Annotated in this window: 56 protein-coding genes, 2 tRNA genes and 1 pseudogene (1 of these 59 cut by a window edge); 25 read left to right on the top strand and 34 right to left on the bottom strand. The window is 68.6% G+C overall.

The window, feature by feature from the left end:
• The 3 genes from sucD to CEF10_RS00960 all read left to right on the top strand — a co-directional run.
• Positions 1 to 784, top strand: partial view of a succinate--CoA ligase subunit alpha gene (gene sucD / locus CEF10_RS00970; RefSeq protein ID WP_101065489.1) — the 3' portion only. Its footprint begins 107 nt before the window's first position; the window shows 784 of its 891 coding nt (coding positions 108-891); the start codon falls outside the window, past its left edge; its stop codon occupies positions 782 to 784.
• 92 nt (positions 785 to 876) lie between these two features.
• A complete protein-coding gene (locus CEF10_RS00965; protein ID WP_101065488.1) occupies positions 877 to 1,299 on the top strand; it encodes a hypothetical protein in 423 nt (140 codons plus the stop codon).
• Between the two features lie 29 nt (positions 1,300 to 1,328).
• On the top strand, positions 1,329 to 1,940 hold the full coding sequence (locus CEF10_RS00960) for a DUF1989 domain-containing protein (RefSeq protein WP_101065487.1): 612 nt from the start codon (positions 1,329 to 1,331) through the stop codon (positions 1,938 to 1,940).
• Between the two features lie 372 nt (positions 1,941 to 2,312).
• On the opposite strand, the gene pncB is transcribed toward CEF10_RS00960, so the two are convergent.
• Positions 2,313 to 3,605 carry a nicotinate phosphoribosyltransferase gene (gene pncB / locus CEF10_RS00955; protein WP_101065486.1) on the bottom strand — a complete coding sequence of 431 codons (1,293 nt, stop codon included), beginning with the start codon at positions 3,603 to 3,605 and terminating at the stop codon, positions 2,313 to 2,315.
• 146 nt (positions 3,606 to 3,751) lie between these two features.
• Between pncB and CEF10_RS00950 the strand changes: the two genes are divergently transcribed.
• Positions 3,752 to 4,018: a hypothetical protein gene (locus tag CEF10_RS00950; protein WP_101065485.1), complete on the top strand. Its 267-nt coding sequence runs from the start codon at positions 3,752 to 3,754 to the stop codon at positions 4,016 to 4,018.
• A 7-nt stretch (positions 4,019 to 4,025) separates the two neighbouring features.
• Here CEF10_RS00950 and CEF10_RS00945 read toward each other — a convergent pair whose 3' ends face one another.
• Together CEF10_RS00945 and pncA are read right to left on the bottom strand one after the other, a co-directional pair.
• Complete coding sequence (locus CEF10_RS00945) at positions 4,026 to 4,403, bottom strand: PAS domain-containing protein (protein ID WP_101065994.1); 378 nt, start codon at positions 4,401 to 4,403, stop codon at positions 4,026 to 4,028.
• Positions 4,404 to 4,492: 89 nt separating this feature from the next.
• The gene (pncA, locus tag CEF10_RS00940; RefSeq protein WP_101065484.1) at positions 4,493 to 5,098 is read right to left on the bottom strand and encodes a bifunctional nicotinamidase/pyrazinamidase; all 606 of its coding nucleotides are present in this window, start codon (positions 5,096 to 5,098) and stop codon (positions 4,493 to 4,495) included.
• Positions 5,099 to 5,236: 138 nt separating this feature from the next.
• Between pncA and CEF10_RS00935 the strand changes: the two genes are divergently transcribed.
• Both CEF10_RS00935 and trhO read left to right on the top strand, forming a co-directional pair.
• Entirely contained in the window at positions 5,237 to 5,521 is a 285-nt protein-coding gene (locus tag CEF10_RS00935; RefSeq protein ID WP_101065483.1) for a CDGSH iron-sulfur domain-containing protein, read from the top strand.
• 47 nt (positions 5,522 to 5,568) lie between these two features.
• On the top strand, positions 5,569 to 6,477 hold the full coding sequence (gene trhO / locus CEF10_RS00930) for an oxygen-dependent tRNA uridine(34) hydroxylase TrhO (protein ID WP_101065482.1): 909 nt from the start codon (positions 5,569 to 5,571) through the stop codon (positions 6,475 to 6,477).
• A 105-nt stretch (positions 6,478 to 6,582) separates the two neighbouring features.
• Here the strand turns inward: trhO and CEF10_RS00925 are convergent, their stop codons facing one another.
• The 3 genes from CEF10_RS00925 to CEF10_RS00915 form a co-directional block, all read right to left on the bottom strand.
• Positions 6,583 to 7,803, bottom strand: coding sequence for an MFS transporter (locus CEF10_RS00925; RefSeq protein ID WP_101065481.1), 1,221 nt, complete (start codon positions 7,801 to 7,803; stop codon positions 6,583 to 6,585).
• Positions 7,804 to 7,847: 44 nt separating this feature from the next.
• The gene (locus CEF10_RS00920) at positions 7,848 to 9,176 is read right to left on the bottom strand and encodes a UDP-glucose dehydrogenase family protein (protein WP_101065480.1); all 1,329 of its coding nucleotides are present in this window, start codon (positions 9,174 to 9,176) and stop codon (positions 7,848 to 7,850) included.
• Positions 9,177 to 9,286: 110 nt separating this feature from the next.
• Positions 9,287 to 9,363, bottom strand: a tRNA-Arg gene (locus tag CEF10_RS00915).
• 143 nt (positions 9,364 to 9,506) lie between these two features.
• Here CEF10_RS00915 and CEF10_RS00910 point away from each other — a divergent pair.
• Genes CEF10_RS00910 through CEF10_RS00900 form a run of 3 tightly spaced genes read left to right on the top strand, consistent with a single transcriptional unit; the run spans position 9,507 to position 13,420 of the window.
• Positions 9,507 to 10,532, top strand: coding sequence for a LacI family DNA-binding transcriptional regulator (locus CEF10_RS00910; RefSeq protein WP_101065479.1), 1,026 nt, complete (start codon positions 9,507 to 9,509; stop codon positions 10,530 to 10,532).
• A gap of 55 nt (positions 10,533 to 10,587) precedes the next feature.
• A complete protein-coding gene (locus CEF10_RS00905) occupies positions 10,588 to 12,324 on the top strand; it encodes a chloride channel protein (RefSeq protein ID WP_101065478.1) in 1,737 nt (578 codons plus the stop codon).
• The gene (locus CEF10_RS00900; RefSeq protein WP_198586120.1) at positions 12,311 to 13,420 is read left to right on the top strand and encodes an ABC transporter substrate-binding protein; all 1,110 of its coding nucleotides are present in this window, start codon (positions 12,311 to 12,313) and stop codon (positions 13,418 to 13,420) included. Before CEF10_RS00905 ends, CEF10_RS00900 begins: the two co-directional genes overlap by 14 nt.
• 3 nt (positions 13,421 to 13,423) lie before the next feature.
• On the opposite strand, the gene CEF10_RS00895 is transcribed toward CEF10_RS00900, so the two are convergent.
• The 10 genes from CEF10_RS00895 to pyk form a co-directional block, all read right to left on the bottom strand.
• Positions 13,424 to 13,873, bottom strand: coding sequence for a YtoQ family protein (locus CEF10_RS00895; protein WP_101065477.1), 450 nt, complete (start codon positions 13,871 to 13,873; stop codon positions 13,424 to 13,426).
• A 3-nt stretch (positions 13,874 to 13,876) separates the two neighbouring features.
• On the bottom strand, positions 13,877 to 14,542 hold the full coding sequence (locus tag CEF10_RS00890; RefSeq protein ID WP_101065476.1) for a phosphoribosyltransferase: 666 nt from the start codon (positions 14,540 to 14,542) through the stop codon (positions 13,877 to 13,879).
• 67 nt (positions 14,543 to 14,609) lie between these two features.
• Positions 14,610 to 17,009, bottom strand: a complete 2,400-nt coding sequence (pheT, locus tag CEF10_RS00885; RefSeq protein ID WP_101065475.1) for a phenylalanine--tRNA ligase subunit beta — start codon at positions 17,007 to 17,009, stop codon at positions 14,610 to 14,612.
• 128 nt (positions 17,010 to 17,137) lie between these two features.
• Positions 17,138 to 18,013 (bottom strand): nitrilase-related carbon-nitrogen hydrolase, encoded by an 876-nt coding sequence (locus CEF10_RS00880; protein ID WP_101065474.1) that lies wholly within the window; start codon positions 18,011 to 18,013, stop codon positions 17,138 to 17,140.
• 169 nt (positions 18,014 to 18,182) lie between these two features.
• Positions 18,183 to 19,256: a phenylalanine--tRNA ligase subunit alpha gene (gene pheS, locus CEF10_RS00875; RefSeq protein WP_101065473.1), complete on the bottom strand. Its 1,074-nt coding sequence runs from the start codon at positions 19,254 to 19,256 to the stop codon at positions 18,183 to 18,185.
• Between the two features lie 66 nt (positions 19,257 to 19,322).
• Positions 19,323 to 20,216, bottom strand: coding sequence for a fatty acid desaturase (locus CEF10_RS00870; protein ID WP_101065472.1), 894 nt, complete (start codon positions 20,214 to 20,216; stop codon positions 19,323 to 19,325).
• 225 nt (positions 20,217 to 20,441) lie between these two features.
• Positions 20,442 to 20,807 (bottom strand): 50S ribosomal protein L20, encoded by a 366-nt coding sequence (gene rplT / locus CEF10_RS00865; RefSeq protein WP_101065471.1) that lies wholly within the window; start codon positions 20,805 to 20,807, stop codon positions 20,442 to 20,444.
• Positions 20,808 to 20,821: 14 nt separating this feature from the next.
• On the bottom strand, positions 20,822 to 21,022 hold the full coding sequence (gene rpmI, locus CEF10_RS00860) for a 50S ribosomal protein L35 (protein ID WP_101065470.1): 201 nt from the start codon (positions 21,020 to 21,022) through the stop codon (positions 20,822 to 20,824).
• A gap of 118 nt (positions 21,023 to 21,140) precedes the next feature.
• Entirely contained in the window at positions 21,141 to 21,365 is a 225-nt protein-coding gene (locus CEF10_RS00855) for a hypothetical protein (protein ID WP_101065469.1), read from the bottom strand.
• Between the two features lie 42 nt (positions 21,366 to 21,407).
• Positions 21,408 to 22,853, bottom strand: a complete 1,446-nt coding sequence (gene pyk, locus CEF10_RS00850) for a pyruvate kinase (protein ID WP_101065468.1) — start codon at positions 22,851 to 22,853, stop codon at positions 21,408 to 21,410.
• Positions 22,854 to 22,998: 145 nt separating this feature from the next.
• Here pyk and CEF10_RS00845 point away from each other — a divergent pair, with 145 nt between their 5' ends.
• The 4 genes from CEF10_RS00845 to CEF10_RS00830 all read left to right on the top strand — a co-directional run bounded on the left by CEF10_RS00845 (position 22,999) and on the right by CEF10_RS00830 (position 25,511).
• Positions 22,999 to 23,739 (top strand): N-formylglutamate amidohydrolase, encoded by a 741-nt coding sequence (locus CEF10_RS00845; protein WP_101065467.1) that lies wholly within the window; start codon positions 22,999 to 23,001, stop codon positions 23,737 to 23,739.
• 25 nt (positions 23,740 to 23,764) lie between these two features.
• Positions 23,765 to 24,094, top strand: coding sequence for a tautomerase family protein (locus CEF10_RS00840; protein WP_232796362.1), 330 nt, complete (start codon positions 23,765 to 23,767; stop codon positions 24,092 to 24,094).
• A 20-nt stretch (positions 24,095 to 24,114) separates the two neighbouring features.
• Complete coding sequence (locus CEF10_RS00835; protein ID WP_101065465.1) at positions 24,115 to 24,429, top strand: DUF1244 domain-containing protein; 315 nt, start codon at positions 24,115 to 24,117, stop codon at positions 24,427 to 24,429.
• A gap of 98 nt (positions 24,430 to 24,527) precedes the next feature.
• Complete coding sequence (locus tag CEF10_RS00830) at positions 24,528 to 25,511, top strand: zinc-dependent alcohol dehydrogenase family protein (RefSeq protein WP_101065464.1); 984 nt, start codon at positions 24,528 to 24,530, stop codon at positions 25,509 to 25,511.
• 120 nt (positions 25,512 to 25,631) lie between these two features.
• Here CEF10_RS00830 and CEF10_RS00825 read toward each other — a convergent pair whose 3' ends face one another.
• The 4 genes from CEF10_RS00825 to CEF10_RS00810 all read right to left on the bottom strand — a co-directional run bounded on the left by CEF10_RS00825 (position 25,632) and on the right by CEF10_RS00810 (position 29,924).
• Complete coding sequence (locus tag CEF10_RS00825) at positions 25,632 to 26,492, bottom strand: D-amino-acid transaminase (RefSeq protein ID WP_101065990.1); 861 nt, start codon at positions 26,490 to 26,492, stop codon at positions 25,632 to 25,634.
• Positions 26,493 to 26,496: 4 nt separating this feature from the next.
• A complete protein-coding gene (gene dgcA, locus CEF10_RS00820) occupies positions 26,497 to 27,462 on the bottom strand; it encodes an N-acetyl-D-Glu racemase DgcA (protein ID WP_101065463.1) in 966 nt (321 codons plus the stop codon).
• Between the two features lie 75 nt (positions 27,463 to 27,537).
• The gene (gene dgcN, locus CEF10_RS00815) at positions 27,538 to 28,539 is read right to left on the bottom strand and encodes an N-acetyltransferase DgcN (RefSeq protein ID WP_101065462.1); all 1,002 of its coding nucleotides are present in this window, start codon (positions 28,537 to 28,539) and stop codon (positions 27,538 to 27,540) included.
• A gap of 113 nt (positions 28,540 to 28,652) precedes the next feature.
• Positions 28,653 to 29,924, bottom strand: coding sequence for an MFS transporter (locus CEF10_RS00810; RefSeq protein WP_101065988.1), 1,272 nt, complete (start codon positions 29,922 to 29,924; stop codon positions 28,653 to 28,655).
• Positions 29,925 to 30,165: 241 nt separating this feature from the next.
• Here CEF10_RS00810 and CEF10_RS00805 point away from each other — a divergent pair, with 241 nt between their 5' ends.
• From CEF10_RS00805 to CEF10_RS00780, 5 genes are all read left to right on the top strand, one after another.
• Positions 30,166 to 31,122, top strand: a complete 957-nt coding sequence (locus CEF10_RS00805) for an L-malyl-CoA/beta-methylmalyl-CoA lyase (protein WP_101065461.1) — start codon at positions 30,166 to 30,168, stop codon at positions 31,120 to 31,122.
• A 253-nt stretch (positions 31,123 to 31,375) separates the two neighbouring features.
• Positions 31,376 to 32,797 carry a 3-isopropylmalate dehydratase large subunit gene (gene leuC / locus CEF10_RS00795; protein ID WP_101065459.1) on the top strand — a complete coding sequence of 474 codons (1,422 nt, stop codon included), beginning with the start codon at positions 31,376 to 31,378 and terminating at the stop codon, positions 32,795 to 32,797.
• Positions 32,798 to 32,859: 62 nt separating this feature from the next.
• A complete protein-coding gene (leuD, locus tag CEF10_RS00790; RefSeq protein WP_101065458.1) occupies positions 32,860 to 33,465 on the top strand; it encodes a 3-isopropylmalate dehydratase small subunit in 606 nt (201 codons plus the stop codon).
• A 309-nt stretch (positions 33,466 to 33,774) separates the two neighbouring features.
• On the top strand, positions 33,775 to 34,614 hold the full coding sequence (locus tag CEF10_RS00785; protein ID WP_232796361.1) for a hypothetical protein: 840 nt from the start codon (positions 33,775 to 33,777) through the stop codon (positions 34,612 to 34,614).
• 155 nt (positions 34,615 to 34,769) lie between these two features.
• Positions 34,770 to 35,687, top strand: a complete 918-nt coding sequence (locus tag CEF10_RS00780) for an endonuclease/exonuclease/phosphatase family protein (protein ID WP_232796360.1) — start codon at positions 34,770 to 34,772, stop codon at positions 35,685 to 35,687.
• On the opposite strand, the gene CEF10_RS00775 is transcribed toward CEF10_RS00780, so the two are convergent.
• The gene (locus CEF10_RS00775; RefSeq protein ID WP_232796359.1) at positions 35,651 to 36,577 is read right to left on the bottom strand and encodes a Rossmann-fold NAD(P)-binding domain-containing protein; all 927 of its coding nucleotides are present in this window, start codon (positions 36,575 to 36,577) and stop codon (positions 35,651 to 35,653) included. The two genes, CEF10_RS00780 and CEF10_RS00775, sit on opposite strands and share 37 nt — an antisense overlap.
• Positions 36,578 to 36,708: 131 nt before the next feature.
• Here CEF10_RS00775 and CEF10_RS00770 point away from each other — a divergent pair, with 131 nt between their 5' ends.
• Both CEF10_RS00770 and leuB read left to right on the top strand, forming a co-directional pair.
• The gene (locus tag CEF10_RS00770; protein WP_332870120.1) at positions 36,709 to 37,569 is read left to right on the top strand and encodes a LysR family transcriptional regulator; all 861 of its coding nucleotides are present in this window, start codon (positions 36,709 to 36,711) and stop codon (positions 37,567 to 37,569) included.
• 57 nt (positions 37,570 to 37,626) lie between these two features.
• Complete coding sequence (gene leuB / locus CEF10_RS00765; protein ID WP_101065455.1) at positions 37,627 to 38,733, top strand: 3-isopropylmalate dehydrogenase; 1,107 nt, start codon at positions 37,627 to 37,629, stop codon at positions 38,731 to 38,733.
• A 7-nt stretch (positions 38,734 to 38,740) separates the two neighbouring features.
• On the opposite strand, the gene CEF10_RS00760 is transcribed toward leuB, so the two are convergent.
• The gene (locus CEF10_RS00760; RefSeq protein ID WP_157932925.1) at positions 38,741 to 39,646 is read right to left on the bottom strand and encodes a CHAD domain-containing protein; all 906 of its coding nucleotides are present in this window, start codon (positions 39,644 to 39,646) and stop codon (positions 38,741 to 38,743) included.
• A gap of 95 nt (positions 39,647 to 39,741) precedes the next feature.
• Between CEF10_RS00760 and CEF10_RS00755 the strand changes: the two genes are divergently transcribed.
• From CEF10_RS00755 to CEF10_RS00740, 5 genes and pseudogenes are all read left to right on the top strand, one after another.
• A tRNA-Pro gene (locus CEF10_RS00755) sits at positions 39,742 to 39,818 on the top strand.
• A gap of 54 nt (positions 39,819 to 39,872) precedes the next feature.
• A pseudogene (locus CEF10_RS17130) lies at positions 39,873 to 40,277 on the top strand (zinc ribbon domain-containing protein); the annotation flags it as partial.
• 18 nt (positions 40,278 to 40,295) lie between these two features.
• Entirely contained in the window at positions 40,296 to 40,619 is a 324-nt protein-coding gene (locus CEF10_RS17125) for a hypothetical protein (protein WP_232796384.1), read from the top strand.
• Positions 40,620 to 40,756: 137 nt separating this feature from the next.
• Complete coding sequence (locus CEF10_RS00745; RefSeq protein WP_101065453.1) at positions 40,757 to 41,881, top strand: metallophosphoesterase family protein; 1,125 nt, start codon at positions 40,757 to 40,759, stop codon at positions 41,879 to 41,881.
• Positions 41,878 to 44,508: an AAA family ATPase gene (locus CEF10_RS00740; protein ID WP_101065452.1), complete on the top strand. Its 2,631-nt coding sequence runs from the start codon at positions 41,878 to 41,880 to the stop codon at positions 44,506 to 44,508. Before CEF10_RS00745 ends, CEF10_RS00740 begins: the two co-directional genes overlap by 4 nt.
• A gap of 62 nt (positions 44,509 to 44,570) precedes the next feature.
• Here the strand turns inward: CEF10_RS00740 and CEF10_RS00735 are convergent, their stop codons facing one another.
• The 12 genes from CEF10_RS00735 to CEF10_RS17120 form a co-directional block, all read right to left on the bottom strand.
• Positions 44,571 to 45,314 carry an IclR family transcriptional regulator gene (locus CEF10_RS00735; RefSeq protein ID WP_198586119.1) on the bottom strand — a complete coding sequence of 248 codons (744 nt, stop codon included), beginning with the start codon at positions 45,312 to 45,314 and terminating at the stop codon, positions 44,571 to 44,573.
• Positions 45,315 to 45,448: 134 nt separating this feature from the next.
• Positions 45,449 to 47,338, bottom strand: a complete 1,890-nt coding sequence (locus CEF10_RS00730; protein ID WP_157932924.1) for a TRAP transporter permease — start codon at positions 47,336 to 47,338, stop codon at positions 45,449 to 45,451.
• A 58-nt stretch (positions 47,339 to 47,396) separates the two neighbouring features.
• Positions 47,397 to 48,371 carry a TAXI family TRAP transporter solute-binding subunit gene (locus CEF10_RS00725; protein WP_101065449.1) on the bottom strand — a complete coding sequence of 325 codons (975 nt, stop codon included), beginning with the start codon at positions 48,369 to 48,371 and terminating at the stop codon, positions 47,397 to 47,399.
• Positions 48,372 to 48,395: 24 nt separating this feature from the next.
• On the bottom strand, positions 48,396 to 49,274 hold the full coding sequence (locus CEF10_RS00720) for an ArgK/MeaB family GTPase (protein ID WP_101065448.1): 879 nt from the start codon (positions 49,272 to 49,274) through the stop codon (positions 48,396 to 48,398).
• Positions 49,271 to 50,410: a CaiB/BaiF CoA transferase family protein gene (locus CEF10_RS00715; protein WP_101065447.1), complete on the bottom strand. Its 1,140-nt coding sequence runs from the start codon at positions 50,408 to 50,410 to the stop codon at positions 49,271 to 49,273. Before CEF10_RS00715 ends, CEF10_RS00720 begins: the two co-directional genes overlap by 4 nt.
• A 1-nt stretch (position 50,411) precedes the next feature.
• Entirely contained in the window at positions 50,412 to 50,807 is a 396-nt protein-coding gene (locus tag CEF10_RS00710) for a cobalamin B12-binding domain-containing protein (RefSeq protein ID WP_101065446.1), read from the bottom strand.
• Between the two features lie 3 nt (positions 50,808 to 50,810).
• Positions 50,811 to 52,451, bottom strand: coding sequence for an acyl-CoA mutase large subunit family protein (locus tag CEF10_RS00705; protein ID WP_101065445.1), 1,641 nt, complete (start codon positions 52,449 to 52,451; stop codon positions 50,811 to 50,813).
• Between the two features lie 2 nt (positions 52,452 to 52,453).
• On the bottom strand, positions 52,454 to 53,227 hold the full coding sequence (locus CEF10_RS00700; RefSeq protein ID WP_101065444.1) for an enoyl-CoA hydratase/isomerase family protein: 774 nt from the start codon (positions 53,225 to 53,227) through the stop codon (positions 52,454 to 52,456).
• Positions 53,228 to 53,602: 375 nt separating this feature from the next.
• Positions 53,603 to 53,764 (bottom strand): hypothetical protein, encoded by a 162-nt coding sequence (locus CEF10_RS16785; RefSeq protein WP_157932923.1) that lies wholly within the window; start codon positions 53,762 to 53,764, stop codon positions 53,603 to 53,605.
• Positions 53,761 to 54,492 (bottom strand): IS21-like element helper ATPase IstB, encoded by a 732-nt coding sequence (gene istB, locus CEF10_RS00695; protein WP_101065443.1) that lies wholly within the window; start codon positions 54,490 to 54,492, stop codon positions 53,761 to 53,763. The genes CEF10_RS16785 and istB overlap by 4 nt, the downstream gene beginning before the upstream one ends.
• 12 nt (positions 54,493 to 54,504) lie before the next feature.
• Positions 54,505 to 54,990, bottom strand: coding sequence for a Mu transposase domain-containing protein (locus CEF10_RS00690; RefSeq protein WP_408638406.1), 486 nt, complete (start codon positions 54,988 to 54,990; stop codon positions 54,505 to 54,507).
• 58 nt (positions 54,991 to 55,048) lie between these two features.
• The coding region (locus CEF10_RS17120) for an integrase core domain-containing protein (protein ID WP_232796357.1) at positions 55,049 to 55,307 on the bottom strand (259 nt) is incomplete at its 5' end.

Raw genomic sequence — 55,307 nt, 5'->3', positions numbered from 1 at the left:
GGGCGGGGTGACGCCCGGCAAGGGCGGCACGCTGCACGACGGCCTGCCGGTCTTCAACACGGTCAAGGGTGCCGTGGCCGAAACCGGGGCCGATCTGGTGATCTGCTTCGTGCCGCCGCCCTTCGCGGCGGATGCCATCATGGAGGCCGCCGACGGCGGCATCCGCACCTGCGTGTGCATCGCCGACGGAATCCCCGCGCAGGACATGATCCGGGTGAAACGCTACATGCGCCGCTACCGCGCCGACCGGCGGATGCGGCTGATCGGGCCGAACTGCGCGGGCATCATCACGCCGGGCCAGGCATTTGCGGGCCTGATGCCGCCGCACATCTACAGGCCCGGTCGCGTGGGCATCATAGGTCGCTCGGGCACGCTGGGCTACGAGGCCGCGAGCCAGATGCAGGCACGCGGTATCGGCGTGTCGACCTCGGTCGGCATCGGCGGCGACCCGATCAACGGCTCGAGCTTTCGCGACATTCTCGAGCTGTTCGAGGCCGACCCCGACACCGATGCCGTGGTCATGGTCGGCGAGATCGGCGGCCCGCAGGAGGCTGACGCCGCCGCCTACATCCGCGATCACATGACCAAGCCGGTCGCGGCCTACATCGCGGGACTGTCGGCGCCGAAGGGCCGGCGCATGGGCCACGCGGGCGCCATCGTCTCGGCCTTCGGCGAATCCGCGCAGGAAAAGGTCGAGATCCTCGAGGACGCGGGCGTGACGATCGTGCCCACGCCTTCGGCCTTCGGCGACACTGTGGCGGGGATGCTGGCGCAACCGGCCTGAGACGAAACGCCGGTTGGCCCGGCCGCGGTCGCAGGTTATGCACGGGATGGCGGCGGCCCGCCCCGGGCCGCCGGATCCGCGTGGAGGTGCGCATGACGGTCGGTCTGAAATTCCTGCATTTCGTCGCGCTGGCGCTGGCGCTGGGCGGCGGGGTGGCGAACATCATGCTGGGCCGCCAGCTCGCCACGGCGGAGGCTGCGGCGAAACCCGTGGTCATGACCGCGCAGCGCATGCTGGCGCGGATCTCGGCGCTGTCGCTGCTGGTGCTCTGGATCACCGGTATCGCGCTGGTCTATGCCTACTACGGCGGCTGGGGCGGCTTCGGCACGGCATTCTGGGCCAAGATCGCGGTGGCCGTGGTGCTGACGGTCAACATGGGCGTGGCGCAACACCTGATGAGCCACGCGCGCAAGGCCGGCACGCCACCGCCCAAGGCGGTCAAGCCGATGGGGATGGCGGGGCCGGTGCTGCTGCTCGTCGTCACGGCGCTGGCGACGCTGGCCTTCACCTACTGATTGACCCCGCGCCTTCGGGAGGATCTGACATGACCGGAACCCAGGACATGCAACGGGTGCCGCCCCGGCGCGGCCGGGCCGTGCGGCTGCGCGCGGGCGAGGCCCTGCGCATCGTCAACACCCACGGCAGCCAGGTGGTGGACACCTGGGCCTTCAACGCCGACGACATGGCCGAGGCGATGTCGATGGAACACCTGCGCGCGGGGCTGGGCCGGATCCACCCGCGGCGGGGCGACGGGCTGCCCAGCAACCGCCGCCGCCCGATCCTGACGCTGGAGGAGGACACGGCGCCCGGCACCCACGACACGCTGATCGCCGCCTGCGACGTGCACCGCTACGCCGGGCTGGGCTGCACCGGGTACCACGACAACTGCACCGACAACCTGCACGCCGCCCTGCGCGCCATCGACGCGCGCGCGGTGCACACGCCCGCGCCGCTGAACCTGTGGATGAACATCCCCCTCGACGCCGACGGCGCAACGGGCTGGGCCGCCCCCGAAAGCCGCCCCGGTGACCACGTCACCCTGCGCGCCATGCTGGATTGCATCGTGGTCATGTCCACCTGCCCGCAGGACATGCTGCCCGTGAACGGCGCGGACTGCACGCCGCGGGAGGTGCATTACGAGGTGGTGGCGGGGTGAAGCCAAGGGTAAACCGGTGGCAATCCGGCGCCCGGATCGCTCTCGATCCGGTTCGCGCCCGGTCCCGCCCCCGTTACGCCGTAGGCGTGCTTGCAGCACGACGGCGGGCGCGAAACAGCCCGTGGCTTCCAAGTGCCGCAACTTCGTCTCGCGCGGCAAATACCGCACCAAGCGCCGCCGCGCCCACCCTCGGGGCCGGGCGCGAACCTGTCATCATGCCGAAACTCGGTGTTGAGATTGCCGCTCTGTTTCCGGTTGGCGGGCTGAAGCCCGCCCTACGCCTGCCCGAGCCACGCTTGCTCGGCGGCCGCGAGGACGTGCCCAAGGCATTCGGGGTGCGACGACGCGGGAGCGCCGGACGGACGCCCCCCTTCACACCTCCACTTCCATCGCCTCCTGTTCGCCCACCCCGAACACCCGCTTGTAGCGTGCGATCTCGTCAACCGGCCCCGTGGCCTTTTCGGGGTTGTCCGAGAGTTTCACGCAGGGGCGGCCCTCGGCCGAGACGGCCTTGCACACCAGGCTGAAGGGGGCGAGGCGGTCGCCCGCGGTCAGGCCGCGGAAATCGTTGGTCAGCAGCGTGCCCCAGCCGAAGGACGGGCGGCAGCGGCCGGCGAAGTGGCGGTGCAGGGCGACGATCTTGCCGGCGTCCAGCCCGTCGGAGAAGATCACCATCTTCTCGGTCGGGTCCTCGCCGCGCTCCTGCCACCAGCGGATCGCGCGCTCGCCGCCCTCGACCGGGTCGCCCGAATCGACGCGGATGCCCGTCCAGCCCGCCAGCCAGTCGGGCGCGTTGCGCAGGAAGTTCTCCGACCCGAAGGTGTCGGGCAGGATGATGCGCAGGTTGCCCGAGTGCTCCTCGTGCCAGTCGGCGAGCACCTTGTAGGGGGCCTGCCGCAGTTCATCGTCGGTGTCGGCCAGCGCGGCGTGGACCATCGGCAGTTCGTGCGCGTTGGTGCCGATCGCCTCGAGGTCGCGGTTCTTGGCAATGAGGCAGTTCGATGTGCCGACGAAGCCCTCGCCCAGCCCCTCGCGCATGGCCTGCACGCACCAGTCCTGCCACAGGAAGGAATGGCGCCGCCGGGTGCCGAAATCGGCGATGCGCAGCCCGGGCACCTGTTGCAGGTGCTCGACCTTCTCCCACAGCTTGGTCATGGCGCGGGCATAGAGCACCTGCAGCTCGAACCGCTTCATGTCGTGCAGCACCGCGCGCGAGCGCAGCTCCATCAGCACGGCGAGCGCGGGGATTTCCCACAGCATGACCTCGGGCCAGGGCCCTTCGAATGTCAGCTCGTACTGCCCGTCGCGCACCTCCAGGTGGTAGGGGGGCAGGCGCAGGTTCTCGAACCACTCCATGAACCCGGGGCTGAACATCTGCCGCTTGCCGTAGAAGGTGTTGCCGCGCATCCATGTCGATTCCCCGCGGGTGAGCGAGAGCGAGCGGATGTGATCGAGCTGTTCGCGCAGCTCGCCCTCGTCCACCAGATCGGCCAGGCGCACGGAGGTGTCGCGGTTGATCAGGCTGAAGGTGACATGCGTGTCGGGGCTGTTGCGCAGGACCGACTGGCACATCAGCAGCTTGTAGAAATCCGTGTCGATCAGCGACCGCACGATCGGGTCGATCTTCCACTTGTGGTTCCAGACGCGCGTGGCGATGTCGACCATGGGGCGGGCTCCGGGGGCGTTGCGTTCCGCCCGGTTAAAGCAAAGGGGGCCGGGGCTGGCAAGCGCCGCACGCCGCGGCGGATTCTGATCCGGCGGCACGGCCGGCGCGTAACCCGGGACAGATCACCGAGTGAAAGGAGGGCGCGATGACCGCCTACACGACGATCAAGACCGCCTGGCACGCCGTCATGGACGAGACCCGCAACCCGCTGCGGCACTTCCCGCTGATGACGGCACACATGATGATGCAGATCCTTGCGTGGATGTGGAGCGTGATCTTCGCCCTCGCCGTGGGAAGCTACGTCGTCTTCGGTGTGACCGTTCTGGGCCACGCCCTGCTCGTGGCCGGGGTGTTCGCCACGCTGGCCGTTTTCCGCCGCGCCGAGGCGCAAGCCGACCCCGCCACGGAGTAACGCACCCTCAGACGGGGTTCTGCGCGCCGGCGAAGAACATCAGGGCCCCGTCGGGGCCGTAGATGGGCCGGATACGAAGACGGTTCAGGAAAGACGTGCCGTCCTTGCGATAGTTGACGATGTCGATGGTGAACCGCGTCTGGGCCTGCAGGGCCTGCCGGATTGCCTCGACCGCGTTCGGGTCGGTCTCGGGCCCCTGCAGGAACCGGCAGTTGCGGCCGACCGCCTCTTGAACGGTGTAGCCCGTCTGCGTCTCGAACTCCGGGCTGACGTAGATCATCGGATTGTCCGGCTGGCCGGGGTCGGAGATGACGACGCTCATCTCCGCCTCGTCGGCCTCCAGCAACGATTGCATGTAGTCGGTGTCAAGGTCCTCGGCCGCCATCGCGCGCCCTCCATAGGTCTTCCGGTTCGGGCGCCACCCTATTTCCATGCCGTCCCCGCGGCCAGCCGATTTTCATGCCCGCCGGGCGATCACGCGATCCGGACGCCGGCCTGTTTCATGTCCGAAAGCGCCGCGTCCAGCGACCCCTCAAGATCGATCGCGCGGCACAGATCGGTGCGAACGGTCACGTCGTAGCCCAGCTTCGCGGCATCAAGAGCCGACCACCCGACGCAGAAATCTGTCGCCAGCCCCACGCAAACAAGGCGTGTAATCCCGCGATCCTTGAGCAAGCCGTCGAGGCCGGTCGGTGTCTCGTGGTCGTTCTCGAAAAAGGCCGAGTAGCTGTCGATCCCGGGACGGAACCCCTTGCGGATCACCGCCTGCGCCGGGCGGGTCTGAAGCCCGGGATGGAACGCCGCGCCGTCGCTTTCCTGGATACAGTGATCGGGCCACAGCACTTGCGGGCCATAGGGCATCTGGACGGTCTCGAAGGGCGCGCGCCCCTCGTGCGAGGACGCGAACGACGAATGGCCGGCCGGGTGCCAGTCCTGCGTCAGGATCACCGCCGGGCCATCCTGCATCAACGCGTTGATCCCCGGCACGATCTCGTCGCCGCCGGGCACGGCCAGGGCGCCCCCGGGGCAGAAATCGTTCTGCACGTCTATGACGATCAGCGCCTCGTTTTCCTCGGACATGTCGTGACCTCCTTCGTTGCACCTCACGTAGGCGGGGCAACGCGCCCACGTCAATGCGCGTTGCGGCTTTCGCCGACCGCGGCGCTCCGTTAGCATCGTGCCGCAAGCAATCCCAGCCAAAAGCCAAGGAGCGCGCCCATGACCGAAACTCCGATCATCGCCGCCAAGACACCGGCCCGCGCCGAGCTGACCGAGGGCGAGACCTATTTCTGGTGCCGCTGCGGGCGGTCCCGGTCACAGCCTTTCTGCGACGGCTCGCACGAGGGAACGGGGCTGGCGCCCCTGCGTTTCACGGCACAAAAGACCGGACCGGCCGTTCTTTGCCGCTGCAAGGCCAGCGACAACAGCCCCTATTGCGACGGCACGCACGGCAAGTTGAGCGACCGCGCGCCCGGGGACAGTGCAGAGCCGCCGCAGGCGTGACATCCCGACGGCTTGCGCGCCGCGCGCGGCCCGCCTAAATCGCCGGCATGTATACCGTCGCCGCCCTCTACCACTTTACCCGCTTCGACGACCCCGCCGCGTTGCGCGGGCCGCTTCTCGCGCTTTGCGAGGCGCAGGGCATCTCGGGCACGCTGCTGCTGGCCGGCGAGGGCATCAACGGCACCATCGCCGGGCCGCGGGCGGGCATCGACGCCGTGCTTGCCCATGTCCGCGCGCTGCCCGGCTGCGGCGATCTCGAGCACAAGGAAAGCACCAGCCGCGACCAGCCCTTCCGCCGCCTGAAGGTGCGCGTGAAGCGCGAGATCGTCACGATGGGCCAGCCGGGCGTGGACCCGCGCGCGAAGGTCGGCCACTACGTCGACCCGGCCGACTGGAACGCGCTGATCCGCGCGCCGGACGTCGCGGTGATCGACACGCGCAACGACTACGAGGTGGCGATCGGAAGCTTCGAGGGGGCAATCGACCCTGGCACCCGGAGCTTCCGCGAGTTCCCGGCGTGGTGGGAGGCGAACAGGCACCGCTTCCACAACAAGCGTATCGCGATGTTCTGCACCGGCGGCATTCGCTGCGAGAAATCCACCAACTTCCTGCTCGGGCAAGGCATCGAAGAGGTCTATCACCTCAGGGGCGGCATCCTGAAATACCTTGAAGAGGTGCCGGAACGCGACAGCGCATGGCGCGGGGACTGCTTCGTCTTCGACGGGCGCGTCTCGGTCGGTCACGGCCTGCGCGAAGGCCCGCACGCGTTGTGCCACGCCTGCCGCCGCCCCGTGCTGCCCGCCGACATGGAGCGTGCCGAATACGAACACGGCGTGTCCTGTCACCAGTGCATCCACGAGACGTCCCCGGCCGACAAGGCGCGGTTCCGCGAGCGCCAGAAACAGATCGCCCTGGCCGAGGCGCGCGGCGAACGGCACATCAAGGTGGCGCCCTGAGACACGGACCGCCGGCGGCGGGTTTCGAGTATTTTGGGCAAGATGAAGCCGCGCAGGCGGTCGGGCGCTTTCACCTCGCTCCGGGTGTTCGCCCTGTCCGGCCACTCAGGCGGCCGCGGCCACCGGCCGCCCCGGGCGCGTGCGCCACAGGATCAGCGACATGATCGCGATGTTGACGAAGTTGAAGGCAATGCCGTTGACGAACGCCATCTGGTAGCTGCCGGTCACGTCGAAGATCCAGCCCGACATCCAGCCGCCCAGCGCCATGCCGAGAATCGTGATCATCAGCACGAAGCCGACGCGCCGCCCGGCCTCGGCGCTGGGCATGTATTCCCGCACCACCAGCGCGTAGCTGGGCACGATGCCGCCCTGCGCCAGGCCGAAGACGACGCTGACCGCGTAAAGCGACACCAACCCGCCCGCCGGCAGGTAAAGGAACAGCGCCACGCATTGCAGGGCCGAGCCCAGCAGCAGCGTGCGCGCGCCGCCCAGCCGGTCGGCGACAAGCCCGAACACCAGCCGCGAGATGAGGCCGGCCAGCAGCATCGCGGACAGCATCCGCCCGCCCACCGCCGGGCCGTAACCCAGGTCGGCGCACAGGCTGACGACATGGACCTGCGGCATGGCCATGGCCACGCAACAGCCGATCCCCGCCGCCCCCAGCATGAGCATCAGCGTACGCGGCGAGATCCCCGCGGCCTGTTGCCGGCCCGCCGAGATGGCATCGGAATGCGCCGAGGCCTCCAGCGGCAGCCGTCGGCGCAGCAACACCGCGAGCGGAATCATCAGGCCGATGCAGACGGCCGCGAGCGCCAGGTACACGCCGCGCCAGCCGTGCTCGGCCAGCACCCCGCCCAGAAGGGTCGGCCACACCGTTCCGGCAAGGTAGTTGCCACTGGCGGCAATGGCCACGGCGATGCCGCGTCGCTTGAGAAACCACAGGGACACGTCGGCGATGAGCGGACCGAAGCTGGCCGCTGTCCCGAAGCCCACGGCCAGCTGCAGCGCGGCCAACACGGCCAGCGAGGGGCTGAAGGCGGCCGCCCCCTTGGCGCCCCCGATCAGCAGGGCCGCGCCGATCAGCGCGGTGGTTATGCCCCAGCGATCGACGATGCGCCCGATGACGAGGTTGCCCAGCGCGAAACCGACCATCGTCGCCGTGTAGGGCAGCGAGGCGGTGCCGCGCGCGACGTCGAACTCGGCCTGCACGTCGGGCATCACGGTGACGAAGGCCCACAGCCCGACGTTGCCCACCGTCGCGATTGCCAGCGCAACGGCAAGCCGCATCCATGCGTATCGGCTGTCGAGGATCTCGGCGCCGGTCATGCGTGCGACGTTAGTGCCTGCGGGCGCGGGTGTATAGCGCCCGCTCACTCATCGCTCTTCACGAAGCCGCGCCGCCCGATGCTGTCATAGGCCTCGAAGCCCGCGCGCTTGGCGTCCTTCGGCGCGTAGACGTTGCGCAAATCGCCCAGCCGCGGGCGGGCCATCTTGCGCGCGAGGCGCTTGAGGTCGAGCGCGCGGAACTCGTTCCACTCGGTCAGGACGACCAGAAGGTCGGCGTTGTGCGCGGCCTTGTAGGGGTCCTCGACCCAGCTGACGCCGGGCAGCAGCGCCTCTCCCTCGCGCCGGCCCTGCGGGTCGCAGACGCGCACCTTCGCACCCCCGCCCACCAGCGCCGGCACGATCGTCAGGCTGGGCGCATCGCGCATGTCGTCGGTGTTGGGCTTGAACGTCACGCCGAGCACGGCGACGGTCTTGCCGTTGAAGGTGCCCTCGCACAGCTCGAGCAGCTTCTCGACCATGCGGCGCTTCGTCTCCTCGTTGACCGAGATCACCGTCTCGGTGATCTGCATGGGCAGCCCGTGATCCTGCCCGATCCGCGCCAGCGCCTTGGTGTCCTTGGGAAAGCAGCTGCCGCCGTAGCCGGGACCGGCGTGCAGGAACTTGTTGCCGATCCGCCCGTCGAGGCCCATGCCGCGCGCCACCTGCTTGACGTCGGCGCCCGTGCGCTCGCACAGCGCCGCGATCTCGTTGATGAAGGTGATCTTGGTGGCGAGGAAGGCGTTGGCGGCGTACTTGATCATCTCCGCGGTTTCCAGGTCGGTCGTCACGATCGGGAACTCGCGCAGGTAGAGCGGGCGATAGATCTCCGCCATGACCTCGCCGGCGCGATCGTTCTGCACGCCCACCACGACGCGGTCGGGCTTCATGAAATCGTCGATCGCCGCGCCCTCGCGCAGGAACTCGGGGTTGGAGGCCACGTCGAAGTCCAGGTCGGGGTTGGCCTTCCTCACCGCCTGCTTGACCTGCCGGTTCGCGCCCACCGGCACGGTCGACTTGGTCACGATCACCACGTAGTCGCGCGCCACCCGCGCGACCTCCTCGGCGGCGGCCATCACGAAGGTCAGGTCGGCATGACCGTCGCCGCGGCGCGTGGGCGTGCCCACGGCGATGAAGACGGCCTCGGCGCCCTCGACCGCCCTTGCCAGGTCGCCGGTGAAGGTCAGCCGCCCGGCGTCCACGTTCCTGGCCATCAGCGCCTCGAGGCCGGGCTCGAAGATCGGCACTTCGCCCCGCTCGAGCATCGCGATCTTGTCGGGGTCGCGGTCGACGCAGGTGACCTCGTGCCCGAAGTCGGAAAAACACACGCCGGACACCAGCCCCACGTAGCCCGTCCCGATCATCGCGATCTTCATGATCCCTGCCCCCGAATCTGCCCCGCAACGGTTTGTGCGCCAGCCGGTGAATCCTGTCAACGCAGCACAACGGCCGGATGTCCGTCAGGATGTGCGGCACAGCAGGACGATGGCGACCCCGGCAGGATTCGAACCTGCAACCTGCCCCTTAGGAGGGGGCTGCTCTATCCGGTTGAGCCACGGGGCCTGCGGGCCTTCCATAGCGGCCCGGGCACGGTTTGTCATCGGCGGATTCGACCGCGCCCGCCCTGGACGGGACGGCCGCACGCTTGATGCAGCCGTCATGTTCGCGGTAACAATGGTATCGAGGCCATTTTCGGGATTGCCCAAGTGAACAGCACCGACCACCGCCCCCTGACACTGCGCGACGTCTCCGAAGCCTCGGGCGTGTCGGAAATGACGGTCAGCCGGGTGTTGCGCAGCCGCGGCGACGTCTCTGCAGAGACGCGCGAGAAGGTTCTCGAGGCAGCCAAGCGGCTGGGCTACGTGCCCAACAAGATCGCTGGCGCCCTGGCCAGCCAGCGCGTTAACCTTGTGGCCGTCGTCATCCCCTCGATGTCGAACATGGTCTTTCCCGACGTGATGACGGGGATCAGCCAGGCGCTTGACGAAACCGACCTTCAACCGGTCGTGGGGCTCACCGACTACCTGCCGGAGAAGGAGGAAAAGGTCCTTTACGAGATGCTCTCGTGGCGCCCCTCGGGCGTCATCGTCGCGGGGCTGGAACACTCCGACGCGTCGCGCGCGATGCTGCGCGCCAGTGGCATACCGGTGGTGGAGATCATGGACGTCGACGGCACGCCGGTCGATTCCGTGGTCGGCATCTCGCACCGGCGGGCCGGGCGCCAGATGGCCGAGGCGATCATCGCCGAAGGCTATCGCGGGATCGGCTTCCTGGGCACGAAGATGCTGCTCGATCACCGCGCGCGCAAACGGTTCGAGGGGTTCACCCAGACGCTCGCCAAGGCCGGCATCGAGATCGCCGACCAGGAGTTCTATTCCGGCGGATCGGCACTGGCCAAGGGGCGCGAGATGACCCGCGCGATGCTGGACCGGACGCCGCAGCTCGATTTCCTTTACTATTCCAACGACCTGATTGGGGCGGGCGGGTTGTTGTGGCTGCTCGAACAGGGAATGGACGTGCCCGGCCAGATCGGATTGGCTGGCTTCAACGGGGTGGAATTGCTCAAGGGTCTGCCGCGCCGGCTGGCCACGATGGATTCGTGCCGGCACGAGATCGGGCGCCGCGCGGCCGAGATCATCGCCGCGCGGCTGGCAGACGGCTCGCCCGCGGCACCGGCGCAGATCACGCTGGAGCCGACCATCGATTACGGTGACACGCTGCGGCGACGCTGACAGGCACCGCGGATCGGCCATTGCATGCACGCGCCGCCTGGGAAATGCTGAGCGGATGAGCCAGCCCGCCCGGACAAGCCTGCGGGGCGCGACCGCCCCGGCCTACCGCGCCACGGTGCTGACGCTGTGCGCCTTGGGTGTGGGCGCGCTGGCCTCGCTCGCGGCGATCGGGCTGACGGACGCGGTCGTCTGGCTCAACGAGGTCCTGCTGATCGCGCCCCGCGCGCGGGTGCAGTACGAGGGCGCGGGCCTGCTGGTGCCGCTGGCCACCGTGCTCGTGCCGGCGGTGGGCGGGCTGCTGGTGGCGCTGATCCTCAAGGGACTGTCCCCGCAAGGCCGCCCCCTGGGACCGCCCGACGTGATCGAGGCGGTGCAGTTCGAGCGCCCCCTGCCCGGCCCGCGCGGCGGCGTGGCCTCGACCGCCGCCGCGATGGTGTCGCTTGGGTTCGGCGCCTCCGTGGGCCAGTACGGTCCGATGGTCTATCTGGGCGCGATGATCGGCGGGCTGGTGCGACGGCTGCGCCTGAATGTGCCCAACCTGCCCGCCATCGCGGTGGCCTGCGGGGTGGCCGCCGCGATCTCGACCGCCTTCAACGCGCCCATCGCCGGGCTTGTCTTCGCCCACGAGGTGGTGCTGCGGCACTATTCCACGCAGGCCTTCGCGCCCACCACGGTGGCCGCGGCCACCGGCTACGTCTTTGCCAACGTGATCTTCGAACGCCCTGCCCTGTTCCTGGTGCGGTTCGGCGGCGTCGAACACGGCCACGAATTCGCGCTTTTCGCCATTCTGGGCCTGTTGGCGGCCGGGCTGGCGGTGGTCTTCATGCGGCTGACGCTGTGGATCGCGGCGCGGGCGCCGCGCACCGGCGTGCCGGCTTGGCTGCGTCCGGCGGTGGCCGGGCTGGCGGTTGGGCTGACGGCCCTGTGGCTGCCCGACGTGCTGGGCATCGGCAAGGAGGCGTTGCGCTTCGCCACCATCGAGGGTGCCTTCGCACCGTGGGAACTGGCGGTGCTGGTGGCCGCCAAGCTGGCGCTGACGGCGCTGTGCATCGGCTTCGGTTTCGCCGGCGGGGTCTTCAGCCCCGCGCTGCTGATCGGCATCCTGTTCGGCGCGCTGTGCTGGAACCTCGTGGCGGCCACCGGGCTTGTCGCGACCTCGGGCATCGCCGTCTATGCCATATGCGGGATGATGGCGCTGACCAGCCCGGTGATCGGGGCGCCGCTGACCACGATCCTGATCGTCTTCGAACTCACGCGGAACTACGACATCACGATCGCCGCGATGGTGGCGGTCGTGTTTTCCAACCTGCTGGCGCACCGGGTGTTCGGCCGGTCGCTGTTCGACGTGCAGCTGGCGCGGCGCGGCACCGACCTGTCGGCAGGGCGCGACTGGGCGCGGCTGGCCGCGATCCCCGTGGCCGACCGCTGCGTGCCCGACCCGATGGTCGCGAACACGAACGAAGGGCTTGACACCGCACGCCGGCGCATGGCCCGCGCGGACCGGTCCGAGGCCTTCGTCACCGACGCCGACGGCACCTTCCGCGGCGTGTTGCACGCCGAGGCCCACGGAAACTCATGGGAGGAGGCGCTGCGCCCGCCCGACCTGTGCTTCGACGAGACGACCACCGTCATGGACGCAATGCAGGCGATCCGCGGCTTCGTGGGCGATGCCATCCCGGTGATCGACAGCCGCGACCGCCGCCTGATCGGCGTGGTCACCGAGGCGGCGGTGATCGAGGCCTACCTCGATGTCTCGCAGGCGCTGAGGCGCGAGGAAAATGCGGTTCTCTAGCCAGGTGATATACCGTGCCGCCGGGATCCTGGTGGCGCTCGCCCTCGCGCTCCCGGGCGCCGGGCGGGCAGACGAGCCCCCGTTGACCGTCGTCAGCTGGGGCGGCTCCTACGAGGCGGCGCAGAGGAAGGCGATCTTCACGCCCTTCACCGAGGCGACCGGTATCGCGGTGGAGGTGAAGCGCTACGACGGCGGCATCGCCGAATTGCGCGACCGTGCCGCGGCCGAGGGCTGGGACGTGATCGACATGCTGGAGGCCGACGCCATCTCGGGCTGCGAGGCAGGTCTGCTCGCGCCGCTCGATCCGCAAGCGCTGTTCGGCGATGATGCCGCGCGCCTGGCCGGGGACATGGCCCCGGCGGTGATCCGGCGCTGTTCGTTGCCCCAGAACGTCTATGCCACCGTGATGGCCTACGACGACCGTGCCTTTCCCGGCGTCAAGCCAACGCGGATCGAAGATTTCTTCGATGTCGCGCGGTTTCCGGGAAAGCGGGCGATCCGCCGCAGCCCCGACGGCATCCTCGAGTGGGCCCTGCTGGCCGAAGGCGTGCCACCAAGCCAGGTCTACGACCTGCTGAGCACTGACCGCGGACTGCGCCTGGCCTTCCGGCGGCTCGATTCGCTGCGCGGCCACATCATCTGGTGGGAGGACGCGGCCACGCCGCCCCGCTTGCTCGAGGAGGGCAAGGCCGTCATGGCCAGCGGCTACAACGGACGGTTCTTCACGGCAGCCCGACGCGACGGCGCACCGATCAGCGTGGTCTGGGACGGTCGGCTGATCGCGCACGACGTCTGGGCGATTTCCGCCACCGCCGACCGCCCCGAGGCCGCGCGCCGGTTCCTGCGCTTTGCCGTCCGGCCCGGGCCGATGGCGCGGCTGGCCGAGCGCATCCCCTACGGCCCCGCCCGGCGCAGCGCGCTGTCGCGGATCGGTCTGGGCCCCGAAACCGGCATCCCGATGCGCGATCACCTGCCCAACGCGCCGCAACACGGGCCGCGCAAGCTGGTGCGCGACAGCGACTGGGCCAGCCACACCCGCGCCATGCGCCAACGCCGCTTCGAGGCGTGGCTGGAAAAGGGCGGCGACGGCGGCTGACGCTCAGCCGGGCAGCGTGCCCTCGAGGACATAGCGCAGGATCTGGACCACCTGCTCGGGTTCGCGCGCCACCGCCAGCGCGGCGGCGTCCACTTCCTTGAGCGCGTGGTCGTGCTCGGGCGGCTGGAGAATGATCAGCGACTTGCCCAACGCCGACGCCTGGCCGGCGTCGAAGGCCGCGTTCCACTGCTTGTACTGGGTCCCGAACCGCACGACGACGACGTCTGCATCACCGAGACCCTTGCGCGTGCGGATGGCGTTGACCATGGCCCCCTTGTGGTCGTGCCAGTACTTGTCGGCCTCGTCACCCAGGATCGCCACCCCGCAATCGTCGGACGCGCCGTGATCGGTCACCGGCGCGTCGAAGGCGACGTCGAGCCCCTTCGCGCCCTCGGTGATCCGGTCGCGCCAGTCCGTGTGGATCTCGCCGGAAAGGTAGACTTTCAAAGTCATGCGTCACTCCTGCCTGTCGGTATCATCGGGGTCTGTCATAGCTTCTTGCATGATCCGCGTCACCTCCGCGTCCGGGACCTGTTCGAACCGGTCGTAGTGCAGCCCCACGGCCCGGAAATGGCTGGGAACCTGCGGGCAGACCACGTGATCGACCAGCGCGCGCAGCGCATCCAGCGCATCGCGTGCCGCCACCGGCACGGCAAGGATGACGTCCGCCGGACCACGCTCGCGCAGGCCCATCAACGCCGCCTGCATGGTGGCGCCAGTGGCGATGCCGTCGTCCACGACGACGGCCGTCCGGCCCGTCACGTCGACCGGCGCGCGCCCGGCAAGATAGCTTTGCCGGCGCTCGGCCAACTCGGCGCGCTTGGTCTCGATCGTGCCCGCCAGGTCGTCATGGCCGAGTCCGAAGGCCCGCAGGATACGCTCGTTGTAGAAGACGAGCTCGGGCGGGCCGTCCACTATGGCGCCCGCTGCGACCTCCGGCTGGCCCGGCAGCCCGATCTTGCGCACCAGCAGAAGATCGAGCGGCGCACCCAGCGCGCGCGCCACCGGCACTGCCACCGGCAGACCGCCGCGCGGCAGGGCGAATACCACCGGTCGCCGCATCTCGCAGGCCTGCAATGCCCGCGCCAGCGTTTCGCCGGCCTCCGTCCGATCGTGATACATCGCATCCCCCTTCGGCTGCGGCCCAGCATAACGTCATGCGCCGCACCTGCGTAGGGCGATACCCCCGTCAGCCGCGCAGGACCCCGCCGGTGGCCTTTTCGACCTTCTCGACGATCTTCCGCGAAACCGCCTCGATGTCGGCGTCTTTCAAAGTCTTCTCGTGCGGCTGCAGGCGCACGGTGATGGCCAGGGATTTCTTGTTCTCGCCGAGGCTGCCGCCGACGAATTCGTCGAAGACGCGCACGTTCTCGATCAACTGCTTGTCGGCGCCCGCCGCGGCGTTGACCAGGGCGGCGGCCTCGACCTCCGCATCGACGACGAACGCGAAGTCACGTTCCACCGGCTGCAGATCGCTGATTTGCAGCGCGGCGCGCGTCGCGCCGCTTCTGCGCGGTTGCGGCACCTCGGCCGGCCAGATCGTGAACCCGACGGCCGGTCCCTTGACGTCGAGCGCGCGCGACACCTTCGGGTGCAGCTCGCCGAAAACCCCCAGAACCTTCTTGGGGCCAAGGCAGATCTTGCCGTGGCGGCCCGGATGCCACCAGTCGGCGGCGCCGCGCAGGATCTGCACCTTGGCCGGTGCCCCGATGGCCGACAGCACGGCCTCTGCGTCGGCCTTGGCATCGTAAAGGTCCACCGTGCGCGATGTGCCGTGCACGTCCTTGGGCCCCGTGCGGCCGACCAGAAGGCCGCTGACCTGAAGACGCTGATCCTCGGGCTCGCCCCCGTGAAAGGCATGGCCGACCTCGAACAGGGCCAGATCCGTCTGCCCGCGCGCCTGGTTGCGGGCGGCCGCCTGCAGCAGCCCCGGCAGCAGGTCCGGGCGCATGTGGCTCATTTCCGAGCTGATGGGATTGGCCAGCATTGTGTCGTCCCCACCCCCGCCGAACAGCGCGGCGGCGGTGGAATCGATGAAGCTGTAGGTGACGCATTCGTTGTAGCCCAGAGCGGCCGCCGTGCGACGCGCGTTCGTCTCACGTTTTTGCAGGGGCGACAGCACGGGCTTGGGCACACCCACCTGCGCGCGGGGCATGGGCCGCCCCTCCAGCCGGGTCAGGGACGCGATGCGCGCCACCTCTTCCACCAGGTCGGCCTCGCCCATCACGTCAGGGCGCCAGCTGGGCACATGGGCCATGTCACCCTCCAGCCGGAAGCCCAGCGCCTCGAGCGTTGCGCGCTGCTCGTCAGCCGGGATCTCCATGCCGACGAGCGATTGCACGCGGTCGGTATCCAGCCGGTAGGCACGGCTCACGTCGGGGACCTCGCCGGCGGTCACCACCTCGGACGCCTCCCCGCCGCACAGATCGAGGATCATCCGCGTGGCCAGCTCCAGCCCGGGCATGTTGAATTCCGGGTCCACGCCGCGCTCGAACCGGTAGCGCGCGTCGGAGTGGATCTTGAGCGCGCGGCCCGTCTCGGCGATCTGGACGTGGTCCCACAGCGCTGCCTCGAGGAACACGTCCACCGTTTCCTCGGTGCAGCCGGTGTGTTCACCGCCCATGATGCCGCCGATGCTTTCGACGCCGGTGTCGTCGGAAATCACCACCATTCCCGGCGCGAAGGTGTATTCGCGCTCGTCCAGCGCCTGCAACGTCTCGCCGCCCTTCGCGCGATGCACGCGCAGATCGCCCGCGACCCTGGCCGCGTCGAAGACGTGCAGCGGGCGGTTGCGGTCGTAGGTGAAGAAATTGGTGATATCCACCAGCGCCGAGATCGGGCGCAGCCCGATGGCGCGCAACCGGTCCTGCAACCACTCCGGGCTGGGTCCGTTCGTCACGCCGCGGATCATCCGCCCGGCGAAGAGGAAGCACCCGCCCTGTCGCGTGTCGTCGTCGATACTGACGCCGATCGGGCTGGGAAATGTCCCCGGCACGCTGGCTTCCGGCGCGGGCTTCATCGTGCCCAGGCCCCGCGCGGCAAGGTCCAGCGCGATACCGCGCACGCCCAGGGCGTCGGGCCGGTTCGGGGTGATCGCGATCTCGATCACGGGATCGACCTTCGCCGGGTCGTTCCGCGCCAGCCAGTCGCTGAACCGCTGTCCGACCTCGCCCGAGGGCAGTTCGATGATGCCCTCGTGTTCGTCCGACAGCTCCATCTCGCGTTCCGAGCACATCATGCCGTGGCTCTCCACGCCGCGGATCTTGCCGACGCCGATGGTCGTGTCGATGCCCGGCACATAGGTGCCGGGGCTGGCGATCACGGCGGTGATGCCCTGGCGCGCGTTGGGCGCGCCGCAGATGATCTGCTGCATGCCCTCGGCGGTCTCCACCTGGCAGACGGTCAGCTTGTCGGCATCGGGGTGCTTGTCCGCCTTCGTCACCCGGCCCAGCGTGAACCCAGCCAGCCGCTCGGCCGGGTCCTGGACGTCCTCGACCTCGAGGCCGATGTCGGTCAGGGTCTCGGCAATCTCGGCCACGGTGGCGTCGGTCTCGAGATGGTCCTTCAGCCAGGAGAGCGTGAATTTCATGGAAGCATCCGCGGATTGTCTGTCGGGTCACGGGCGCGTTTAGCGGATATCGGCGCGGGGGGAAAGGGCCGCTCAGCCAGCCTGCGCGGGCTGCATTCGCGTGACGGCGCCGGGCGCGGGTTGCGCGCTCAGTCGTCGTGGCGGATGATGTCGGGCACGCCCAGCCGCGCGATCAGCCGGTCGGTTTCACGCTCCACGAGGCCGATGTTGCTGTCGCGCACGGTGGGCAGCAGGGCGCGGGCGCGGCGCACCTCTGCGTAGTCCAGCCCGGCCGCGATCAGCTCGGGCTCCTGCCCGGCGATCGCCAGCGGGTGGCCGAACGGGTCGAGGATGCGCGACCCGCCCCAGAAGTTCAGGTCGTGTTCCGGCCCCACGCGGTTCACCATGATCGACGGCGCGCCGTACATCATCGAGTAGAAGTGCATCGTCGCCGTCCAGCCCGACGGGTTGTCGAAGCTCTCGCCGACCGCCTCCACCCCCGAGGAAATGGGCGACACCAGCAGCGTCGCCCCATGCAGGAAGGCCAGGTGCGTCAGCGCCGGGTTCCAAAGGTCCGCACAGATCAGCAGGCCCAGCCGCCAGTCGCGCGTGACCTCCAGCGTGTCCACGAAGCGGCCCTGCGCGTAGTACTTCGTCTCGATCAGCTTGCCGTAGGAGGGCAGGTTTATCTTGCGGTGGATGTAGACCAGCTTGCCGTTCTTGTAGACACCGGCGGCGTTGTAGAACTGCGCGCCCGGCCCCTCCTCGATGAAGCCGACGACGACGATCATCTCGCCGGCGGCGCGCGACAGCTCCAGCAGCCGCGCATCGCGGCTGTTCATCGTGACCTCCAGCAGGTCCTCGGCGCCGTAATGGCCGACCATGCTCAGCTCGGGGAAGACAAGAAGGTCGGCGCCCTGCGCCCGGCCCTCGGCCACCCACTTGTGATGTTCCTGGAAATTCGCGTCGAGGTCGCCGATGGCACTGGCGAACTGGGCGGCGGCGACGGTTAGGGCCTGGGGCATGGGCGTGTCCGATCTGCGCGTGGTCCCGGCAGCTTTGCACGCGAGCGGGCCCGCGCGTCAATCGGCAGGATGTGGCGGGTGGAAACGTGCTGCCGACCCAAGCCGCGCCGCAGGCCGGGCTTCAGCCCGGCCCCGTCGAAGGGGCGCGTGGCGCCCCCCGCCACCTCGCCTACCGCGACAACCCGGCCCGCAGCGTCGGCACGTCCAGCGCGGAAAACCCGTAGTGGCGCAGCCAGCGCAGGTCCGAATCGAAGAACGCCCGCAAATCCGGTATCCCGTATTTCAGCATCGCGATGCGGTCGATCCCCAGCCCGAAGGCGAAGCCCTGCCAGTAGGCCGGGTCGATGTTGCCGGCCATCAGCACCTTGGGGTGCACCATGCCGCTGCCCAGGATTTCAAGCCAGTCGTCGCCCTCGCCCACCTTCAGCGTGCCGCCCTGCCACGAACACCGTATGTCGACCTCTGCCGAGGGCTCGGTGAACGGGAAATGCGAGGCGCGGAAGCGCAGCTCGACGTCATCGACTTCGAAGAACGCCTTCACGAACTCCTCGAGGCACCATTTCAGGTTGGCCATCGAGATGTCGCGGTCGATCGCCAACCCCTCGACCTGGTGGAACATCGGCGTGTGCGTCTGGTCGTAATCCGCGCGGTACACCCGGCCCGGGCAGATCACCCGCAGCGGTGCGCCCGCCAGTTCCATCGCGCGGATCTGCACCGGCGAAGTGTGCGTGCGCAGCACGTGCGGCGGCCGGTCGTCGCCGTCGGCCCGGTGCATGTAGAAGGTGTCCATCTCGGCCCGCGCGGGGTGGTGGCCGGGGATGTTGAGCGCGTCGAAATTGTGCCAGTCGCTTTCAACCTGCGGCCCCTCCGCCACCGAAAAACCCATGTCGGCGAAGATCGCCGTGACCTCCTCGGTCACCTGGCTGACGGGGTGGATGCTGCCCGAAGGCCGCGGGCGCCCTGGCAGGGTCACGTCAAGCCACTCGGCGCGCAGCCGCTCGTCCAGCGCGGCATCTGCCAGCGCCTCGCGCTTGGCCGCGAGCGCCGCGTTGATCTCGTCCTTGAGGGCGTTGAGCTTCGGCCCGGCTTCCTTGCGTTCGTCCTGGGTCATCTTTCCCAGCTCGCGCATCTTCAGGCTGATCTCGCCCTTCTTGCCCAGTGCCTGCACGCGCAGTTCTTCCAGCGCGGCCTCGTCCTCGGCCGCGGCGATGGCATTCAGGTACTTGTCTCTCAGGTCGTCCATGGTCCGCCCGTCCACGTTGCGGGGAAGTCGGGGGCGGGTTAGCGCGCATTCCCGGCGCGTGCAAGGTCAGGGGCGCGTCAGGTGTGCAACGTAATCGGCGGTGAAGGCGCCGTAGCCTTCTGCCGTCACCCGGTGATGTCCGGCCATCCGCGCGTGCAGCTGCGGCAGCTTGTGAAAGGGCACCTGCGGCAGCACATGATGTTCCACATGATAGGGCATGTTCCACGCCAGGAACCGCACGATCCGGTTGGTGAAGGTCGTGCGCGTGTTGTCGAACATGTTGGCCAGATGCGCGCAGCGCCCGTGCTCGGCCAGAAGGTAGAGGCGCAGGAACGGCTGGCCGAGCAACAGCGGCAGCAGCCACACCCAGACAAGAAGGGACGAGACGACAAGGCTCGCCCCGGCCATTGCGTAAAAGGCCAGCATCCAGCGGGCTTCCGCCCGCACCCGGCCACGCGCGCGACCCGGCACGAAATCGCCCGGATGACGGCCCAGCGCGTTGACGAGGATCCGCCGCGCCATGGCAAGCCAGTAGGGCAGGCCCGAGACATGAACCGCGAAGGCCCGGCGCGTCTCCGGCTTGGCCCCGGCCAGAAGCTCGGGGTCGCGTTCGGGGTCGTTCGTGTGCCGGTGATGGGCCAGGTGAAAATACCGGAACCACGTGAAGGGCTGGAAGATCACGGCACCCGCCGCGTGCCCGACCGCCTCGTTGAGCCACTCCGTCGCGAAGGGCGTCTTGTGCGTGGCCTCGTGCTGCAGAGTGAAGAGAAAACACAAGGCGATGCCCTGCGGCACCAGCAGCACCCACCAGGCAGGCCCGCCGGCCACGATCCATGCCCCCATGACCGCGATCAGGCCCAGATGCCCCGCCAGATGTGCGAGCCCCGGGGCATCGCGGCGCGCGCTCAGCGCCACCAGCGTCCTGCGCGGCAACCTGGCGATGAAATCCCTGTGATCCATGCGCAGAGGTTAACGCAAGTGGCGGCCGGCTGACCAGAGCCCCGGCACCCCTTCACCTTGGCCCAAATACTCCCGCCGGAGGCATCCCGAGGCGCCGGGCGCAGCCCTGCGCCGAGATGACATGCGTGCGCCGCAAGGCGCACTCCGCAAGACAGCAGCCCGCCAACCGAAAAAGACCGCCGGCCGCGGCGGCCGACGGTCCATACTGTCCCTCTCGTGACCGGCTTACTTGGCCAGCGCGGTCCTGGCCTGGTCCACGATGGCGCCGAAGGCCTCCGGCTCGCGGACGGCCAGATCGGCCAGCACCTTGCGGTCCACCTCGATGCCCGCAAGGTTGAGCCCGTTGATGAAGCGCGAATAGGTCAGGGCCTCGTCATGCGCGCGCACCGCGGCGTTGATACGCTGGATCCAGAGCGCGCGGAAATTCCGCTTGCGGTTCTTGCGGTCGCGCGTGGCGTACTGGTTGGCCTTGTCGACGGCCTGCGTGGCCACCTTGAAGGTGTTCTTGCGACGGCCGTAGTACCCCTTCGCGGCGTTGGTGATCTTCTTGTGACGGGCGTGGGTGACGGTCCCACCTTTGACGCGTGCCATTGTTCAGATCCTCCTCAGCGCGAATAGGGCATCATCGGCTTGACGATCTTCTCGTCGGCCGGCGACAGCGTGGTCGTGCCACGCGCGTTGCGGATGAACTTGTTGGTGCGCTTGATCATGCCGTGGCGCTTGCCCGCCTGCGCGGTGATCACGCGGCCGTTGGCCGACACCTTGAACCGCTTCTTGCAGCTCGACTTGGTCTTCATCTTGGGCATTTCCGTCTCCTTTCCGGATCGTTTTCGCGCGCGACTCGGCATGCCGCTTCGGGCCGGTCCCGCGAACAGGGGCGCCGTATACGCGCCCCGCCCCTGCTTGACAAGGGGCGATCTGGATCTAACGGAACAGCGGCGCGAGCACGCGCACGAAAACGTCGGGCACTTCGGCGACCGCGTAGCCGCCAGGTTTCTGCGTGACGGCCCAGACGATCATGGCGCCGGCGATCATCACGGTAATGGCGGCGGCGCGCGGCGCACGCGCGTCGGACAGCGCCGAAACCATGGCCGGGACGGAGAGAATGGCGAGGACGACGCCGACGACAAGCGCGAGATCGGTATTCATGCCAGCTCCTCCCCGGACGGTGGTGCCGCCCCTCGCCGGAGCCTAGCCCGGATCGGTCGAATAGATCAAACTTTCCTGGCACGGGGCCACGCGCAGGATGTTGGTCGTCCCCGGAACGTTGAAGGGAACGCCGGCTGTCACGACGATCTGGTCCATCTCGTCGGCGTACCCCTGGGCCCGGGCCGCGCGGGCGGCGTTAATGACCGCCATCTTGAAGCGCTCCAGTTCGCCCGTCATCACGCAGTTCACACCCCACGACAGCGCCAGCCGCCGGGCCGTGCCGCGCAGCGAGGTCATCGCGATGATCGGCACACGCGGGCGTTCGCGGGCGGTCAGCAGCGCCGTGGTGCCCGACTGCGTGTAGCAACAGATCACCTTGATGTCCGTCGTCTCGGCGATCTCGCGTGCGGCGGCCACGATCCCGTCCGCGACCGTGGTGCGTTGCGCGCGGCGCGAGGCCTCGATGATCTCGGTGTAGGTCGGGTCGTTCTCGACCTCGACGGCGACGTTGTCCATCGTCCGCACGGCCTCGACCGGATACTCGCCGGCCGCCGATTCGGCCGACAGCATGATCGCGTCGGCGCCCTCGTAGATGGCCGTGGCCACGTCGGAGACTTCGGCGCGGGTGGGCATCGGGCTCTCGATCATCGATTCGAGCATCTGCGTGGCCACGATCACCGGCTTGGCGACCGAGCGGCACTTGCGCACCAGACGCTTCTGGATGGGCGGCACGTTCTGGACGGGCAGCTCGACACCGAGGTCGCCGCGCGCCACCATGATCCCGTCGGACGCCTCCAGGATCTCCTCGAAGGCATCCACCGCCGCGGGTTTCTCGATCTTCGACAGGATCGCGGCGCGCCCGTCGCACAGGGCGCGGGCCTCTTCGACGTCCCGCGCGCGCTGAACGAAGCTCAGCGCCAGCCAGTCCACGCCGAGGGTGCAGGCGAATTCCAGGTCCCCGCGGTCCTTGTCGGACAGCGCCGCCAGCGGCAGCACCACGTCGGGCACGTTGACCCCCTTGCGATCGGACACGGTGCCGCCGGTGACGACCTCGCAATCGGCGAATTCCGCACCGCAATCGCGCACGGTCAGCCGGATCTTGCCATCATTGACCAGCAGCGTGGCGCCCGGCTCGAGCGCCTCGAAGATTTCCGGGTGCGGCAGGCAGACGCGCCGCGCGTCGCCCGCGGCGGAATCCAGGTCAAGCCGGAAGATCGCCCCCTCCTGCAACTCCTCCTCGCCGTTGGCGAAGCTGCCAACCCGGAGTTTCGGGCCCTGCAGGTCGGCAAGGATGCCGATGGGGCTTTCAAGCTCGGCCTCGACCTCGCGGATAATGCGGTGCTTCTCGCGAATCGACTCGTGGCTGCCGTGGCTCATGTTGAGCCGGAACACGTCCGCCCCGGCCTCGTGCAGCGCGCGGATCGTGGCGTGATCCTCCGACGCAGGGCCCAGCGTGGCCACGATCTTGACGTTCCGGTGGCGTCGCATGCGTCTGTCCTTTCCGGTTCATGGCTCTGTCGTCTCGGGCGGCGGGCGTCAGGTTAACGCTAACATCGTCCCCGCGCCTTATCGCGCAATTCACATCGCGGGGCAACTGTCCTAGGAGTTGCGAAACGAAATAAACGACACCCCGATGACCTATCAACCCTTCGAGATCGACGGGGCGGCGCGCCCGTCGCGCTGGCTCGTGACCTGCGATCACGCGACCAACACGGTGCCGCCCTTCGTCAACGGCGGCGACCTCGGCCTGCCGCCGGGCGAAATGGACCGTCACATCGCCTACGATCCCGGCGCCGCGGGCGTGGCCCGGGCGCTGGCCCTCGCGCTTGACGGGCCGGCGATCCTCACGAATTTCTCGCGGCTGGTGATCGACCCCAACCGCGGCGAGGACGATCCGACGCTGGTCATGAAACTCTACGACGGCACGATCATCCCGGCCAACCGCCGTGCCGGCCCGGAAGACCGCGAACGCCGCCTGAACCGGTGTTATCGCCCCTATCATACCGCGCTGGCCGAACTCGCGGCGCGGCGCACCGATACCATCATCGTCTCCGTGCACAGTTTCACCCGGCAACTGCGCGGCCGCCCGCCGCGGCCGTGGCACATCGGCATCCTTCACGCGGCCGATACCCGGCTCGCGCGGCCGCTGGTGGCGCGGTTGCGCGACGAGCCGGGGCTTTGCGTCGGGGTCAACGAACCCTACGGCGGCCACCTGCCCGGCGATGCCATCGCCCGCCACGCCATCGCGCACGAGCGGCCCAACGTGTTACTGGAACTCCGCAACGATCTGATTGGCACCGCCGAGGCGCAGGCGGCCTGGGCCGCGCGCCTGGCGCCGTTGCTGACAGAGGCCGCCGAAACCGCGGGCCTGTGAGAAAGGAACCGAAATGCCCCATCTGGTGATCGAACATTCCGCCGAGTTGAAGGCCACCCACGACCTGCAGGGGCTCTGCGAGCGCCTGTTCGACATGCTGGTCGCCCACCCCTCGGTCGGGGACCCGGCGAGCGTGCGCGTTCGCACAATCGCCTGCACGGAATACCGGCTGGGCGTGGACCCCCAGAGCTTCGCCCACGCCACGCTCCTGCTGCTGCCCGGGCGGGAGCAGGCGGTGCGCGAGACGATGGCCCGGATGATCCTCGACGAACTCGAAGCCGCCATGCCCGAGGTGGGCAGCCTGACCGTGCGGCTGGACGACTTGAACCCACCATACCTCAAGCGCATGTTGTAACCCGAAGAGGAGGGCACCCGATGGACGACCAGACCCGCATCGAACTGGAGGCGGCAGCCTTTCGCCGCCTGCGCGAGCACCTGATGGAAAAGCGCACCGACGTGCAGAACATCGACATGATGAACCTCGCCGGGTTCTGCCGCAATTGCCTGTCACGCTGGTATCAGGAGGCCGCGAACGAACGCGGCATCGAGATGGGCAAGGAGGAAGCGCGCGAGATCTTCTACGGCATGCCCTACGAGCAGTGGAAGGCCGAGCACCAGACCGAGGCCTCCGCGGAGAAGCAGGACGCCTTCAAGACTGCATTCGCCCAGAACGTCGGCAAGGACGGCTGAGCGCACGCGGCGCCGATGGAAAGCGCAACCTTGACTCGACTCGACCGCGCCGAATGGCGGGCGTGATAGGGTCCGTGCCGCGGCAAGGAGGGCCGAACATGCGCGCGATGGTGCTGGGGAAGCCGGGGCAGCCCCTCGAACTGACGGAGATGCCGAAACCGGAGCCGGGCGCAGGTCAGGTGCTGATCCGGGTGGAGGCGTGCGGCGTGTGCCGGACGGACCTGCACGTTCTCGACGGCGATCTCGACGCGCCAAAGCTGCCCCTGGTGCCCGGCCACGAGATCGTCGGCCGGATCGAGGCCGCCGGCCCCGGCGCGAGCGGCTTCGAAACGGGCACGCGCGTCGGCGTGCCGTGGCTGGGCCATGCCTGCGGCGCCTGCCCCTATTGCGGCATGGGACGCGAGAACCTGTGCGACGCGCCGCTGTTCACCGGCTACACCTTCGACGGCGGTTACGCCGAGTATTGCCTTGCCCACACCGATTTCACCTTTCCGCTGCCGGCCCGGTCCGATCCGGTGGCACTTGCCCCGCTGCTCTGCGCGGGGCTGATCGGCTACCGCAGCCTGTCGCTGAGCGGCGACCCGGCCGTGCTGGGCCTCTACGGTTTCGGCGCGGCGGCGCACATCCTGTGCCAGCTCGCCGTCTGGCAGGGCCGGCGGGTTCTGGCGGTGACGCGCGATGGCGACACCCCGGCGCAGGACTTCGCCCGCCGCCTCGGCGCGGACTGGGCCGGCGGCGAATCCGACGCCCCGCCCGGGGAACTGGATGCGGCGATCATCTTCGCCCCCGTGGGCCGGCTGGTCCCCAGGGCGCTCAAGGCGGTACGCAAGGGCGGGCGTGTCGTTTGCGGCGGCATCCACATGAGCGACATCCCCGGCTTTCCCTATGCCGACCTATGGGAAGAGCGCGAGATCCGCTCGGTCGCCAACCTGACCCGCGCGGACGGCGCCGCCTTCTTTCCGCTGGCCGCGCAGGCGGGTGTTCACACGGAAACCGTGCCCTACCCGCTGGAGCGGGCCAACGAAGCGCTCGAGGACCTGCGCCACGGCCGGCTTCAGGGGGCGGCGGTCCTGGTGCCCTGAGGGCGGCGCACCCGCAGCCGGGGCCGGCAAGGGGCGCTGCCCCTCTTGGCCTGCGGCCAATTCACCCCGGGATATTTCCAGGCAAGAAGAAGAGCGGAACCCCGAGCCTTCCGTGAGCCGTCATATCGCCGTTTTCAAGCTCTCGTCGAGGTAGATCTCGCGCAGGCGCGTGGCCACGGGCCCCGGCGTGCCGTCGCCCAAGGGCACGCCGTCGATCTCGATCACCGGGGTGACGAAGGTCGAGGCGGAGGTGACGAAGGCCTCGTCAGCGGCCTGCGCTTCCGCCAGGGTGAAGGGGCGCTCCTCGACCGCCATCTGCGCCTCGCGGGCGAACCGAAGGACGGCGGCGCGGGTGATGCCGTGCAGGATGTCGCTGGACAGCTCGCGGGTCACGATCCGCCCGCCCTTCACGATGTAGGCGTTGTTGCTCGTGCCTTCGGTGACGAAACCGTCCTCGACCATCCAGGCGTCGTCGGCGCCGGCCTTCCGGGCCATCATCTTGCCCATCGAGGGATAAAGCAGCTGCACCGTCTTGATGTCGCGCCGGGCCCAGCGCAGGTCGTCGATGCCGACCACCTTGATGCCCTCGCGCGCCGCCGGGTTGTCGGCCAGCCCCGGCTTGGCCTGCGTGAACAGCACGACCGTGGGCGGCGTGGTCTCCGGGTCGGGAAAGACGAAATCGCGGTCGCCGTCCGAACCGCGCGTGATCTGCAGGTAGACCATGCCCTCGTCGATCCCGTTGATCCGCACCAGTTCGCGGTGAATGTCCAGCAACGCGTCGCGGCCGAGCGGCGCCTGCATGTCGAGTTCGCGCAGCGACCGGTCGAGCCGCGCGGCGTGACCGTCGAAATCGATCAGCTTGCCACCCAGCACGCTGGTCACCTCGTAGACCCCGTCGGCCATTAGGAAACCGCGGTCGAAGATCGAGACCCTGGCCTCGGTCTCGGGCAGGTAATCGCCGTTCACGTAGACTGTGCGCATGATCTCACCCCCAGAGCGCGGCATCGGGCGGGTGCACCCCGGCCGCGTCGAATGTCAAAGCGTTCTCGCGGTCTTCGGCCAGAAGCAGCGGGCCGTCAAGGTCCGTGACCAACGCCCCCTGCGCCACCAGCGTGGCGGGCGCCATGGCCAGCGAGCTGCCGACCATGCAGCCCACCATGATCCCGAAGCCCTCGGCCCGGGCGGCGTCGCGCAGGGCCAGTGCCTCGGTCAGCCCGCCCGTCTTGTCGAGCTTGATGTTCACCACGTCGTACTTGCCGCGCAAGCTTGGCAGGCTGGCCCGGTCGTGGCAGGATTCGTCGGCGCAGACGGGCACGGGCCGGTCCATGCCGGCAAGCGGGTCGTCCTCGCCCGCCGGCAGCGGTTGCTCCACCAGCGCCACGCCCAGGCGTGCAAGCTGCGGCGCGAGCGCGGCGTAGGTCTCCGCGCTCCAGCCCTCGTTGGCATCCACGGTGATCCGGGCCTCGGGCGCGCCGGCGCGCACCGCCTCCAGCCGCGGCATGTCGTCGGGCGTGCCCAGCTTGATCTTGAGCAGCGGGCGATGCGCGTTCGCGGCAGCCTGCGCGCGCATTTTCCCGGGCGTGTCCAGCGACAGGGTATAGGCCGTGATCTCCGGGCCCGGGGCCGACAGGCCGGCAATATTCCACGCGCGGGTGCCCGCGCGCTTGGCCTCGAGATCCCACAACGCGCAATCCACCGCGTTGCGGGCCGCGCCGGCGGGCAACAGATCCTGCAAAGCGGCCCGGTCGAACACGGCCGGCAGACCCTCGATCTGGGCGGCCACGCTGTCGCGCGTTTCGCCATAGCGGGCATAGGGCACGCATTCGCCCCGCCCGTAACCTGTGCCGTCGCGGAGGTGAGCCGTCAGGACCTGCGCCTCGCTGCGCGAGCCGCGGCTGATGGTGAAGACCTGCGCGAGCCGGAAAGTGTCGCGCGTCACCTCGATCTGCACGGAACCATCCCCTTCATCTTGCCCCAAATACTCCCGCCGGAGGCATCCACCGGCGAAGCCGCCACGGGCGGCCGGTCACATCGTGCCCAACGCCTCGGCCAGTGCCTCCGCGCCGAAGCGGTAGGGGTCCGTCGCCGGCAGCGCCATGCTGTCTTCGAGCTTCGCGAGGTAATCGCGCGCCGCCTGCTCATCCATGGCCTGGGTGTTGACGGCCACGCCGGCGACCACGCAGGCCGGGTTCGCGATCCGCGCCACCGGCAGCGCGAGGTCGCGCAGCGCCTCCAGCGAGGGCACGGCGTAATCGGGCAGGCCACGCATGTGGGGGCGCGTGGGTTCGTGGCACAGAATCAGGGCGTCGGGCTGACCACCGTGCATCAGTGCCATCGTCACCCCGGAATAAGAGACGTGGAACAGGCTGCCCTGCCCCTCGATCACGTCCCAGTGGTCGGCGTCGTTCTCGGGCGTCAGCCACTCGACGGATCCGGCCATGAAATCCGCCACGACGGCATCCAGGGGCACGCCGTCGCCGGTCACCAGTATGCCCGTCTGGCCGGTGGCCCGGAAGGTTGATGTCATGCCCCGCGCGCGCATCGCGCGGTCCAGCGCGAGGCTGGTGTACATCTTGCCCACCGAACAGTCGGTGCCCACTGTCAGAACGCGCTTGCCCGCGCGCTTGACGCCGTTGGCGATGGGGTAGCTGACCTCGGGCACGCGCACGTCGTGCAGCGCCTGACCGGTCGCCTCGGCGACGGCCAAGAGATCGGGTTCGTCGCGCAGCCGGTTGTGCAGCCCCGAGGCGAGGTCGAACCCCTCTTCCAGCGCCGCGACGAGGACCTTCTTCCAGGCCGCCGAGATCACGCCGCCGCGGTTGGCGACTCCGATCACCAGCGTCTTGGCGCCGGCGGCCCTGGCCGCGGCCAGGTCCATGTCGGGCAGGCCCAGGTCGGCGCCGCACCCCTCCATCCGGAACTGTCCCACCGCGTTGTCGGGACGCCAGTCACGCACGCCTTGCGCCACCTTGGCGGCCAGCTGGTCGGGCGCATCGCCCAGGAAAAGCAGATAGGGTGTCTGTATCATCTAACGGTCTCCCTCGGGTGCGGCTGCGCGACACTATGCGGTGTCATTCGTGCGATGTCATGTCGAATGATCCCGTTATCGCCCTCCTTGTGCAAACATTGTGCACGTCCACCTCATTCGCTCGAAGAATCTTCTTCTCGCGGCTCACCGTCGGCCGTTGGATCCTCCGCCGCCATGGCCTCGTTGGCCAGATAATAGGCCTGCGGCTGGCCGAAGCCACCCACGGCCTGTGCCTGACCGGTCTCCTCGGGCGCTTCGGTACGGCTGCGCCGGATGAGCGCCACGAGCCCCGTGGCCCCGAAGAAGGCCGCCATCGTCAGCAGGAACCCCCGCGGTCCGAAAAGGTCCATGGAGGCCGGGCCGGAGAAGATGCCCACGAAGATCCCGGCGTTCATCATGAAGGCCATCGCGCCCCCCGCCGAGACGACCTGCGCCCGGGTCAGCAGGTCGTTGGCATGCGCGAGGCAAACCGAGTAGACGGGCACGCAGACCGCCGCCATCAGCCCGACCCGAAGGCTGAGTGCCGCCTCGCCGGCCATAAGCAGGCTCTGCGCCACCAGCGCCACGCCGATCACCGACAGCCCCATCACCGCGCCGCGCCGGTCGATCCGGTCCGAAACATAGCCCACCGGGTATTGTGCCGCGGCCCCGGCCAGCGTCATCGCCACGGCGATGCCGGCCACGGCAGGACGCTCAAGCCCCAGCGCGAGACCGTAAAGCGGCGCGGTGCCGAACAGGCAGCCCATCGCGCCCCCGCCAAGGAAGGCACCGGTCACCGCCATGGGCGAGATCCCGAACAGCCGTCGCAACGGCATCCGTTCGGGCACCTCGTAGTCGGGCGCTCCGTGCGACGTCAGCAGCAATGGTACGATGGACAGCGAGATCAGGATCGACACGGTGCCGAACAGCACGGTGCCACTGGCCTCGGGCACGCCCAGGATCGCCGCGCCCAGCGCCTGCCCGCCCGATTGCAGGAAGAAATAGATCGACAGGATCTGCCCGCGTGTGCGGTTCTCGGCCTGCCCGTTCAGCCAGCTTTCGGTGATGACGTAGAGGCCGGGAAAACAGAATCCCGCCAGAACGCGCATCGCGGTCCAGCTGACGGGATCGGCCGTCATCAGGTGGACGATGGCCGCGATCGAACACAGCGAGGCCAGCGCGGCAAAGGCCCGCACGTGGCCCGACTGCGCGATCAGCCGCGGCGCCAGCAGCGTGCCCAGCAGCGCGCCGGCCGGGTATCCCGCCTGCATCGTCCCGATGGTGGTTGATGAAAACCCAAGCTCGTTGCCGCGGACCGTCAGCAGGGTCATCATCAGCCCGTTGGCCACCATCAGCATCAGGATGCCGGTGAACAGCGCCCAGTTGTCCAGAAGCGTGCGTTGCATGGCACTGCCGGTATCACCGTTGCCGCGGTGCGCAATGCCCGTTTGCGACATTCTGCCAAGGCGCCACCATACACGCGAACGCCCCTTCGCGGGCGGGCACGGGCCGGCCTTTCCGGAGCAGATGGGCGCTCTGCGGCGCAGCGCTGGTTTCTGCGCCCGCGAAAAGCCTTGCGCAGCCCCGGGCAATTTAATAGCCCTTCCAGCGACAAATTCGCAACAAACTTGCCCGAGGAGCCGTATCATGAGCTTTCGCATCCAGCCCGCCGCGCCGGCGCGCCCCAACCGGTGCCAGTTGTTCGGACCGGGCTCGAACGCCAAGCTGTTCGAGAAGATGGCCGCAAGTGCCGCCGACGTGATCAACATCGACCTCGAGGATTCGGTGTCGCCCAATGACAAGGCGGCCGCGCGCGCCAACACCGTGCAGGCGATCAACGACGTGGACTGGGGCCGCAAGACGTTGTCGGTGCGCATCAACGGGCTGGACACGCCTTACTGGTATCGTGACGTTGTGGACCTGCTGGAACAGACAGGTGACCGGCTGGACCAGATCATGATCCCCAAGGTGGGCAACGCCGCGGACATCTATGCCGTCGACGCGCTGGTGACCGCCGTCGAGGCCGCCAAGGGCCGCTCCGGGAAGATCGCATTCGAAGTCATCATCGAAAGTGCGGCCGGCATCGCCCATGTCGAGGAAATCGCCGCCGCCTCGCCCCGGCTGGAGGCGATGAGCCTGGGCGCCGCCGACTTCGCCGCCTCCATGGGCATGGCGACCACCGGCATCGGCGGCACGCAGGAAAACTACTACATGCTGCGCGAGGGCGAGAAATACTGGTCGGACCCGTGGCACTGGGCGCAGGCCGCCATCGTCGCGGCCTGCCGCACCCACGGGCTGCTGCCCGTGGACGGCCCCTTCGGCGACTTCAGCGACGACGACGGCTTCCGCGCGCAGGCGCGCCGGTCGGCGACGCTGGGGATGGTCGGCAAGTGGGCCATCCACCCCAAGCAGATCGCGCTGGCCAACGAGGTCTTCACGCCCTCCGACGAAGCCGTCGCCGAGGCGCGCGAGATCCTTGCCGCGATGGAAGAGGCGAAGGCCCGCGGCGAAGGGGCGACGACCTACAAGGGCCGGCTGGTCGACATCGCGTCGATCAAGCAGGCCGAGGGCATCGTGCGCATGGCCGAGATGATCGAGACCTGAGCGGCACGCGCACGGCCGGGCCGTCCGCCAGCCGGGCCATCGCCGGTCGGAGCGGACGATTCCGCCGTGCGCGCCCTTGATAGAGCGGGGTCCAGCCTGTATCTGCTGGACCATGAAACGCATCTTCGACATGGACGACCGCGCGCGCCTGCCCTGGCGGTTCTTCGGCGCGCGCCTGACCGTTCTGGCCCGCCTATAGGCCGCCTTTCCCCGTCGCGCCACCGACCCAAGCCAATCACACGGGAGAGGACCGATGCCCCCCAAGACGCTCTATGACAAGATCTGGGATGCCCACCTGGTGCACGAGGCCGAGGACGGCACATCCCTGCTTTATATCGACCGCCACCTGGTGCACGAGGTGACCAGCCCGCAGGCCTTCGAAGGCCTGCGCATGGCCGGCCGCCCGGTGCGCCACCCCGAAAAGACCATCGCGGTGCCCGACCACAACGTGCCGACCGACCCGACCCGCATCCAGGGCATCAAGGACGAACAATCGCGCATCCAGGTGGAGGCGCTGCGCAAGAACGCCGCCGATTTCGGGATCGAGATGTACGACGTGGACGATGTCCGCCAGGGGATCGTCCACATCATCGGCCCCGAGCAGGGCTGGACCCAGCCGGGCATGACAATCGTCTGCGGCGACAGCCACACCGCCACGCACGGCGCCTTCGGGGCGCTGGCCCACGGCATCGGCACCTCGGAGGTCGAGCACGTGCTCGCCACGCAGACGCTGATCCAGTCGAAGTCGAAGAACATGCTGGTGAAGGTCGACGGCGAACTGCCGCCTGGTGTGACGGCGAAGGACATCACGCTGACGATCATCGGCCGCACCGGCACCGCCGGCGGCACGGGCCACGTCATCGAATACGCCGGCAGCGCGATCGAGGCGCTTTCAATGGAAGGGCGGATGACCGTGTGCAACATGGCGATCGAGGGCGGCGCGCGCGCCGGGCTGATCGCACCGGACGACAAGACCTTCGAATATCTCAAGGGCCGCCCGCACGCGCCCAAGGGCGCGGCCTGGGAAGCCGCGGTCGCCTACTGGAAATCCATGCGCTCGGACGAGGGCGCGCATTACGACAAGGTGATCGAGATCGACGCGGCCGAGATCACGCCGGTCGTCACCTGGGGCACCTCGCCCGAGGACGTGCTGCCGATCACCGCCGAGGTGCCCGCGCCCGAGTCCTTCGAGGGCGGCAAGGCCGATGCCGCGCGCCGCGCGCTGGAGTACATGGGCCTCGAGCCGGGCCAGAAGCTGTCGGACGTCGAGATCGACACGGTGTTCATCGGCTCGTGCACCAACGGCCGCATCGAGGACCTGCGCGAGGTCGCCCGCGTCATGGAAGGCAGGCGCGTCAAGGACGGGCTGCGCGCGATGATCGTGCCCGGATCGGGCCTCGTGCGCGCGCAGGCCGAGGAAGAGGGGATCGCGCAGAAGCTGCAGGAGGCGGGGTTCGAATGGCGCATGGCCGGCTGCTCGATGTGTCTGGGCATGAACCCCGATCAGCTGTCGCCCGGCGAACGCTGCGCCTCGACCTCGAACCGCAACTTCGAGGGGCGGCAGGGCTACAAGGGCCGCACCCACCTGATGAGCCCCGCCATGGCCGCCGCGGCCGCGGTGACGGGCAGGCTGACCGATGTGCGGGAGATGATGGGCGACGGTGTGCCGGGCTGACGCCCGGCTTGCCGAAGACGTGGGGCGGGGCCGCCCCGCCACCCGTTCCAAGGAGAGCGAGAATGGAAAAATTCCAGAAATTCACCGGCGTCGCGGCGCCCCTGCCGATGATGAATGTCGACACCGACATGATCATCCCCAAGCAGTTCCTGAAGACGATCAAACGCACCGGTCTGGGCGTGAACCTGTTCGACGAGATGCGCTATGACCGCGAAGGCAACGAGATTCCCGATTTCGTGCTCAACCAGCCGGCCTACCGCGAGGCCGAGATCCTGGTCGCGGGCGACAACTTCGGCTGCGGCTCCTCGCGCGAACACGCGCCATGGGCGATCAAGGATTTCGGCATCCGCTGCATCATCGCACCCAGCTTCGCCGACATCTTCCACAACAACTGCTTCAAGAACGGTATCCTGCCCATCGCCCTGCCGCAGGCGCAGGTGGACGTCCTGATGCGCGAAGCCGATAAGGGCGCCAACGCGCGCATGACGGTCGACCTCGAAAACCAGACGATCACCACCGCGGACGGCGAAACCTTCCCGTTCGAGATCGACGCCTTCAAGAAGCACTGCCTGCTCGAGGGGCTCGACGATATCGGTCTGACGATGGAAAAGGCCCGGGCGATCGAGGCGTTCGAAAGCAGGGCAGCGGCGGAACGCCCCTGGATGTGACCCGGGGCCGCGCCCGCCACCGGGCGCGGCCACCGATGGTGCTCTGGTACCTGAAACCCCATTCAACACAACATCTTGGATCTCCATGTTGCCGGTGCACCGGGATCAGCCGCAATTGATGCATTGCGGCACCAGTCGCGCGTGCCCGGGGCCGCGAATGCGCGGCCAAAGGAACCAAAAGCTTGAGATGGCGCGCGAAACAAGGCAGGATTCCACCATGTTGAGGCAGCCCGCCATCAAGAGCGGGACCAGGTAGGAACAAGGGGGCGGCAAGGCATCGCGCCCGGCCGCGTCGAAGGGGAACGAGCAGTGATCGCACGCACAGTCAGCGCGTTCTTGCGTGCCGTCCTCGTGGCGGCGCTCGTGATGACGCCGTCGCTGCTCTTGCCGTCGGTCGGGCTCGACACGACGCAGATCGTGGTTGTCCTGGCGTTCCTCGCAGCGATGATGACCTTCATCGAGTATTTCAGCCGCTACCCGGGTATCGTCGAATTCCGTTTCGCGCCGCCCTTCAACCGCGTGAAGTTCACCGCCCTGTTCCTGATCGTCGTGGTGCTGTCGCTGATTTGCCGGGGCAAGAGCGATCCGACCGACCTGACGCGCGTTCTCACCGCACTGGGCATCGGCTTGGGCCACGCGATCGACTTTCCTTATTCGCCGGTGCGTCTTGTGGTGCTCATGCTGCCCGAGAACGCCGGCGCCGGCCTGATAAACTCCGTCCGCACGGCGGCCGGGATCGCCTACATGATCTCTCTTTCGGCGATGCTGGTCTTTCTCACGTGGGTTCGGCTGTTCGGTTGGCCCGCACGCCACATGGCGTTCAACGTCTGGGTCAACCTGCCGCTGTTCGATCCCACCGCCGTTGGCGACGTGGTCGGCCGGCTGCGCCGCGATGCGGCTCTTAACATTGTGTTAGGGGCTCTGCTGCCATTCCTGATTCCCGTGATCGTCAAGGCCGCCTCCGATCTGATCGGCCCGATCACGATGGAGAACCCGCAGTCGCTGATCTGGACGATGACAGCATGGGCCTTTTTGCCAGCCGCAATGATCATGCGCGGCATCGCGATGGAACGTGTGGCCGCCATGATCGACGAAAAGCGCCGCCGCGCCTACGCCCGCGCGCAGGACAAGACGCTGCGCACCGCCTGAGGGGCCTCGTTGTCGCCGGGCTGGTCTGGCTTGCCGCGACGGGCGCATCGGCGCAAACGCTGCGCGTTGCCACCTTCCACGGCGACCTGTCACGCGATGGCCCCGGGTTACTGCTGCGGGATATCCACGGTGGCCAGGACGCGCAGATCGAGGCGGTGGCGCGCGTCATCGCGCGGGTTGCGCCCGACGTGCTGCTGCTGCTGGACGTCGACTATGATCACGACCTCGTCACGCTGTCGGCGCTGCGCGATCGCATCGCGCTTGGCGGCCCGCAATATCCCCACCTGTTCGCCCTTAGGCCCAATACCGGGTGGCCCACCGGGCTGGACATGGACGGGGACGGGCGAGAGGGACGCGCCCGCGATGCACAGGGCTACGGCCGGTTCCCCGGACAGGGCGGGATGGCGTTGCTCTCGCAGCTGCCGGTGCGAACGGGTGGCGTTCGGGATTTCTCCCGGCTGTCGTGGCGCGACCTGCCGGGCGCGCACCTGCCCGAGCACCCCGACGGCACGCCGTTCCCCTCCGAGGCGGCCCAGGCAGCGCAACGCCTCGCCTCCGTCGGGTCGTGGGTGGTGCCGTTCGATCATGAAACGGGGCCGCTGACGGTTCTGGCCTTCCATGCCACGCCGCCCGTCTTTGACGGCCCGGAAGACCGGAACGGTTTGCGCAACCGCGATGAGCTGCGATTCTGGCGGCTGTTTCTCGACGGCGCTTTCGGATCACCGCCGGAGGCGCGCTTCGTGCTCATGGGCGGCGCGAACAACGACCCGGCCGACGGCGAGGGGCGCAAGCCGCCCCTGCGCGCGCTGCTGACCGACCCGCGCTTGCAGGATCCGCAGCCCGCCCGGCCCTCCCCCGTGCCGCCGCAACCCGGCCACGCGGGCGATCCGCGCCTGGACACGGTGGCGTGGGACGGCCCGGGCGCGTTGCGTGTGGATTACGTCCTGCCCTCGGCGGACTGGCACGTCGTGGATGCCGGGGTGCACTGGCCCCCGCCCGGCGCGCCCGGCGCGGCGGACGCGCGCGCGGCCAGCCGTCACAGGCTGGTCTGGGTGGACCTCGCCATCGAGTGATCCGCAACGCCGCGCGCCGGCACGCGCGGCAGCAGGGGCGCCGCCGCCGCGGCAAGGGCCTCTTCGGCGGAGGTGGCCCGGAAGTCCGGCAGCAGCTCGGAAAACCGCGCCCCGTCCAACCGGTGCGGAATGTCCCAGAGATAGCGCATCTCGCGCGTGCCGCTCAGCACCGGCATCGCCGGCTGCACCAGCCGCAACAGCCACCACGGCACCGGCCGCACCCGCAGCGGCCGCCCGGTCACTCGCTCCAGCGTGGCGACGACCTCGGCCCCCGTCAGGGTGTGGCCGGGAAACGGGATGTCGGCAAAACGCGGCAGGCCATCGCGCGCTTCGGCCAGCAGCTGAAAGGCGCGCGCGAAATCCGGCAGATAGGCCCAGGCATGCGGCACATCCAGCCGCCCGGGATAGTGCAGCACGCCACGCGCGATCCGGTGCGCCATCAGACGGTCGAACACCTGGCCGCTGGCCTCGGTATCCAGGAAATCCCCGCCGCGCAACAGGATAGTGCGCACCCCTTCGTCGCGATAGGCGGCCTCCAACTCGATGCGCAGCCGCCCCAGGCGGTTGGTGGCGCGGTGCGGCGTGTCCGCGCGCCAGACCACGCCGGCATCCCGCCCGAAGACATAGACGTTGCCGGGCAACAGCACCGTGCACTCGTGCCGCAGCGCCGCGCGGCGCACCTGCGCGTGCAACCCGGGCAATTCCGCCGCCCAGCGGTGGTAGGGCGGGTTCCAGCCGTTTGCGATCACGTCGGCGCCCTGCGCCGCGGCGTCGAGGTCGTCCGTGCCACGCCGGAAGCCGCGCACAAGCCACCCCGCCGCCTCGAATGGCGTAGCGATATTGCGGCCGAACCGGCCGGAGGCCCCGAGGATGAGGACAGTTTTCCGCATGATGCGCCCTTTCACGTGTCTGTGGTGACACGGCATTGCGGCCAACAGGGAAGAATGGGGATTGCCAAAATTCCTTGCTGTAATTTTCATATATGAATGGAAAAACCCTTTCCCCGGTCGATTGGTCGCTCGTGCGGGCGTTTCTCGCCGTTGCGGACACCGGGTCGCTTTCCGGTGCTGCGCGGCGAACGGGCGTCAGCCAGCCCACGCTGGGCCGGCAGGTGCGCCAGCTCGAGGCGGCACTCGGGCAGCGACTGTTCGACCGCCAGCCGCGGGGGCTGGCCCCCACCGACACCGCCCGCGCCCTGATCGAACCGGCCCGCCGCATGCAGGCGGCCATGAGCGAGATCGAACTGACCGCCGCCGGGCGGCAAACCGAGCTGAGCGGCCCGGTGCGCATCACCGCCAGCGACATGGTGGCGCTGCACGTCCTGCCCCCCATCCTGGCCGAGCTTCACACCGCCGAACCGGGCATCACCGTCGATCTTGTCGCCAGTAACGCCAGCGAGAACCTGTTGTTCCGCGAATCCGACATCGCGGTGCGCATGTACCGGCCGCGGCAGCTCGATCTCGTGGCGCGGCACCTGGGCGACGCCGAACTGGGTATGTTCGCCGCCCGACGCTATCTCGACCGGGCGGGGCGCCCGCGCAGCGTGGCCGACCTCGGGCAGCACAGCATGATCGGCTACGACCGCAGCGAGGAGATCATTCGCGGCATGCAGGCACGCGGCCTTGCCGCCACGCACGACTGGTTCGCGCTGCGCTGCGACAGCCACCCGGTCTACTGGGCGCTCGTGCGGGCGGGCTGCGGCATCGGCTTCGGGCAGGCGACACTGGGCCGTGCCGACCCCGCGATCGAGGAGATCGACCTTGGCCTCGATCTGCCGGTCCTGCCCGTCTGGCTGGCCACGCACCGCAGCCTGCGCCAGACGCCCCGCATCGCGCGGGTTTGGGATGCGCTGGCCGCGGGACTCGCCCCTTGGCTTTCTTGACCGCCGGTGACCTTCGGGATACGCGAAAGCGACGCAAGAAAACGGAAGGACGGCCCCATGAGCACCCCCTCGCTTCTCATCCTGCCCGGCGATGGCATCGGCCCCGAGGTCATGACCGAGGTCGCCAGGGTCATCGAGTGGTTCGGGCAAAAGCGCGGGATGGCCTTCGACCTGTCCGAGGATCTCGTTGGGGGTGCGGCCTATGACGCACACGGTGTGCCGTTGGCCGACAAGACCATGGAGAAGGCCCAAGCGGTCGATGCCGTCCTGCTGGGCGCCGTGGGCGGGCCGAACTACGACACCCTGGATTTCAGCTTGAAGCCCGAACGCGGCCTGCTGCGCCTGCGCAAGGAGATGGACCTTTTCGCGAACCTGCGCCCGGCACAATGCTTCGATGCGCTGGCCGATTTCTCCAGCCTGAAGCGTGACGTGGTCGCGGGACTGGACATCATGATCGTGCGCGAGCTGACGAGCGGGGTCTACTTCGGGGAGCCGCGCGGCATCTTCGAGGAAGGGAACGAACGGGTGGGCATCAACACCCAGCGTTACACCGAGTCCGAGATCGACCGCGTGGCGCGGGCGGCGTTCGAACTGGCACGCAAGCGGTCTAACCGCGTCTGCTCGATGGAAAAGGCCAACGTGATGGAATCCGGTGTGTTGTGGCGCGAGGTGGTCACGCGGGTGCAAGACGCCGACTATGCCGACGTGGCGCTGTCGCACATGTACGCGGACGCGGGCGCGATGCAGCTGTGCCGCTGGCCCAAGCAGTTCGACGTGATCGTCACCGACAACCTGTTCGGGGACCTGCTCTCGGACGCGGCGGCGATGCTGACCGGGTCCCTGGGCATGCTGCCCTCGGCCAGCCTGGGTGCACCGATGGCAAACGGCCGACCCAAGGCGCTCTACGAGCCCGTGCATGGCAGCGCTCCGGACATCGCCGGGCAGGGCAAGGCGAACCCCATCGCCTGCATCCTGAGCTTCGCCATGGCGCTGCGCTACAGCTTCGACCGGGGCGAGGAGGCGAGCAGGCTGGAGGCTGCCGTCGAGCGCGTGCTGGCCGAGGGAAAGCGCACCCCGGACCTGCTGGGTGAAGAGGGCGCAACGCCCGTGACCACGGCGCAGATGGGCGACGCGATCCTCGCGGCGCTCGACGAAAGCCTTTGATCGGCGTCTATTCGGCCGAGGCCCGCGCGACCGACCAATAGCCCGCAAGGCGCTGCGCGAGCGCCTGCCTGGATTCGACCATGAGCCGCGGCGCCGCGGCAAAGGCGCGTTGGCGCAGCATCTGGCCCCGTTCACGCGCGAGCGTGGCGATCTCTTCGATCGCGGCCTGGGGAAGACGGCCGGTCGCGTCCTCGCGCAGCGTGTCGACCAGGACGACCAGATCGTGGTCATCCCCCAGCCATTCGCCCAGGTCGTCCAGCGCGTCGGCGCGCGCCGACAACTCGGCCGGCCATGCGTTGCGCAGCAGCCGGCAATGGTACCAGTGATACTTCACCCGCTTGCGCCATTCGTGCAGGCGCTCCGGGTTCGGAGCTTGCCGTGCCTCGAAATGGCGCTTGCACACCCGACCGTACGTCTTGGCAACTCCGCCGGCAATTGCGGCGTCCTCGGCTTCCATCAGCGCCCAGGCGGTCACGCGGTCGCGCGCGGCGACAAGGCGGTGGCCGGCGTCCTCCAGCCGGACCGGCAGGTTCTTCTCGCGCAGCACCGCGTCCCGTCGTGCATCGGCCCAGTCGCGCACGGGCGCGAGAACGGCCTCGGCGCGATCCTCGGGCATATGCCCGGCCAGCCCGTCAACCGTCTCGCGCAGCACCTGCGCGTCGCGGATGTCAGAGAAAAGCCGCGCGATGTCGCGAAAGGCACGGTTCTCGGTCTCGTAGGTCCTGCCCAGCGCGGGCCGCGCCAGCCGCAGAAGCCCGCGAAGTTTCTTCATCCGCTTGCGCACGTCATGTACCGATTCCTCCAGCTCGGTCTCGGTGGCCTCAAGCGAAGCCAGGGCGCCGTCGATCTGCTCGTATGCGGCGGTGCGCATCTCGTCGATCAACGCGTTCTCGGGATTGAGCCGATAGGACATTGCTCCCCGCGGATTTTTCGCCAATCTGTCCATGGTTTCGGGTTATTTCAACACTTGCATATCGCGACGGTTGGGTTTAATCGCCCCTGCACGGTCGGAGTGTAGCTCAGCCTGGTAGAGCACCGTCTTCGGGAGGCGGGGGTCGTAGGTTCGAATCCTGCCACTCCGACCATTGTTCGAGGGCCGGCACGATCTGGTCTGTTCCAGCGAAATTGCTTCCTAGGATATGCGGTTAGCAATTTGCAGCGAAGCCCGCTGCTGGCTGACCTGCTTCCCCCATTGTTCTCGAACCGGGCCTCGGAAGTCATTTGACTCAATCGGCATTGGAAGCAGAACACGATCCACGGGCATCGCGCCCGCGGCACCGGCATACTCAACAACGAGCTTTATAGCGGCCGGCGGGTCTGGAACCGGCTGTCCTATCGCAAGCATCCGATCACGCAGAAGCGCGTGTCCCGTCTCAATCCGCCGGAGGAATGGAAGACCGGCGCAGGCGCGTCGCAGAGCACGCGCCGCCGGAAAATACCTTCTGTCCGGGTTGCTGAGCTGCGGCCAGTGCGGTGGCAAGCTCACCGTGGCCGGCAAGGGCCGTCGGCGCCTCTACTACTGTGCCAACGCCAAGGAGAAGGGGGCCGCTGTCTGCGAGGGAATGCCCGGGCTGCGCGAGACCGACGCGGCCGAGGCGATCCTGGGCTGCATGCGCAGCGGCCTGATGCAGGACGCGGCGTATGAGGACTTCCGCGCCCGCTTCATCGCCAAGCTGCGCGCGCAGGAAGAGGACAGCGGTGCCGCCCTACGGCGGCACGACGAGAAGGTGCGGGACCTGCAAACGATCCACGCGAACCTTCTACGCGCCGTGGAGGGCGGCTTGGGCGGACCGGGCTGGCCCGGGAAGGATTTCTGCCGACGATCTCGGGCTTGGTGTCGGTGTAATGCGTGCGCGTCGGCGGGCATCACCGCCGAGGCGCCTTGATTGCAGAGCATCCCGATTTCGCAATCGCCAGGTTGAGCGCGGCGCCGTTCTGGATGAGGAATGAACGCAAGTCTCACCGCGGGAACGCTTGGTCCGGCAACAAGGTACCGTCGTGAGAAATTCAATCTGGAGGCTGAATGCCGCGCTTTCTGCATACGTCCGATCTTCACCTGGCCAAGCCCTTCGGCCGTTTCGACGAGTCGCTCCGCGGGCGGCTGCGCGAGGCGCGGTTCGCGAAGATCGCGGAGATCGCGCAGCTTGCTCGAGACCGCGCGGCCGGGACGGTACTGCTGGCCGGCGACACCTTCGATGCGCAGACACCCCCGCCGCGCGTCGTCCGGCAGGCGATCCGGGCGTTCGCCGACGCCTCGGACATCCGGTGGGTCATCCTGCCGGGCAACCATGACAGCCTCGCCGCGTCGGAGCTCTGGGACAGGATCGTGCGGGAAAAACCCGACAACGTGATCCTCGCGCTCGACCCGCTGCCGGTGGACGTCGGGGCGGACATGACGCTGCTGCCCGCGCCGCCGCAGGTGCGCCACCCCGGGCGCGACCTCACGGAATGGATGGACGATGCCGAAACCGATCCGGCACGGGTCCGGGTCGGGCTCGCGCACGGCGGCATCCGCGACTTCGGCAGCGACGATGCGGCGCCGGGCGTGATTGCGCCCGACCGGGCCCGGTCGGCGGGCCTCGATTACCTCGCGCTCGGGGACTGGCATGGCCGTCTCCGGGTCGATGCGCGCACCTGGTACAGCGGTGCGCCGGAGCCCGACAGCTTCAAGCGGCACGATCGCGCCGGCCCGCTGCTGGTCGAGATCGCGGCGCCGGGGGCGACACCCGACGTAGAAGCGATCCCGACGGGTCATTTCAGCTGGTGTGCGCCCCGGGTCGACCTGCGGCCGGGGGAGGACATCCGGGCGGCGCTCGAGGCCGCGCTGCCGGCGCCGGCGGCGCGGCGCGACGCGCTGGTTCGGATGACCGTGGAGGGCCGGCTGCCGCTGGGCGCGCAGGCGCAGGTCGAGCGGGTTTGCGCGGACCTTGCCGATGATTTCGGGCATTTCGAGGCCGACACCTCGGCCATCGCGACCGAGCATGACACCACGGACCTCGACGACATCGACACGGCAGGGGCGTTGCGCGTGGCGGCCGAGCGGCTGTTGGCGGACAGCGAGGATGCCGACCGCGCCGCCGACGAGCGCCGCGTCAGCGAACGGGCGCTGTCCCGGCTCTACACGATGGCCAGGGAGGTATCGCAATGAAGCTGCGCGCGATCCACCTTACGAACGTCCGCCGGTTTGCCGGCGAGACGGCCTCGATCACGGGCATCGGGGACGGGGTCACCACGATCTCGGCGCCCAACGAATCCGGCAAGTCCACCTTCTTCGACGCGCTTCACGCGCTCTTCTTTCTCGACCACAAGAGCCAGGCACAGGAGATCAAGAGCCTGCAGCCCTACGCGAAGGGGGCGGTGCGCATCGCGGCGGATGTGGAGGACCCGCAGGGACGGGCATTCCGGCTGGAAAAGAGCTTCCTGTCCCGCAAGGCCGCGCGCGTGACCGACCTCGCCAACGGACGGGTGATCGCCCAGGAAGGCGAGGCCGAGGACTGGATCGCGCGCTTCATCGGCGCTGCCGAGGGCGCCCCGGCCGGGCTTCTGTGGGTCCGCCAGGGCGCGACCGGGATGGAACCCGCGGGCAGCGGCGCGCGCGAGAAATCCGAACGCGCGCGGCTGCGCGAGGCGCGGCAGACCCTCATGTCGTCGGTTGCCGGCGAGGTGGACAATATCACGGGCGGGCGCCGGATGGACGCGATCATGAAGAAATGTACCGCGGAGCTGGAGGCGCTGGCCACGCAGGCGGGAAATCCCAAGGCCGGCGGCGCCTGGGCCCGGGCGCGCGCGGAGGTCGCGGCCCTCGAGGCAGAGGAAGCGGAGTTGTCCGGACCGCTGTCGGAACTCACCGACGCGCTCGAGGAGCGCGCCGAGCTGCGCCGGCAAAGCGCGGCGGACGCCGACCCGGACCGCGATGCACAGCGGGCCGAGGCGCTGCGCGCCGCGCGGGAGGCCGTGGAGACCGCGCGGGCCCACGCCGCGCGGGTGGAGGAGGCACGGCAGACCCTGCGGCTTGCACAGATCGAGGCCGACCGCGCCGGGGAACGGGCGGACTCCGCCCGCCGCGCCCGCGAAGCGGACGCCGCGCGCCGGACGGCGGCCGGGACGGCCGACGCGGCGCTCGAGCGGGCGACCGAGGATCTGGAAAGCCGCGATGCCGATCTCGCGCATGAAGAGAAGGGCCTCAGGACGGCGGTCGCCGTACGCGACGAAGTGGCCGCGCGCCTGGCGGCCGTGCGGGACCACGAGAAGCGGCGCGAGCGTGCTGCCCGGCATGAAAAGCTGGTCGCCCAGATGAACAAGGCGCGCGGCTTCGTCCGGGCGCACCGGACGAGCGCGGAGTTCCTGGCCGGGCACGCGGGCGTGCCCGACCTTGTTGCCGAGGTGGAGGCCCGCGCGGATGAACTGGCGGGGCTGACGGCCCGGCGCGAGGCGTCGGCGCCACGGGTATCGATGGACTATGACGGCGCGGCCCGTGTCCTGCAGGGGCAGGCCCCCGTGGAGCCCGGCACGGAATTGCCGATCGTGACCAAGACAGTTCTTGCGCTGCCGGGGATCGGGCGGATGACGCTTCGGCCATCCGGGTCCGTGGACGCCGACCATGTTGCTCGAGCCGAGGACGCGCTGGCCGACGTGCTCGACCGACTCGGCGTGGAGACCCGTGCCCAGGCGCGTGCGCTGCACGAAACGTGGCAGGCGGCCACCCGGGAGAAGGCCCGGGCGGAGGATGCCCTCGCCGTCGTCGCGCCGGAGGGCGTCGATGCGTTGCGGCAGGAGATCGAGGCCCTCGAGGCCGAGGGGCTGGACCTATCGGACGAGCCTCCGAAGGAGGACTCCGGTGCGCTCGAGCGCGCGCTGGAGGCCGCGGAAACCGCGGTCGCACAAGCGACAACGCGGCGCGATACCGCCCGCGAATCCCGCAATGCGGCGGCCGAGGCGCTGGCCGGCGCGCGCACGGAAGCGCGGCTGATCAGGCAGGCGATCGCGGAGGCCGAGACCGCGCCCGGCCCCGAGGCGGTCGCGGAACGCGACGCGGCCAGGGACCGGGCGCTTCAGGCACGGGACGAGGCGCACGCGGCCCTTGCGGATCTCGAGGCGAAGGCCCCGGACCTCGAGGCGCTGGAGGCCGAACTCGAACGTGTCCGATCGGCACAGGAGGCGACGGAGAGGACCCGGGCGCATCGGCAGGAACGGCTCGCCACGCTCGACGGGCTGATCGGCGCGCGCGCCGAGGACGGCGTCGAGTACCGCCTCGAGGAGTGCCGTGACAAGCTGAAACGCGCCCGCGAGCGCGCGGCGCGCTACGCCGAGGAGGTGGCCGTCCTCAGGGAACTCAAGGCGCAGCTGGAGGCCGCGCGGGCGGCCGCGCGCGAAACGTACTTCGAACCGGTGACGAACGAGCTGCTGCCCTTGCTTAAGATGCTCCACCCGGACGCCGAGGTCGAGATGGACCCCGAGACCATGCTGCCGGCGCGCATCGTCCGCGACGGGGAAACGGAGGAGCTCGACGTTCTCAGTGGCGGGGCGGTCGAGCAGGTTGCGATCCTGACCCGGCTGGCCTTCGCACGTCTCTACGCGCGCCAGGGCCGGGAGATCCCGATCATCCTCGACGACGCGCTGGTCCATTCCGACGACGCACGGATCGTGAAGATGTTCTCGGCGTTGACGCGCGCCGCGCGCAACCAGCAGATCCTGGTCTTTTCCTGCCGGACACGGGCCTTCGAGGACCTTGGCGGCACGCGGCCGGCGATCGAGCGGGCGCCGGCGAGCGGCTGATGCAGATGGCGCGACCGCGGCGGGCCGCCATGCCGGACCGGGCGTACCGGCTGTCGAGCGCGCTATTCGAAATCCGTTTTCAGGGCTTGCCCGACCTGCATGAGCGCCGCTTGAACCGCGTCGTACCCCGCTTTCATGCGCTCGCGCGGCCCCGCCACCGCAACGCCGAAAAGCTCACCATACACGACCACCGGAATGGCGGCCGCCATCACGTCGGAAACGTTTTCCCCGCTGGTCAGATACACGCCCGCCGCGTGTGCGTCGCGCAACTGTGCGTCCAGCGCCGCTTTCTCGACGACCGTGTTGTCCGTCACCTTGTCGAGTGAGAGCCGGTCCAGCACCCTCGCCCGTTCCTCGTCCGGCATCTCGCCCAGCACGAGCTTGCCGATCGCGCTGGAATGCAGCGGCTTGATGTCGCCCGGTTCGGCGCTGTAGCGGATGACCTGCGGCCCCTCGATCACGTCGAGGTAGACAACGCTGTCGTCCTGCCGGGTGCCGAGGATCACGGTTTCGCGCGTCGCTTCGCCCAGCTGGCGCAGGTACGGTTCGAAGTAGGATACCATGGGATCCTCGGCGGCGATGCTCCGGGCAAGGCGGAGCAGTCTCTTCGTCGGGTAGAACCTTTTCGTCCTGCGGTTCGTGTAAAGGTAGCCACCCTCGCGCAGGACGGCGACGAGCGCGTGGCAGGTGCTGATCGGCGTGTCCATGAGCTTGGCGATTTCGCTCAGCGAAAGGGGCGTGCCCTCTTGCGCGAAACACTCGAACAACCTGAGAGCCCGTGTCGAAGACGCGTCTGAAAATTTCATTGCCTGCGGCCGCCTTCCCTTGCCCAATGGGTGGCGCGATGGCGGCCTGCGCCGCCCGCGCGCCATATCGGCACTGCGCATACCCCGAAACACGTCGTCTTGTCACGCGGGCCGTTACCCACCGTGGCGCGGCCTCAGGGGCGGGCACCGGCCGACTGCCGTGCCCGCAGATGTAAGGCCAAAAGACCGGCAAAGACCACCGCGCCGATCACATCCGTCAGCGTGTCCGGCAGCAGAAGTGCCAGCGCGGCAAGAAGGCACGCCCCGCGCACGGCCAGCGGGACCGCTGCCTCGAAATACCCCACGGTGACGACGGTGAGCAGCCCGACGCCGGCCGCGCCGGTCACGAAGGCGACCGCGATGCTGCCGATGCTGCCCTGCATCAGCAGGACCGGGTCCTGCACGAAAAGATAGGGCACGAGGTAAAGGCTGAGCGACAGCAGGATCGCGAAACCGGCCGTGGGAAGCACCCTGCCGCGGCTGATCGCGGTGGCCGCGAACACCGCCGCGGCGACGGGGGGCGTGATCGCCGCGAGGCACGCGAAATAGTAGATGAACAGGTGCGCCTCGATCAGTTCCAGCCCGAGGCGCCCAAGCGGCGGCCCGAGCACGGCCGCGGCGACCGCATAGGCCGCCGGGGTCGGCATGCCCATGCCCAGCATGATCGCGACCACCATCGTCAGGATCAACGACAGCACAAGCATGTCGCGGCCGAGCGTGACGATGATCTGCGACAGCGTGACCCCGAGCCCGGTGAGGTTGATGATCGCCACGACAAGCTGCGCCGCCGCGATGATCATCCCGACATAGGCCACGTTGCGTGCCGCCTGGTCCGACATCATGCCGATCCCGCGCCCGGTTTCCGCCAGCGCGCGGCGCATCCCGCCCGCCTCGCGGAGCGTGGAAAGCTGGCCGATGACGAACAGGAGCAGCGCCAGGACGATCGCCCAAAGCACGGCGTACTGGACGGTGAACCGCGCGATGACCAGCCCGACGAGCACGCCGATCGGCACGATCAGCACCAGCACGGCCCTCGGCGCATAGGCGACCCGCCGCTCCGGGATCATCTCGCTGGGGATGGGTTGCAGGCCGTTCTTGCCCGCGAAAAGCCAGACCGCGAAGAGCAGCCCGATGTAGAACAGGGTGGACGGGATCAGCGCGGCCGTCGCGACATCGAGATAGGAAATGCCCAGAAGCTCGGCCATCAGGAAGGCGCCGGGCCCCATGATCGGCGGCATGAACTGCCCGCCGGTGGAGGCCACCGACTCGATCGCGCCGGAAAGGTTGCGGGAAAAACCCAGGCGGCGCATCAGCGGGATCGTCAGCACCCCGGTGCTGGCGACGTTCGCCACCGCCGAACCGTTGATCATGCCCATGAACGCGCTGCCGATCACCGCGACCATGCCGGCGCCCCCGCGCAGCCGGCCACCGATGCGCAGCGCGATGTTCAGGAAGGTCTGGCCCGCGCCGCTGGTATTCAGCAGCTCGCCGAAGATCAGGAACAGCGCGACCACGCTTGCGGAGATCCCCACCAGCATCCCAGTCACGCCCTGCGCCCCGAGGTAGAAGCTGAACAGCAGCCGGTCCGCGGTCAGGCCGCGATGCCCCAGGACGCCGGGGATGTAGGGGCCAAGGACCGCGTAGGCCAGGAACACCAGCACCAGCCCGACGAAGACCCATCCCAGCGCGCGGCGGATGCATTCCATCAGCGCCAGGAAGAGCGCGCCGCTCAGCGCCTTTTCGACGGCGGGATTGATGAACCAGTTGGACATCAGGATGGCGTCGCTGTGCACGACGAGATAGCCACCGGCCGTGACGGCCGTGGCGATGATGGCCCAGTCCACCGCCCGCAGGGCGGGCCGCAGCGGCTGGAACAGAACCGTCAGCACGATCGCCCCGCACAGGTGCACGCTTCGCAGCACGTGGCTGCCGATCAGCCCCGAGCCGGCGGCGACAAGGTGAAAGACGACCCAGGCCACCGCGACCGGCAGCAGGTAGCGCGGCGTCACCAGGGCACGCGGCATTGGTGCGCGCCCCCCGGCGCCGGACGTGGCGGTATCCCGGGTCGTCTCGGTCATCGGGTCACTCGACGGTCACGGCGCCGGGCACCGTGTACCCCTCTTCCTCGAGGTAGCGAACCACGCCCGAATGCAGCGGCGCGACGGCGGCGTCGATGGTCAGCTGCGCGGCGTCGATCCCGGCGGCCGGCTTGTAGACCTCGGAGGCCGCCGTCTTGCCCGCCTCGGAAAAGATCGCCTTGGCGATGTCATAGGCGATCTGCTCGGGCAGGGCCGAGGTGGTGTTGATGCCGATGGCGGTTTGAACGGTGTCCACCGGCCCGCCGCTGTCGCCGTAGAATTCGTCGGGGTTGGTCTGCGCGCTGCTGAAGAACGGGTAGGCCCCGGTCACCGCGTCGCGCTGCTCCTCGGTCAGCGACAGCACGCGTATGTCGCGCGACGACGCGGCCTGTTCGATGTATCCGTCCGGATTGATCCCGCCCTTGACGAAACCGACGATCTGGCGGTTCTGGAAGGCGTCCAGCGCATCGCTGCCCTCGGCGCGCGCGAGATCGGGGCTGATGCCGATGGTTTCGAACACCTTGTCCACCTGTCCCTCGGTCGAGGTGCCGCGGCCGCCGGGGTTGAACGCCTCGCCCTCGAGGTCGCTGACGGTTTCGATGCCGCTGCCCGACGCCACCACGAAGTTGAGCGGCAGCGGCGCGAAGAAGTAGAGCGTGCGCAGGTTGTCCGCCGGTTCGCGGAAAGGTGCCTCGCCCTGCACGGCGCCGTGGTCGGACGACGTGACCGAGATGCCCATGTCGACCTCGTTGCGCAGCAGCGCCTCGGTCGAGACTTCGGCACCGCCGAGTTCGCGCACGTTGACGTCGATGCCATCGACCGCGGTGTTGAGGAAGTTGGCGATCCCGACCTGGTAGGCATAGAACGACGATGCGCTGTGCGTCGCGCCCATGGTCAGGCGCTCCTGGGCATGGGCGCCTGTGAAGGCCAGGCAGGCCGCGATCGCGGCCCCCAGTCCGGTTGTCTTGATGGTTTTCATGGTGTCTCCTCCCTTTGGTTGAATTCAGCCGACGCCGAGTTTGCGCGTCAGCTTCTCGTAGGCGTCCGCCAGTGCGCCTTCGGCCAGGTGGCGGTCGCCTGACAGGGCCTCTTCTGCCTGCCGGGCGATCAGGGCGCGCAGGTGGTATCGCCTGCGGCGCGCGTTCGAGACCGCGTGTGGCCGCGCCTCGGCCAGCCACGCACGGTGCCGGTCGATCTCGTCACTCAGCCGGGGGACGCCGGTGCCGTCCCCCCGGGTTTCGACAACCGGCGGCATCCAGTCGCCGCGGGCCCGCAGGATGGTGCCGATATCGGCGGCCATGCGCGCGGCACCGGGCATATCGGCCTTGGTGACGGCGATGATGTCAGCGACCTCCAGGATCCCGGATTTCATCGTCTGCACGCTGTCCCCGGCGTCGGGCGGCACGATCAGGACGGTGGTGTCGACCAGCTCCGCGACCTCAACCTCGGACTGGCCAGTACCGACGGTTTCCAGCACGATCTCGTCGAAGGCGTGACGTTCCAGCGCCACCAGCAGGTCGACGATGTTGTCGCACAACCCGTTGCGGGCGCCGCGACTGGACAGCGAGCGGATGAAGAGGCCCGGCAGGTCGGCGATGCGGTCCATCCGGATGCGGTCGCCGAGTATCGAGCCCCCGCTGACGGGGCTGGAGGGATCGATCGCGAGGACCGCCATCGTGTCGCAAAGGTTCGCACCGATCCGGTGCGCGGCAAGAGTGTTGATCAGGGTCGACTTGCCCGCGCCGGGCGGGCCGGTCACGCCGATCCGCGGGCGGCTGGCCGGCGCGCTGTCGCCGATTTCCGCCAGAACGCTGTCGACGGGCGCGTTGGCGATCCGCGTCAGTTCGCGCGAGATGCGCCGGCGTGGCCGCGGCGCGGTCACGTGCCCGTCTCCTCGCCGCGGCCGGCGCGCAGGATGGCGTCGTGTTCGCCCAGCCCCGGCGGCGGGCGGACCTCGCCGCGGTGGCCGTCGTCCTTGATCGGGTTGCCGATCATGCGCAGCCGGTTCGCCCCGACGGGCACCTCGACCACCATGTCGCGCGACGCCGTCAACGGACCGTCCAGCGCGTCGGGCAGCGTCTGCACGGCCGCCGCAACGACCCCCAGCGGCGCGAGGCGCTCCGCCCAGGCCTCCGCGGTGTCGGCGCGCAGTTCCCGGGCGATCGCGGCGACCACCACGTCGCGGTTGTCCTGACGTCCCTTCATCGTGGCAAAGCGCGGGTCGTCAAGCCAGTCGGGCCGCGACAGCGCGTCGGCGAAGAGGCGCCAGAACTTGTCGTGCGTGATGAAAAGCACGAGGTAGCCCTCGCGCGCTGCGAAAAGCTGCGCGGGCACGATGTAGGGGTGCGCGCCGTCCCTGATCCGCTCGGCCCTGACCCCGGCATTGAGGTAGCCGCTGGCGACGTAATTGAGCTGCGACAGCAGCGTGTCGTACATCGACACGTCCATCTGCCCGCCGCGGCCTTCGACGATCTTGGCCACCAGCGCCAGCGCACCCATGATCCCGGCGGAATTGTCGACTGCCGAGTAGCCGGGTTTCACGGGCGGGCCGTCGGGATCGCCGGTCAGCATCATGACCCCGGTCATCGCCTGGATCACGTAATCATAGGCCGGTGATTCCGAGAACGGACCGTCCAGCCCGTAGCCCGTCAGCGCCACGCAGACCAGCCGCGGGTTCACGCGATGCAGGGCCGCATAGGTCAGCCCCAGTTTCTTGATCGCGGAGGGGCGCAGGTTGGTCAGCAGGGCGTCGGCCTGCCGCGCCAGCCGGCGCAGGTCCGCCTGGCCGGCCTCCGAGGCGAGGTCGAGCACGACACTTTCCTTGCCACGGTTGAGCGACGCGAAATAGGCATTGTGCGCCCCGATCGCGTGCGGGCTGATCGTGCGGCCGATGTCGCCCTCGGGCCCCTCGATCTTGATGACCCGCGCGCCGAGGTCCGCCAGCAACATGCCGCAGTAGGGCCCCGCGAGCATGTGCCCGACCTCCAGTATCGTCTTGCCGCTCAGTGGGCCGGTCATGTCAGGACAACTGCCTTTCTATCTCGGCGATCACGGTCTCGATCTTCATCTCGCTGGTGAACACGCCGGACACGCCGGCGTCGCGCAGGTCGGCATGGTCCTCGTCGGGAATGGTGCCGCCCACGAAAAGCTTGATGTCGCCCGCGTCCTCGCTTTCCAGCCGCGAGACCACGTCGGCCACCAGTTCCTTGTGGCTGCCCGACAGGATCGACAGCCCGACCATGTCCACGTCCTCGTCCACCGCGATCCGCACGATGTGCTCGGGGCTGCGGCGAAGGCCGGTGTAGATCACCTCGGCGCCGGCATCCCGCAGGGCGAGCGCGATGACCTTGGCGCCCACGTCGTGCCCGTCGAGGCCGGGTTTCGCGATGAGGATCCGCTTCTTGTCCAGTGGCATGGCTCAAAACCTTATGGGTTCCTGGAACTCGCCCCACTCCGCCTTGAGCGCGGCGACCATCTCGCCGACGGTCGCGTAGGCGTGGCAACATTCCACGAGGTGGGGCATGACGTTCTCGTCGTCGGTGCGGGCGGCCGCCCGAAGGCGGGCAAGCGCGCTTTCCACGGCGGCCGCGTCGCGGCCATCCATGACACGTTCGTACTTGTCGGTGACGTGCCGGACTGTCTCGGGATCCTGGTGGAACATCTCGCCGGTGTCGGTTTCGGTCTTTTCGCGGGTGCCAACGTTGACGCCGACGACCGGGCGGTCGCCGGAATCCGTGGCCTGCTTGCGTTCCTTGGCCCGTTCGGCGATCCGGGTTTGCAGGTAACCGTCCTCGATCGCCTTCACGACACCGCCGTAATCGTCGACCTCGCGCATGATACGCGCGATCTCTTCCTCCATCCGGTCGGTCAGCCACTCGGTGTAGTAACTGCCCCCCAACGGATCGACCGTGCGCGCGACGCCGCTTTCGTGGGCGACGATCTGCTGGGTGCGCAGGGCGATCTCCGCGCTGGTTTCCGTGGGGATCTGGTAGGCCTCGTCGAAGGCGCAGGTGAATACCGACTGCGCGCCCCCCATCACGGCGGCCAGCGTTTCGATTCCCACGCGCACGATGTTGTTCTGCGGCTGGGCGGCCGTCAGGGACGAGCCGCCGCAAACCACGCCGAAACGGAAGCGCAATGCCTTCTCGTCCGTAACGCCGTAGCGGTCCCGCAGCAGCTTCGCCCAGAGCCTGCGCCCGGCGCGGAACTTGGCGACCTCCTCGAACAGGTCCATGTGGACGTAGAAGAAGAAGCTAAGCCGCTTGGCGAAAGCGTTGATGTCACCGCCACGGGCCTTGAACTCGTCGACATAGGCCAGCCCGTTGGCGAGGGTGTAGCCCATCTCCTCGGCAGCGTTTGCGCCCGCGTCGCGCACATGCGCGCCGGCGATCGAGATCGGGTTGAAGCGTGGTGTCTCCGCGTTGGCGTAAAGCACGCTGTCGGCGATCAGCCGCATCGACTGGCGCACCGGGAATATCCAGGTGCCGCGGGCCACGTATTCCTTTAGAATGTCGTTCTGGATCGTGCCCGTCAGCTTGTCGCGCGGCACGCCCTGCTTGTCGGCCACCGCAAGGTACATCGCATAGACGATCGCGGCGGTGCCGTTGATGGTGAAGGACGTGGAGATGCCCGAAAGGTCGATCCCGTCGAACAGGATCTCCGCCTCGGCAAGGTTCGACAGGGAGACACCCACCTTGCCGACCTCGGACCGGGCCATCGGGTCCACCGGGTCGTAGCCGCACTGCGTCGGCAGGTCCAGGGCGACCGAAAGGCCGGTCTGTCCGCGATCAAGCAGGAACTTGTAGCGCGCGTTGGTGCTTTCTGCCGTGCCGAAGCCCGAGTACTGGCGGATCGTCCACAGGCGGCCGCGATAGCCGTTCTCGAAGATGCCCCGCGTGAACGGGAACTGGCCGGGCGCCCCGATCGCGACGGTGCCGGCCATGTCCGGCGTGATCGTGACGGGCACGTCGATCCCGCTCGGCGTGCGCGCCAGCGGATCGTTCGTCGCGCGGCTCGGAGCGCCGCCCTTGCCGGCCAGGCGGGTGTCGATGTCGGTCATGGCTACCCCGCTTTCCTGTTGAGAATTTTCGCGACCGCGGCATCGTGATCCGGATGCTCCCAGGTCATGCCGAAGCGTTCGGTTTCGATCATGTCGAGCGTGGCGCGCCCTTCGGTGCGAAGGGGCATCGCCAAGGCCTTGAAGGCGCGCATGACGTGCGGCGATTGCCGCTGCATCGGGCCGAGGAAGTCGGCGACCGCCGCCTCGAAGGCCATGTCGGCGTCACCCACCGCGTTCACGAGGCCGACCTGCCGCGCCGCGGGCGCGTCCAGCACCTCGGACCGGGTCAGCAGTTGCAATGCCACAGACGGGCCGACAAGCCGCATGAGGTCGACGCCCCCGCCCCAGGCCGAGGAAATGGCCAGCCTGCCCTGGATGAACCCGATGCGCGCATGCGGCGCCGCGATCCGCATGTCGCAGGCCATCGCCAGTTCCGCCCCGCCGCCCAGCGCGTCACCGTTGAGTGCGGCGATCACCGGAACCGGGAAGGCCCGGACGGCCGCGAGCGCGAGCTTGGCGTTTTCGGCCATCTCGCAGGCGGCCGCCGCGCCCTTCACATCGGCCAGTTCCTTCAGGTCGCCGCCGGAGGCAAAGGTCCTGTCGCCGGCGCCGCGAAGAACCGCGCAGGACAGGCCGTCATCTGTCGACGCCGCGTCGAACAGCCGCCGAAGCTCATCCAGCACGGCGCGGCTCAAGGGGTTTCGCTTCTCTGCCCGGTTAATGGTGACGTGAAGCGTGCCGTCCTCGATCCGGCTTGTGACGATCTGCTGCGTCATGCGGTGACCACGCGGCGCGACCCGCCCCGGAAATCCAACATCATCGTCGCGTCCTCCCCACTTGGCACCTTCGAACCTGGCCGCCCGACAACCGCCATTGCTCGAAGCTGTATTCCATTTTTAGAAATACATTTTCAAATATGGAAGCTACTCGACATGCAACACCGAGTCAAACCCTTCCCTTGGCCTTGGCGGCTCCTGCTTGTCGAGCGTGGGGCTCACTTGCCGGACTCGAGACCGTTTGACGATCACGGCCGAAGGATCACGGTTGCCGCAAGGGTCGGGACTTGTCTTGCGCCGCGCCCTCGCGTGCGCATTCCAACGTATCCGGTCGGTCGTTCCGACGGCATCCGGTCAGCGATTCCGGGTATCCGGTCACTGCGTGACGACGCCTCTGAGCGTGGTTTCGTGATGTCGTTTCCGGTTGGTTCGGTCAAGGGTTTCGAGGCTCGTGACACCGGAGCCGCGCGCGAGGCCGTGCGCGCCCCATGACGCTGGCGCGGCGTCGCGCGCGGCGGTGATGCTGGTATGTGTCACATTTCGCTCTTTCGCATCGAGGGGCCGTCAAGGGGCAGCCTGTGGGCGTTGTGAACAAGCCGGTCGAGGATGGCGTCAGCGAAGGTGGGCTCGCCGATGACGTCGTGCCACGCCTCGACGGGGAGCTGGCTTGTGACGAGGATCGAGCCGTTGCCGTAGCGCTCCTCGACGATCTCCATGAGGTCGCACCGTTGCGCGGCCGTCAGCCGGTCCGGCCCCCAGTCGTCCAGGATCAGCAGATCGGTGCGGACGAGCTGCCGGAACAGCTTGGGGAACCGGCCGTCGCCGTGGGCGAGTTCGAGGTCGGCGAACAGTCGCGGCAGGCGGTGATAGAGCACGGTGCTGCCGTCGCGACAAGCTTTCTGGCCGAGGGCGCAGGCGAGCCAGGTCTTCCCGACACCGCAGGGGCCGGTGATGATCAGGTTCTGCCGCTTGCCGATCCAGTCGCCGTGAGCGAGTTGGCGGAACAGGCCCCGGTCGAGTTGCCGCGGGGCGCGGTAATCGACGTCCTCGACGGTGGCGCCGGCATGACGCAGCTTCGCGGTCCGCATCCGGCTCTGATGGCGCTTGGTGCTGCGGTTGGATGCCTCTCGGTCGATCAGGAAGCCGAGCCATTCGGCATGGCTCAGATCGGCGGCCTGGTCCTGGCTCTGCAGGTCTGCAAAGGCGTCGGCCATGCCGTCGAGCTTGAGCTCGCGCAGGCGTTGCTGGGTTGGGTGATCGAGCATGCTGTCTCCTTGTCAATTGAAGTAATTAGCGCCGCGGATGTTGGGGTGGGGGATCGCCGGCCCCTCCGCGGGCGTCTCGGGCCGTCGGCGATGCAGGTTGTTCCGGAGGATGGACTTGACCGAGCTGTAGGACAGACAGCCGATCTCGTGAGCGCGCTGGCATGCGGCCTCGAGCGCGTCGGCGCCGTGGGGCCTGGCCAGTCGCACGATGCCGAGGCAGGCCCGGAACCCCTGCTCGGGATGCGGCTTCTCGTGCAGGATGAGGTCCACGAGGGTGGCGGTGTTGGGGCCGATCTTGTCGGCTTTTCGTCGGATCGCGGCCGGCGTCATCCCGGCGTATCGGCGATGGCTGGCGGGCATGTGATCGGCCACGGTGGTGTGCTTGCGGTTGCCCGAAGTCCGAAGATGGGACGCCACGCGCTCGCCATCATGGAAGACCTCGACGGTTTTGGCCGTGATCCGGACCCAGAGCGTCTTCTTCAGGAGCTGATGGGGAATGACCTGAGACCCGACTTTCCTCCAGCCTTAGGAAGAATCCGTCGGTTGATTACTGGCCTCATGCGGCCTTGGTTTCCAGTTTCGATTTCATTGCAAACTCCTGCGGCGTGAGATTGCCCAGGGATGAGTGGGGTCTGTGTCGGTTGTAGTCCTCCTTCCATGCGCCGATCTTTTCACGGGCTTCGGCCAGCGTTGAGAACAGGGTCTCGTTCAATAGCTCGTCCCGGAAGCTGCCGTTGAAAGACTCGATGAAGCCGTTCTGCATTGGCTTTCCCGGTGCGATGTAGTGCCAGTCGATCCGCGTTTCTTGGCACCAT

Source organism: Roseovarius salinarum, assembly GCF_002834145.1.
Lineage (GTDB): Bacteria > Pseudomonadota > Alphaproteobacteria > Rhodobacterales > Rhodobacteraceae > Roseovarius > Roseovarius salinarum.
Note: the sequence above shows the minus strand (reverse complement) of the source record. Positions and strands in the feature narration are given on the sequence as shown.

Bases quoted from the DNA above. Each gene is read 5' to 3' on its own strand.
- CEF10_RS00895 (WP_101065477.1), bottom strand. From the start codon at position 13,873: ATGACTTTGAAAGTCTACCTTTCCGGCGAGATCCACACGGACTGGCGC.
- CEF10_RS17125 (WP_232796384.1), top strand. From the start codon at position 40,296: ATGCCCGGGCTGCGCGAGACCGACGCGGCCGAGGCGATCCTGGGCTGC.
- CEF10_RS00700 (WP_101065444.1), bottom strand. From the start codon at position 53,227: ATGACGCAGCAGATCGTCACAAGCCGGATCGAGGACGGCACGCTTCAC.
- istB (WP_101065443.1), bottom strand. From the start codon at position 54,492: ATGCTCGATCACCCAACCCAGCAACGCCTGCGCGAGCTCAAGCTCGAC.
- pheT (WP_101065475.1), bottom strand. From the start codon at position 17,009: ATGAAATTCACGCTCTCCTGGCTGAAGGACCATCTCGAGACCGACGCC.
- pncB (WP_101065486.1), bottom strand. From the start codon at position 3,605: ATGGTCGACATCGCCACGCGCGTCTGGAACCACAAGTGGAAGATCGAC.
- CEF10_RS00725 (WP_101065449.1), bottom strand. From the start codon at position 48,371: ATGAAAACCATCAAGACAACCGGACTGGGGGCCGCGATCGCGGCCTGC.
- CEF10_RS00745 (WP_101065453.1), top strand. From the start codon at position 40,757: ATGCCGCGCTTTCTGCATACGTCCGATCTTCACCTGGCCAAGCCCTTC.
- dgcN (WP_101065462.1), bottom strand. From the start codon at position 28,539: ATGATACAGACACCCTATCTGCTTTTCCTGGGCGATGCGCCCGACCAG.
- CEF10_RS00965 (WP_101065488.1), top strand. From the start codon at position 877: ATGACGGTCGGTCTGAAATTCCTGCATTTCGTCGCGCTGGCGCTGGCG.
- CEF10_RS00900 (WP_198586120.1), top strand. From the start codon at position 12,311: ATGCGGTTCTCTAGCCAGGTGATATACCGTGCCGCCGGGATCCTGGTG.
- CEF10_RS00730 (WP_157932924.1), bottom strand. From the start codon at position 47,338: ATGCCGCGTGCCCTGGTGACGCCGCGCTACCTGCTGCCGGTCGCGGTG.
- CEF10_RS00710 (WP_101065446.1), bottom strand. From the start codon at position 50,807: ATGCCACTGGACAAGAAGCGGATCCTCATCGCGAAACCCGGCCTCGAC.
- CEF10_RS00855 (WP_101065469.1), bottom strand. From the start codon at position 21,365: ATGAATACCGATCTCGCGCTTGTCGTCGGCGTCGTCCTCGCCATTCTC.
- CEF10_RS00935 (WP_101065483.1), top strand. From the start codon at position 5,237: ATGACCGAAACTCCGATCATCGCCGCCAAGACACCGGCCCGCGCCGAG.
- CEF10_RS00835 (WP_101065465.1), top strand. From the start codon at position 24,115: ATGGACGACCAGACCCGCATCGAACTGGAGGCGGCAGCCTTTCGCCGC.
- CEF10_RS00715 (WP_101065447.1), bottom strand. From the start codon at position 50,410: ATGACCGGCCCACTGAGCGGCAAGACGATACTGGAGGTCGGGCACATG.
- CEF10_RS00705 (WP_101065445.1), bottom strand. From the start codon at position 52,451: ATGACCGACATCGACACCCGCCTGGCCGGCAAGGGCGGCGCTCCGAGC.
- CEF10_RS00880 (WP_101065474.1), bottom strand. From the start codon at position 18,013: ATGCCCCAGGCCCTAACCGTCGCCGCCGCCCAGTTCGCCAGTGCCATC.
- CEF10_RS00890 (WP_101065476.1), bottom strand. From the start codon at position 14,542: ATGTATCACGATCGGACGGAGGCCGGCGAAACGCTGGCGCGGGCATTG.
- trhO (WP_101065482.1), top strand. From the start codon at position 5,569: ATGTATACCGTCGCCGCCCTCTACCACTTTACCCGCTTCGACGACCCC.
- CEF10_RS00830 (WP_101065464.1), top strand. From the start codon at position 24,528: ATGCGCGCGATGGTGCTGGGGAAGCCGGGGCAGCCCCTCGAACTGACG.
- CEF10_RS00945 (WP_101065994.1), bottom strand. From the start codon at position 4,403: ATGGCGGCCGAGGACCTTGACACCGACTACATGCAATCGTTGCTGGAG.
- CEF10_RS00825 (WP_101065990.1), bottom strand. From the start codon at position 26,492: ATGCGCACAGTCTACGTGAACGGCGATTACCTGCCCGAGACCGAGGCC.
- rpmI (WP_101065470.1), bottom strand. From the start codon at position 21,022: ATGCCCAAGATGAAGACCAAGTCGAGCTGCAAGAAGCGGTTCAAGGTG.
- CEF10_RS00760 (WP_157932925.1), bottom strand. From the start codon at position 39,646: ATGTCCTATCGGCTCAATCCCGAGAACGCGTTGATCGACGAGATGCGC.
- CEF10_RS00845 (WP_101065467.1), top strand. From the start codon at position 22,999: ATGACCTATCAACCCTTCGAGATCGACGGGGCGGCGCGCCCGTCGCGC.
- CEF10_RS00805 (WP_101065461.1), top strand. From the start codon at position 30,166: ATGAGCTTTCGCATCCAGCCCGCCGCGCCGGCGCGCCCCAACCGGTGC.
- CEF10_RS00950 (WP_101065485.1), top strand. From the start codon at position 3,752: ATGACCGCCTACACGACGATCAAGACCGCCTGGCACGCCGTCATGGAC.
- CEF10_RS00810 (WP_101065988.1), bottom strand. From the start codon at position 29,924: ATGCAACGCACGCTTCTGGACAACTGGGCGCTGTTCACCGGCATCCTG.
- pncA (WP_101065484.1), bottom strand. From the start codon at position 5,098: ATGTCCGAGGAAAACGAGGCGCTGATCGTCATAGACGTGCAGAACGAT.
- CEF10_RS00960 (WP_101065487.1), top strand. From the start codon at position 1,329: ATGACCGGAACCCAGGACATGCAACGGGTGCCGCCCCGGCGCGGCCGG.
- CEF10_RS00740 (WP_101065452.1), top strand. From the start codon at position 41,878: ATGAAGCTGCGCGCGATCCACCTTACGAACGTCCGCCGGTTTGCCGGC.
- CEF10_RS00870 (WP_101065472.1), bottom strand. From the start codon at position 20,216: ATGGATCACAGGGATTTCATCGCCAGGTTGCCGCGCAGGACGCTGGTG.
- CEF10_RS00920 (WP_101065480.1), bottom strand. From the start codon at position 9,176: ATGAAGATCGCGATGATCGGGACGGGCTACGTGGGGCTGGTGTCCGGC.
- CEF10_RS00735 (WP_198586119.1), bottom strand. From the start codon at position 45,314: ATGAAATTTTCAGACGCGTCTTCGACACGGGCTCTCAGGTTGTTCGAG.
- leuC (WP_101065459.1), top strand. From the start codon at position 31,376: ATGCCCCCCAAGACGCTCTATGACAAGATCTGGGATGCCCACCTGGTG.
- CEF10_RS00775 (WP_232796359.1), bottom strand. From the start codon at position 36,577: ATGCGGAAAACTGTCCTCATCCTCGGGGCCTCCGGCCGGTTCGGCCGC.
- leuB (WP_101065455.1), top strand. From the start codon at position 37,627: ATGAGCACCCCCTCGCTTCTCATCCTGCCCGGCGATGGCATCGGCCCC.
- rplT (WP_101065471.1), bottom strand. From the start codon at position 20,807: ATGGCACGCGTCAAAGGTGGGACCGTCACCCACGCCCGTCACAAGAAG.
- CEF10_RS00905 (WP_101065478.1), top strand. From the start codon at position 10,588: ATGAGCCAGCCCGCCCGGACAAGCCTGCGGGGCGCGACCGCCCCGGCC.
- CEF10_RS00925 (WP_101065481.1), bottom strand. From the start codon at position 7,803: ATGACCGGCGCCGAGATCCTCGACAGCCGATACGCATGGATGCGGCTT.
- pyk (WP_101065468.1), bottom strand. From the start codon at position 22,853: ATGCGACGCCACCGGAACGTCAAGATCGTGGCCACGCTGGGCCCTGCG.
- leuD (WP_101065458.1), top strand. From the start codon at position 32,860: ATGGAAAAATTCCAGAAATTCACCGGCGTCGCGGCGCCCCTGCCGATG.
- pheS (WP_101065473.1), bottom strand. From the start codon at position 19,256: ATGGACGACCTGAGAGACAAGTACCTGAATGCCATCGCCGCGGCCGAG.